The 55,868-nt window shown below is 71.0% G+C and carries 52 protein-coding genes (1 of these 52 running past the window's edge); 27 read left to right on the top strand and 25 right to left on the bottom strand.

Going from position 1 to position 55,868, the window contains the following annotated elements:
- Both QSK32_RS41105 and QSK32_RS41100 read right to left on the bottom strand, forming a co-directional pair.
- A protein-coding gene (locus tag QSK32_RS41105; protein WP_045743915.1) for a YciI family protein crosses the window boundary here: on the bottom strand, nt 1–184 show its 5' portion. Its footprint begins 362 nt before the window's first position; the window shows 184 of its 546 coding nt (coding positions 1–184); the start codon lies at nt 182–184; its stop codon lies off the left edge, out of view.
- Nucleotides 185–189: 5 nt separating this feature from the next.
- Nucleotides 190–876, bottom strand: coding sequence for a TetR/AcrR family transcriptional regulator (locus QSK32_RS41100; RefSeq protein WP_285475011.1), 687 nt, complete (start codon nt 874–876; stop codon nt 190–192).
- 100 nt (nt 877–976) lie between these two features.
- On the opposite strand from QSK32_RS41100, the gene QSK32_RS41095 reads away from it, so the two are divergent.
- The gene (locus tag QSK32_RS41095; RefSeq protein WP_285475010.1) at nt 977–1,495 is read left to right on the top strand and encodes a hypothetical protein; all 519 of its coding nucleotides are present in this window, start codon (nt 977–979) and stop codon (nt 1,493–1,495) included.
- 8 nt (nt 1,496–1,503) lie between these two features.
- Here QSK32_RS41095 and QSK32_RS41090 read toward each other — a convergent pair whose 3' ends face one another.
- Nucleotides 1,504–2,610, bottom strand: a complete 1,107-nt coding sequence (locus tag QSK32_RS41090; RefSeq protein WP_285475009.1) for a peptidase C39 family protein — start codon at nt 2,608–2,610, stop codon at nt 1,504–1,506.
- Nucleotides 2,611–2,716: 106 nt separating this feature from the next.
- Between QSK32_RS41090 and QSK32_RS41085 the strand changes: the two genes are divergently transcribed.
- Nucleotides 2,717–3,052, top strand: coding sequence for a cupin domain-containing protein (locus QSK32_RS41085; RefSeq protein ID WP_045743911.1), 336 nt, complete (start codon nt 2,717–2,719; stop codon nt 3,050–3,052).
- A gap of 92 nt (nt 3,053–3,144) precedes the next feature.
- On the opposite strand, the gene QSK32_RS41080 is transcribed toward QSK32_RS41085, so the two are convergent.
- A complete protein-coding gene (locus tag QSK32_RS41080) occupies nt 3,145–4,314 on the bottom strand; it encodes a DUF2157 domain-containing protein (RefSeq protein ID WP_285475008.1) in 1,170 nt (389 codons plus the stop codon).
- A 226-nt stretch (nt 4,315–4,540) separates the two neighbouring features.
- On the opposite strand from QSK32_RS41080, the gene QSK32_RS41075 reads away from it, so the two are divergent.
- Complete coding sequence (locus tag QSK32_RS41075; protein WP_285475007.1) at nt 4,541–4,996, top strand: hypothetical protein; 456 nt, start codon at nt 4,541–4,543, stop codon at nt 4,994–4,996.
- A gap of 87 nt (nt 4,997–5,083) precedes the next feature.
- On the opposite strand, the gene QSK32_RS41070 is transcribed toward QSK32_RS41075, so the two are convergent.
- Nucleotides 5,084–7,222 carry a hypothetical protein gene (locus QSK32_RS41070; protein ID WP_285475006.1) on the bottom strand — a complete coding sequence of 713 codons (2,139 nt, stop codon included), beginning with the start codon at nt 7,220–7,222 and terminating at the stop codon, nt 5,084–5,086.
- Nucleotides 7,223–7,401: 179 nt separating this feature from the next.
- Between QSK32_RS41070 and QSK32_RS41065 the strand changes: the two genes are divergently transcribed.
- Nucleotides 7,402–8,379: an STM4015 family protein gene (locus tag QSK32_RS41065; protein WP_285475005.1), complete on the top strand. Its 978-nt coding sequence runs from the start codon at nt 7,402–7,404 to the stop codon at nt 8,377–8,379.
- Here QSK32_RS41065 and QSK32_RS41060 read toward each other — a convergent pair.
- From QSK32_RS41060 to QSK32_RS41045, 4 genes are all read right to left on the bottom strand, one after another.
- Complete coding sequence (locus tag QSK32_RS41060) at nt 8,369–8,536, bottom strand: SAM-dependent methyltransferase (RefSeq protein ID WP_285475004.1); 168 nt, start codon at nt 8,534–8,536, stop codon at nt 8,369–8,371. The two genes, QSK32_RS41065 and QSK32_RS41060, sit on opposite strands and share 11 nt — an antisense overlap.
- Before the next feature lie 3 nt (nt 8,537–8,539).
- Nucleotides 8,540–11,119 (bottom strand): putative bifunctional diguanylate cyclase/phosphodiesterase, encoded by a 2,580-nt coding sequence (locus QSK32_RS41055; RefSeq protein ID WP_285475003.1) that lies wholly within the window; start codon nt 11,117–11,119, stop codon nt 8,540–8,542.
- Between the two features lie 143 nt (nt 11,120–11,262).
- Complete coding sequence (locus tag QSK32_RS41050; protein WP_285475002.1) at nt 11,263–11,730, bottom strand: ricin-type beta-trefoil lectin domain protein; 468 nt, start codon at nt 11,728–11,730, stop codon at nt 11,263–11,265.
- 121 nt (nt 11,731–11,851) lie between these two features.
- On the bottom strand, nt 11,852–12,877 hold the full coding sequence (locus QSK32_RS41045) for an aldo/keto reductase (protein WP_045743905.1): 1,026 nt from the start codon (nt 12,875–12,877) through the stop codon (nt 11,852–11,854).
- Between the two features lie 272 nt (nt 12,878–13,149).
- Here QSK32_RS41045 and QSK32_RS41040 point away from each other — a divergent pair, with 272 nt between their 5' ends.
- Genes QSK32_RS41040 through QSK32_RS41030 form a run of 3 tightly spaced genes read left to right on the top strand, consistent with a single transcriptional unit; the run spans nt 13,150 to nt 20,195 of the window.
- Nucleotides 13,150–14,748: an MFS transporter gene (locus tag QSK32_RS41040; protein ID WP_045743904.1), complete on the top strand. Its 1,599-nt coding sequence runs from the start codon at nt 13,150–13,152 to the stop codon at nt 14,746–14,748.
- An 11-nt stretch (nt 14,749–14,759) separates the two neighbouring features.
- Nucleotides 14,760–15,374 carry a TetR/AcrR family transcriptional regulator gene (locus QSK32_RS41035; protein WP_285475001.1) on the top strand — a complete coding sequence of 205 codons (615 nt, stop codon included), beginning with the start codon at nt 14,760–14,762 and terminating at the stop codon, nt 15,372–15,374.
- A 39-nt stretch (nt 15,375–15,413) separates the two neighbouring features.
- On the top strand, nt 15,414–20,195 hold the full coding sequence (locus QSK32_RS41030) for a DUF4011 domain-containing protein (protein ID WP_285475000.1): 4,782 nt from the start codon (nt 15,414–15,416) through the stop codon (nt 20,193–20,195).
- A 65-nt stretch (nt 20,196–20,260) separates the two neighbouring features.
- Here QSK32_RS41030 and QSK32_RS41025 read toward each other — a convergent pair whose 3' ends face one another.
- Complete coding sequence (locus QSK32_RS41025) at nt 20,261–21,994, bottom strand: M28 family peptidase (protein ID WP_285474999.1); 1,734 nt, start codon at nt 21,992–21,994, stop codon at nt 20,261–20,263.
- 99 nt (nt 21,995–22,093) lie between these two features.
- Nucleotides 22,094–22,639 carry a TetR/AcrR family transcriptional regulator gene (locus tag QSK32_RS41020; RefSeq protein WP_045743900.1) on the bottom strand — a complete coding sequence of 182 codons (546 nt, stop codon included), beginning with the start codon at nt 22,637–22,639 and terminating at the stop codon, nt 22,094–22,096.
- Nucleotides 22,640–22,985: 346 nt separating this feature from the next.
- Here QSK32_RS41020 and QSK32_RS41015 point away from each other — a divergent pair, with 346 nt between their 5' ends.
- Nucleotides 22,986–23,981 carry an NADP-dependent oxidoreductase gene (locus QSK32_RS41015; protein ID WP_285474998.1) on the top strand — a complete coding sequence of 332 codons (996 nt, stop codon included), beginning with the start codon at nt 22,986–22,988 and terminating at the stop codon, nt 23,979–23,981.
- A gap of 139 nt (nt 23,982–24,120) precedes the next feature.
- On the opposite strand, the gene QSK32_RS41010 is transcribed toward QSK32_RS41015, so the two are convergent.
- Nucleotides 24,121–25,725 carry a cellulase family glycosylhydrolase gene (locus QSK32_RS41010; RefSeq protein WP_045743898.1) on the bottom strand — a complete coding sequence of 535 codons (1,605 nt, stop codon included), beginning with the start codon at nt 25,723–25,725 and terminating at the stop codon, nt 24,121–24,123.
- Nucleotides 25,726–25,875: 150 nt separating this feature from the next.
- Between QSK32_RS41010 and QSK32_RS41005 the strand changes: the two genes are divergently transcribed.
- Entirely contained in the window at nt 25,876–28,458 is a 2,583-nt protein-coding gene (locus QSK32_RS41005; RefSeq protein ID WP_285474997.1) for a hypothetical protein, read from the top strand.
- Nucleotides 28,459–28,565: 107 nt separating this feature from the next.
- Here the strand turns inward: QSK32_RS41005 and QSK32_RS41000 are convergent, their stop codons facing one another.
- Both QSK32_RS41000 and QSK32_RS40995 read right to left on the bottom strand, forming a co-directional pair.
- Entirely contained in the window at nt 28,566–29,000 is a 435-nt protein-coding gene (locus tag QSK32_RS41000; RefSeq protein ID WP_285474996.1) for a VOC family protein, read from the bottom strand.
- Between the two features lie 9 nt (nt 29,001–29,009).
- Nucleotides 29,010–29,564, bottom strand: a complete 555-nt coding sequence (locus tag QSK32_RS40995; protein WP_285474995.1) for a TetR/AcrR family transcriptional regulator — start codon at nt 29,562–29,564, stop codon at nt 29,010–29,012.
- Nucleotides 29,565–29,677: 113 nt separating this feature from the next.
- On the opposite strand from QSK32_RS40995, the gene QSK32_RS40990 reads away from it, so the two are divergent.
- The 3 genes from QSK32_RS40990 to QSK32_RS40980 all read left to right on the top strand — a co-directional run bounded on the left by QSK32_RS40990 (nt 29,678) and on the right by QSK32_RS40980 (nt 34,612).
- On the top strand, nt 29,678–31,063 hold the full coding sequence (locus tag QSK32_RS40990) for an FAD-dependent monooxygenase (protein WP_285474994.1): 1,386 nt from the start codon (nt 29,678–29,680) through the stop codon (nt 31,061–31,063).
- 127 nt (nt 31,064–31,190) lie between these two features.
- Complete coding sequence (locus QSK32_RS40985) at nt 31,191–33,536, top strand: hypothetical protein (protein ID WP_285474993.1); 2,346 nt, start codon at nt 31,191–31,193, stop codon at nt 33,534–33,536.
- Between the two features lie 191 nt (nt 33,537–33,727).
- Nucleotides 33,728–34,612 carry a hypothetical protein gene (locus tag QSK32_RS40980; RefSeq protein ID WP_285474992.1) on the top strand — a complete coding sequence of 295 codons (885 nt, stop codon included), beginning with the start codon at nt 33,728–33,730 and terminating at the stop codon, nt 34,610–34,612.
- A 3-nt stretch (nt 34,613–34,615) separates the two neighbouring features.
- On the opposite strand, the gene QSK32_RS40975 is transcribed toward QSK32_RS40980, so the two are convergent.
- The 3 genes from QSK32_RS40975 to QSK32_RS40965 form a co-directional block, all read right to left on the bottom strand.
- On the bottom strand, nt 34,616–35,248 hold the full coding sequence (locus tag QSK32_RS40975; protein WP_045743891.1) for a DJ-1/PfpI family protein: 633 nt from the start codon (nt 35,246–35,248) through the stop codon (nt 34,616–34,618).
- Nucleotides 35,249–35,324: 76 nt separating this feature from the next.
- Nucleotides 35,325–35,693 carry a TM2 domain-containing protein gene (locus tag QSK32_RS40970; RefSeq protein ID WP_285474991.1) on the bottom strand — a complete coding sequence of 123 codons (369 nt, stop codon included), beginning with the start codon at nt 35,691–35,693 and terminating at the stop codon, nt 35,325–35,327.
- Between the two features lie 39 nt (nt 35,694–35,732).
- Entirely contained in the window at nt 35,733–36,857 is a 1,125-nt protein-coding gene (locus QSK32_RS40965) for a pyridoxal phosphate-dependent aminotransferase (RefSeq protein WP_285474990.1), read from the bottom strand.
- A gap of 213 nt (nt 36,858–37,070) precedes the next feature.
- Here QSK32_RS40965 and QSK32_RS40960 point away from each other — a divergent pair, with 213 nt between their 5' ends.
- A complete protein-coding gene (locus QSK32_RS40960; RefSeq protein WP_045743889.1) occupies nt 37,071–37,358 on the top strand; it encodes a hypothetical protein in 288 nt (95 codons plus the stop codon).
- 12 nt (nt 37,359–37,370) lie between these two features.
- Here the strand turns inward: QSK32_RS40960 and QSK32_RS40955 are convergent, their stop codons facing one another.
- Nucleotides 37,371–38,093 carry a hypothetical protein gene (locus QSK32_RS40955; RefSeq protein WP_045743888.1) on the bottom strand — a complete coding sequence of 241 codons (723 nt, stop codon included), beginning with the start codon at nt 38,091–38,093 and terminating at the stop codon, nt 37,371–37,373.
- A 58-nt stretch (nt 38,094–38,151) separates the two neighbouring features.
- On the opposite strand from QSK32_RS40955, the gene QSK32_RS40950 reads away from it, so the two are divergent.
- Nucleotides 38,152–38,802, top strand: a complete 651-nt coding sequence (locus tag QSK32_RS40950) for a hypothetical protein (protein ID WP_157411158.1) — start codon at nt 38,152–38,154, stop codon at nt 38,800–38,802.
- A 44-nt stretch (nt 38,803–38,846) separates the two neighbouring features.
- Nucleotides 38,847–39,458: a class I SAM-dependent methyltransferase gene (locus QSK32_RS40945; protein WP_285474989.1), complete on the top strand. Its 612-nt coding sequence runs from the start codon at nt 38,847–38,849 to the stop codon at nt 39,456–39,458.
- On the opposite strand, the gene QSK32_RS40940 is transcribed toward QSK32_RS40945, so the two are convergent.
- Nucleotides 39,397–40,326 (bottom strand): hypothetical protein, encoded by a 930-nt coding sequence (locus tag QSK32_RS40940; protein ID WP_157411157.1) that lies wholly within the window; start codon nt 40,324–40,326, stop codon nt 39,397–39,399. The two genes, QSK32_RS40945 and QSK32_RS40940, sit on opposite strands and share 62 nt — an antisense overlap.
- Before the next feature lie 113 nt (nt 40,327–40,439).
- Here QSK32_RS40940 and QSK32_RS40935 point away from each other — a divergent pair, with 113 nt between their 5' ends.
- Both QSK32_RS40935 and QSK32_RS40930 read left to right on the top strand, forming a co-directional pair.
- Entirely contained in the window at nt 40,440–40,793 is a 354-nt protein-coding gene (locus QSK32_RS40935) for an effector-associated constant component EACC1 (protein WP_157411156.1), read from the top strand.
- Nucleotides 40,790–41,890 carry a caspase family protein gene (locus tag QSK32_RS40930; protein WP_285474988.1) on the top strand — a complete coding sequence of 367 codons (1,101 nt, stop codon included), beginning with the start codon at nt 40,790–40,792 and terminating at the stop codon, nt 41,888–41,890. The genes QSK32_RS40935 and QSK32_RS40930 overlap by 4 nt, the downstream gene beginning before the upstream one ends.
- Nucleotides 41,891–41,897: 7 nt before the next feature.
- On the opposite strand, the gene QSK32_RS40925 is transcribed toward QSK32_RS40930, so the two are convergent.
- Complete coding sequence (locus tag QSK32_RS40925; protein WP_285474987.1) at nt 41,898–43,733, bottom strand: glycoside hydrolase family 5 protein; 1,836 nt, start codon at nt 43,731–43,733, stop codon at nt 41,898–41,900.
- A 109-nt stretch (nt 43,734–43,842) separates the two neighbouring features.
- Here QSK32_RS40925 and QSK32_RS40920 point away from each other — a divergent pair, with 109 nt between their 5' ends.
- The 4 genes from QSK32_RS40920 to QSK32_RS40905 all read left to right on the top strand — a co-directional run bounded on the left by QSK32_RS40920 (nt 43,843) and on the right by QSK32_RS40905 (nt 46,988).
- Nucleotides 43,843–45,078: an extracellular catalytic domain type 1 short-chain-length polyhydroxyalkanoate depolymerase gene (locus QSK32_RS40920; protein WP_045743881.1), complete on the top strand. Its 1,236-nt coding sequence runs from the start codon at nt 43,843–43,845 to the stop codon at nt 45,076–45,078.
- Nucleotides 45,079–45,117: 39 nt separating this feature from the next.
- Nucleotides 45,118–45,474, top strand: a complete 357-nt coding sequence (locus QSK32_RS40915; RefSeq protein WP_045743880.1) for a DoxX family protein — start codon at nt 45,118–45,120, stop codon at nt 45,472–45,474.
- Between the two features lie 93 nt (nt 45,475–45,567).
- Nucleotides 45,568–45,756: a hypothetical protein gene (locus QSK32_RS40910; protein WP_045743879.1), complete on the top strand. Its 189-nt coding sequence runs from the start codon at nt 45,568–45,570 to the stop codon at nt 45,754–45,756.
- A gap of 56 nt (nt 45,757–45,812) precedes the next feature.
- Entirely contained in the window at nt 45,813–46,988 is a 1,176-nt protein-coding gene (locus tag QSK32_RS40905) for a UDP-N-acetylglucosamine--N-acetylmuramyl-(pentapeptide) pyrophosphoryl-undecaprenol N-acetylglucosamine transferase (RefSeq protein ID WP_045743878.1), read from the top strand.
- Nucleotides 46,989–46,991: 3 nt separating this feature from the next.
- On the opposite strand, the gene QSK32_RS40900 is transcribed toward QSK32_RS40905, so the two are convergent.
- On the bottom strand, nt 46,992–48,317 hold the full coding sequence (locus QSK32_RS40900) for a helix-turn-helix domain-containing protein (RefSeq protein WP_285474986.1): 1,326 nt from the start codon (nt 48,315–48,317) through the stop codon (nt 46,992–46,994).
- A 160-nt stretch (nt 48,318–48,477) separates the two neighbouring features.
- Here QSK32_RS40900 and QSK32_RS40895 point away from each other — a divergent pair, with 160 nt between their 5' ends.
- On the top strand, nt 48,478–48,714 hold the full coding sequence (locus tag QSK32_RS40895; protein WP_157411155.1) for a hypothetical protein: 237 nt from the start codon (nt 48,478–48,480) through the stop codon (nt 48,712–48,714).
- A gap of 71 nt (nt 48,715–48,785) precedes the next feature.
- Nucleotides 48,786–49,649 (top strand): oxygenase MpaB family protein, encoded by an 864-nt coding sequence (locus QSK32_RS40890; RefSeq protein ID WP_045743876.1) that lies wholly within the window; start codon nt 48,786–48,788, stop codon nt 49,647–49,649.
- A gap of 9 nt (nt 49,650–49,658) precedes the next feature.
- Here the strand turns inward: QSK32_RS40890 and QSK32_RS40885 are convergent, their stop codons facing one another.
- A complete protein-coding gene (locus QSK32_RS40885; RefSeq protein ID WP_285474985.1) occupies nt 49,659–50,453 on the bottom strand; it encodes an MBL fold metallo-hydrolase in 795 nt (264 codons plus the stop codon).
- Between the two features lie 45 nt (nt 50,454–50,498).
- Here QSK32_RS40885 and QSK32_RS40880 point away from each other — a divergent pair, with 45 nt between their 5' ends.
- From QSK32_RS40880 to QSK32_RS40870, 3 genes are all read left to right on the top strand, one after another.
- Nucleotides 50,499–51,059, top strand: a complete 561-nt coding sequence (locus QSK32_RS40880; protein WP_285474984.1) for a TetR/AcrR family transcriptional regulator — start codon at nt 50,499–50,501, stop codon at nt 51,057–51,059.
- Nucleotides 51,060–51,365: 306 nt separating this feature from the next.
- Nucleotides 51,366–52,394, top strand: coding sequence for a YncE family protein (locus QSK32_RS40875; protein ID WP_045743873.1), 1,029 nt, complete (start codon nt 51,366–51,368; stop codon nt 52,392–52,394).
- Between the two features lie 93 nt (nt 52,395–52,487).
- The gene (locus QSK32_RS40870) at nt 52,488–53,306 is read left to right on the top strand and encodes a TrmH family RNA methyltransferase (protein WP_157411154.1); all 819 of its coding nucleotides are present in this window, start codon (nt 52,488–52,490) and stop codon (nt 53,304–53,306) included.
- Here QSK32_RS40870 and QSK32_RS40865 read toward each other — a convergent pair.
- The gene (locus QSK32_RS40865; RefSeq protein ID WP_285474983.1) at nt 53,296–53,481 is read right to left on the bottom strand and encodes a hypothetical protein; all 186 of its coding nucleotides are present in this window, start codon (nt 53,479–53,481) and stop codon (nt 53,296–53,298) included. The two genes, QSK32_RS40870 and QSK32_RS40865, sit on opposite strands and share 11 nt — an antisense overlap.
- 200 nt (nt 53,482–53,681) lie before the next feature.
- Nucleotides 53,682–54,617, bottom strand: coding sequence for an NmrA family NAD(P)-binding protein (locus tag QSK32_RS40860; RefSeq protein ID WP_285474982.1), 936 nt, complete (start codon nt 54,615–54,617; stop codon nt 53,682–53,684).
- Nucleotides 54,618–54,698: 81 nt separating this feature from the next.
- On the opposite strand from QSK32_RS40860, the gene QSK32_RS40855 reads away from it, so the two are divergent.
- Nucleotides 54,699–55,049 (top strand): winged helix-turn-helix transcriptional regulator, encoded by a 351-nt coding sequence (locus QSK32_RS40855; protein ID WP_285474981.1) that lies wholly within the window; start codon nt 54,699–54,701, stop codon nt 55,047–55,049.
- A 52-nt stretch (nt 55,050–55,101) separates the two neighbouring features.
- Here the strand turns inward: QSK32_RS40855 and QSK32_RS40850 are convergent, their stop codons facing one another.
- Nucleotides 55,102–55,671: a GyrI-like domain-containing protein gene (locus QSK32_RS40850; RefSeq protein ID WP_285474980.1), complete on the bottom strand. Its 570-nt coding sequence runs from the start codon at nt 55,669–55,671 to the stop codon at nt 55,102–55,104.
- Between the last annotated feature and the right edge of the window lie 197 nt (nt 55,672–55,868).

The raw sequence follows: 55,868 nt of genomic DNA, 5'->3' as shown, positions 1-55,868 counted from the left end.
CCGCGGCGTCCGGGAGGTCGACGATGTGGACGCTGCCGGTGGGGGTGTCGTCCGACGCCAGGGTGGGCCCGCGGGCGATCAGCGCATCGGTGAAGCCGTCCATGTAGGCCCAGTGCGCCTCCCCCAGTTCGTAACGCAACGCCAGGGAGCCGGGCCGGTCGCGGTGGTAGCACAGGAACTCCATGCCCGTCAGCTTTCCATCCGACCGCGATCGCGTTCGGACTCCAGGCCGGCCAGCAGGACACGCAGGCCGGTTTCGAAGGTCTGCGCGGGTGCGGCGTCGTAGGCGGTGGCCGCGGTGTCGAGGCGTGCCCGCAGACGGGGGTAGCGCTGGGCGATCGCGGTCGCCGCGGCGACGGCACCGGCGATCTCCTCCTCGGCGTCGCGGCCGCTGCGGGTCAGCCGGCGGGTCAGGGTGGTGGTTGCGGCGGCGCCGAGGACGTTGCCGAGGACGAAGGTGAACATCATGCCGGCGGCCTGGTCGGCGGCGGCGCCGGTGAATCCGCCCGCCTCGAACACGGCGAGGCTGTTGTCGTCGTACCGCGCCTTGCCCTCGCCGTAGAACAGGTGGGTACCGAACGCCTGGACCAGCCACGGGTGCCTGCTGAACATGGCGTGCAGGTCGGTGGCCATCGCGGTGGCGGCGGCCCGCCAGCCGGTCCGCTCCGGGTCGGGTGGCGCGATCTCGGTCCAGACCCGGTCGCCGGCGAGGGTCACCAGGTCGTCCTTGTTCTTGACGTGCCAGTAGACGGCGGTGGGTGCCACGCCGAGCCGCTGGCCCAGGGCCCGCATGTTCAGGCCGTCCAGGCCTTCGGCGTCGAGCAGGTCGACGGCGCTCTGGATGATCTGGTCCCGGCTGAGGGCGTCACGTGCCATGCCAGCGATTGTACTAAGTTCAGGAAATCCCTTGAACTAAGTACAGGAGCGTCCTACGGTCGTCCTGTACTTAGTTCAAGACGAACCGTTGAGGAGCCCCGTGCCGACACTCGCCGCCATCCTGCAACTGCTCATCGCCGTCGCCTTCGTCAGCATCCCCGTGGTACGCCACCGCTACGGCACCACCGCCGCGGCCGCCGCCGAGGCCGAACTCGCCCGTCAGAGGGTGCCCGGCACGGTCCTGGCCGACAACGGCATCAGCTTCGACGCCTCCGGCCACGAGACGGCGGCCCCCGCCGGCGTCGCCGCGGTCATGGTCACCCTGGCCGCGCTCAACCTGGCCGGCAACCCCTGGGGCGAGACACTCGGCTGGATCGTCATGCCGCTCGTCCTGCTCGGCAACGGGCTGATCGTGTGGAGCAACCTGACCGCCGCCGACTCGGTGCGGGCCGCCTTCCGGCGCAAGGGCGACCCGGTGCTGCTGCGCGTCGACGTGCCCGCGCTGCTCAAGGCCGCCGAGAGCGGCTTCCCCGCCTGGGTGCGGATCCAGCAGTACGTCCGCAACACCGTCGTCTTCGCCGGGGCCGCCCTCGTCCTGGCCGTCACCGCCCTCGCCTGAGCCCGGCGTCAGCCCAGACGGACCGCGCCCCGGTGGCCGCCCTCGTCGATCGCGGCCATCGCGTCCAGGTCGGCGGCGGCGATCGGCAGCAGGTGCCCGTCGACCCAGCTCTCGCCGATCCCCGGAGTGACGAACGGGTCCTCGGTGACCACCGTGTCGCCGGCCGTGCCGTGGCAGAGCAGCCAGTGCGGCACCGCCACCCCGTGCAGGGCGTCGGCGGTGATCAGCAGCAGCACGTCCGTTCCGGCCCGGGTCAGGCGGGTGACCTCGTCGATCGGCAGCCGCCGGGACTCGACCGGCACACCGGCCTCCGCCGCCTCGTCGCGAGAGCGCCTCTGCAGCCGGGCCCGCCACTGCTGATCCCGTTCGGTCAGATGGCCGAGCATCACCGGCTGGTCGGTGTCCAGGTCGATGTGCACCGGGACGTGCGGGCGGGCCCGCCGGACCGCGACGCCCAGGCCGACCGGCTCGCAGGCCATGAAGTTGGTGGCGGCACGCCAGAAGTCGACCTCGGCGTCCGGGCCGAACGCGGCGGCGTCGAGGTCACCGGCCCGCATCGCCGCGGTCAGCGCGGTCACCGCCCCGCAGCTGAAGTCGAGCGTCTGCCGGTAGTAGCGGGACTCCCGGACCGACGGTTCGGCGAGCCAGCGTACATAGGAGACGCCCGGTTCGGCGCTGCCCGGCCCGGACGGCAGCGGCGGCAACATCGCGGTGAACCCGGTGGCCGGACCGGCCGTCGCGGTGGAACCGGTGGCCGGACCGGCCGTCGCGGTGGAACCGGTGGCCGGACCGGCCGTCGCGGTGGAACCGGTGGCCGGACCGGCCGTCCAGCCCTCCCACTTGATCTGCACCATTCCGGACCGGCGGGCATACGCCACGACCTCGTCACACACCGGCGGCACCACACCCACGACATCCACGATCTTGAGGTACGCCGTGCGTGGGCGTGCCGTGACCAGCGCCGCACCGGTCCACGTGCCGTCGGCGTCGACGGTCACCACCAGGCGCGGATCGTGGTAGCCACGGTCCGGTCCGGTCCACCGCCGGAGCACGTCCGGTGGCGCCAGCCGGACGAGGTCCGCCGGGACTGCTGAACGGTCGAAGGGCGTGATCATTCGAGCATTGTCGCCGAGCGGTCACAGCCGTGACCTTCGGCCCGTGTCCGGCCGGGACGGTCCGGCGAGAATGGGGCCTCGTCCCCTACCGACCCCGGGAGAACCCATGCAGTCGACAGCGCTCACCGACCTGGCCACCCGGCTCCTCGACGAGGCCCGCACCGCGCACAGCGGGCGCAGCGCGCACACCCTGCACGGCAGCCACGAGCACCACCTGCGGCAGACCGTGATCGCCCTCGCCGCCGGCCGGCACCTCGCCGAGCACAACAGCCCCGGCGAGTCGACGCTGCAGGTGCTCACCGGCCGGGTCACCGTCAAGAGTGCGACGCAGTCCTGGACCGGCGGCACCGGCGACCACGTCATCGTCACCCGGGAACGACACGAGCTCCTCGCCGACGAGGACTCCGCCGTGCTGCTGACCGTCGTCGTGCCCCGCGGCTGAGACAGCCGCCCTACTGAGACAGACGCCCCACGGAGACCGGCTCGCGACTGGGGCGGCTGCGCGACTGCGGCAGCCGCCCGTCCGGGCCGCCGTCACCTGTCGGTGACGGCGGCGGCTTCGGTGGTGGTGTTGCGCAACCGCAGACCGGCGAGGCTGCCGCCGAGCAGGGTGACACCCGCGACGAGCATCACGCCGCTGGTGCCGAGCGCGCCACCGGTGACGTCGTACAGGAACTCCGGCACCACGAGGGTGGCGCCGACGACCCCGCCGACCAGCACGACCCATTCGCGGAGCCGCGCGTAAGCCGCGAAACAGGCGCCGGTGACGAGCGCCGTCAGCGCGTACCCCAGATGGTTCTGAGCCCCGGTGTCACCGCCGACGATCAGCTGCGCGCCGAGCAGGCCGAACGTCACCGCGATCGCCAGCGCGAACCGGTGCTCGACGGCGAGCCGCTGCCAGGCGAGACCCGCCCAGGCGAGGCCCAGCAGCAGGGATCCGGCACCGTACGCCGCCATGTCGTCGAGGTTCAGCACGTCGAGCAGGTTCCCCATGGTCCAGAACGCCCCGACGGCCGCGGCGAGCTGACCGAGCGCGCTGCGGGCCAGCAGGTATCCCAGGATCACCATGGCGAGCCCCACCGCCGACGCCAGCAGAGGCGCATAGGCGGGCGGCGAGAAGCTGACCGGGTCGGCGTCGAAGCCGGCGTACACGGCGACGCCGGCCGCGAGTGCCGCGCCGGTCACCAGCGTGCTCGCCAGCCGCCGCCGCACGCTGTCGCCGGGCCAGGGCCGCCACCACCGGGCACCGGGTGCCGCCGCCCGCCACCGCACGGCCACACCGGCGGCGAACAGCACCGCCGTCATGGCGCCCAGGATCGCGACGCGGCCCAGCCGCCCCAGCACCTCCCACTCCTCGCCGAGGAACAGCGCTACCGCCCCGACGACGAACGAGGCCCCCAGATACCCGGCGATCTCCCCCAGCTGCCGCCGCAGTCCCGGGCCCCGCAGCGCGTCGCCGGGGCCGCGGTACTCCCTCAGCACCGCCCCGGCCTGCGCGGACGTGATCTCGCCGCGCCCCACGAGCCGGTCGAGAGCGGCACTCAGCCGCCCGCTGTCCACCGGCTCGGACACCGGCTCGAACGCAGGCGTGGACGTGGGCGCGGACATGGGCGCGGACGTGGGCGCGGACATGGGCGCGGACATGGGCGCGGGCTCGCCGGCGCGCTCGTCCGGCGGCGCCGGTTGATCCTCGGGCTGGTCCACTTCGTCTCCTCCACCCACTGGTTCGACGCGCATGATCATGCCAAGGCCACGCCACCCCTCGCGGAGGATCTTCCGAAAAGAATGACGTCAATGTCGGTGGAATTGTTGACCAGATCATTACCGGACAGAGCGGTACGCCCTTTCGAGGTAACGACATTGTGGTGCGGTCAATCGCCGTGATGGGGTCATGGGGAACCGATGAGCCGGTCCCAGGAAAGGACGTCACATGACCATGTCCCCATTCCGCAGCAGACTGATCCGAGGTGCCGGAGCCGCGGCATTCGTGGCCGTCGGGACGATCGGCGCACTGCCCGGGATCGCACACGCCGACCAGGGCGGCCGGAAGGTCCTGGCGTACGTGACGAACGAAAGTCCCGTACAGCTCAAGCTGGTCGGTTCACAGCTCGAACTCGACGAGGGCGAGTGGACCAAGCGGCCGCCCGCCAAAATCAAGAAGAACGGCAAGGCGTCGTTCGGCTCCCGGTCGGACGGGCACCAGGGCGGCACCGAGGCGACCGTCGTCTACCGGACCAAGTACGGCGACGTCGAGATCTACTGGAATCACCCGTGGGACACCGACGACGACGAAATCACGTGCGAGGCCCCGGACGAACTGACGTGCGACGTCCATTATTCGGGAACCGCGACGGTGAAGGCCTATTTCACCGTCGCCAAGGAATGACAAAATATTCTCCGTGGCGGACCGGGGCATCGGAGATCTCCCTCCGATGCCCCGGCGGCATTCGTCACATCATTGTCGCCCGGCGGGTCACATCCGGTTGGCGGCGACCTTCGCCTGGTACGCCGCGGGCGCCAGCGGCCCGAGCGGCGTGACGCTCAGGGCCGAGCGGATGTAGTCGGCCGGCTCGTCGAAGTACGACTCGAAGGCCAGGTCCCCGGCGTGGGCCGCGAACCAGTTCATGTAGTCCTCGATGTACTGCGGGTTGTCACCGCCGGAGTTGCCCAGCCACTGGCAGTCCAGCTGCGGATCCGGGTTGGTGTGCTCGGTACAGGCGACACCCCACTCGGCGACCGCGAACTTCTTGCCGTATTTGACAGCAATGGCAAGCGACTCGTTGAGACGCCGGTAGCCGTCGTAATGCTCGGTGCGGCCGGCATCGCCGAGGTCGGGGTTCCACGAGTCGTACGAGTCGATGGCGTACACGTCGATGTACTCGTGCACCTCGTCCAGTACCTGCAGGCTGCACTCGTTGCTGCAGGTCTGGTCGTGGCCCTTGTTGGGGTTCCAGACGAACTGCAGGCCGGGTGCGGCCGCCTTCATCCACTGGACGGCCTGGATGAACGAGGCCTGCCAGTCCGCCTGGTTGTCCTCGGTGAGCGCCCAGTACCCGCCCAGGTTCATCTCCCAGCCGAGACGTACGTACGCGTTGGGGTCCCCGCTCGCGATCGTCGTGGCCATCTTCTGCCACTGGGCCTGGGTGCCGGTGAAGCCGACGTGGTTGACGCCGCCGCCGGGCCACAGCGGGAGCGTCATGATCAGGTCGTCACGGGTGGGGTTGAAGCCGTCCGGCAGACCGTTCACGACGAGCTGGGCCGCGTCCTCGAGTGCTACGTCCCAGTTGTCGCGCTTCGGAAACAGAGTGACGTTGTCGACGGCGGCGCCACGGAATTCCGCGAACTGGTTGGCCCGCGCGGTGTTCTGGCCCTGCGGGTTGACACCGGAGTTCCACGGGAGCCGGCTGGCGCGTACCCCGGTGGGGGTGAAATAGCCGTGGACGTCGAACAGCATGACGACCGCGCCCGCACCGACGTTGCGGACCGCGAACGTGCCGTCCTGGCCCAGGTGGGTGGTCTGCTGGGTGGGCCAGCGGCGGGTGTTCGCCTGGTAGGACAGCTGACGCGCGACCGGGGTGCTCTCGTCGGAGGCGTAGACGCTGAGGCCTCCCGCCGCGGCGCCGGTCTCCGAGTACGCGGTCACGTTGAACGCGACGGCGGACACGCCGGTCGCGGGCACCCCGCCGACGCCGGCGAGCGAGAAGGTGCCGGTGGAGTCGGCCGCGACGGTCGGCCGCGTGCCCGGGAGCCGGGCCGGGGTGACCGGGGTGAACAGCGAGCCGGTCGCCGAGCCGGTGGCGTCCTGGTAGTAGCCGACGATCTCCACCCACAGCGACGCCGCCGTGGTGGTGTAGATCCGGAACGTGCCGTCGGCGCCGAGCTTCACCGTGGTCTGCGCGGTGTACCGGCCGCCGGTGCCGTAGTGCAGGTCGGAGGCGCCCGGGCGGGTGATCCCGTTCGGGTACGCGAGGAACGCGCCCGCCGTGCCGGACTGCGCGGTGACGTGGGCGACCACGGCGGTGACGCCGCTGTGCGGAACGCCACCGGTGCCGAGCGGCGCCACGTCGAGGGTGCCACCGGTCGTGGTGGTGCCGCCGTTGACGATCCGGACCGGCTTCAGAGGCACGAACGTGGAACCGGTCACCGTGGAGCCGGCGGCCGTGTAATAGCCGACCACGTCGATGTACACGGTGGCGGACGCGCCGTTGGTGGCGCCGTTGGTGATCGAGACCTGGCCGCCGGTGCCGAGTTTGGTGATGACGGCGTTGTCGACCGTCTCCCCCGCGACGAAGTTCACATCGGACGTGCCAGGGGTGTTGTTGCCGGCCGGGAACGCGGTCAGTGTGCCGTTGCCGGTGCCCGCCGCGTGCAACTGGTACGCGATCGCGGCGACACCACTGGCCGGAACGCCGCCCTTACCGAGCGGGTTGAACGTCAGCATCCTGCCGGCGGTCACCAGCGTGCTGGTCACGATGCGGGCCGGGGTGAGCGGCACGTACTGCCCGGCGGCGGGCGTCACGACGGCCGCCGCGGCCGGGGTCACCGGCGTCACGGCGAACGACAGGATCAGTGCGAGGATGGCGATGAGGGGTACGGGATAACGCTTAAGCACAAGACTCCCCGATAGGTCTGACTTATCGCGATCACTGTATGACCTTCGGTGAGCCTGGTCCGTCCCCCGCCGTTGAGGGCAGTATCACCCCGCCAGAGCATCGAGATCGGACACTCCCCATGCGACCCTGCGGGCGTCCGGGCCGAAGGTGTCGGGGGGCGCTGTTATCGTGCCCGGCCATGGACAACGACGACCATCTGCGGTCCTTCGCCGGCCTGCCCGCCCTGGAGTACTTCCCCGGTCTGGCGGACACCCCCGACCCCGCCGCCGTCGCCTGGCGCCTCAGCTACGGCGGCCTGTGGAGCGGCGGCTGCCCCTGCTCCACCTGCGCGGACGACCGCCGGCAGCGGCCCGAGATCGCCGACCTGAGCGGCGGCATGGACCTGGACGAGTTCGTCGCGCAGTACGGCGACGTCGCCACCGCCCTGATCATCGCGGACGGCGACGAGGACGCCCCGGACATCGAGCGGATCGCCGCGGCGGTTGCGAAGATGCCACGGCTGCGGGCCCTGTTCGTCGGTGACGTCATCGACCGGGCCGCCCAGATCTCCTGGGTGCACCAGGCCGACGTGACGCCGCTGCCGGCCGCCGCACCCCGGTTGGAGCATCTGCAGGTCCGCGGCTCCGACGGCCTGGAGTTCCCCGCGGTCCGCCACGAGCACCTGCGCCGTCTGGTGTTCGAGGGCGGCGGCCTGCCCGGCCCGGTGGCGCGGGGTGTCGGCGCCAGCGATCTGCCCGCCCTCGAGCACCTGGAGTTGTACCTGGGCACCGAGTGGTACGGCGGCAGCGCCACCATCGTCGACGACCTGGCCGGGGTGCTGGCCGGGGACCGGCTGCCCAAGCTGCGCTACCTCGGCCTGCGCAACGCCGAGCTGGCCGACGAGGTCGCCGCCGCGGTGTCGCACGCCCCGGTCGTGGCCCGCCTCGAGGAGCTCGACCTGTCCCTCGGCGCGCTCTCCGACGCGGGCGCGGAGGCACTGCTCGCCGGGCAGCCGCTGACCCACCTGCGGCGGCTGTCCGTGGAGCACCACTTCCTGACCGACGACATGGCCGCGCAGCTCGACGAGCAGCTGGCCGGCGTGGACGTGGACACCTCCGACCCGCAGCTCGGGGTCGACGGCGACTCCGACGAGCGTTACATCAGCATCAGCGAGTGAGCCGGCCGGCCGCCCCGAGCACGCTCAGGGCGGCCGCGGGTGCGTCGTCCGGGCCGGGCCGCCACTGACTGATCGGGACCAGGCCGGACGGCAGCAGGTCCCAGCCGTCGAGGAGTGCGGCGATCTCGTCGCGGGTACGGACGGCGGGCGGCGTCACCGTTCAGGCCGGTCCATGTGACGACGCTACCGGCAACCAGGCGGACAGTGCGGCGGCGGGCATCGGCCGGGCGAACAGGTAGCCCTGGGCCAGCTCGTAGCCGAGGCGGGCGAGCCGGTCCGCCTGCTCCGGGGTCTCGATGCCCTCGGCGACGGCCTCGATGCCGAGGGCGTGCGCCAGCTGGATCACCGCCTCCGGGATCGCGTCCGGGCCGTCGACGAACGAGCGGTCCAGTTTGATCTGGTCGACCGGGCAGGCGGCGAGCGTGCTGAGGGTGGCCGCGCCGGTGCCGAAGTCGTCCAGCGACAGCCGCACGCCGAGTTCCCGTAACGCGGTCAGGTTCTGCGCGGTGGCGCCGCCGCCGATCGCCGTGCTCTCGGTGATCTCGGCGCAGAGCCGGGCGGCCGGCAGGCCCGCGTCCCGCAGCACCGCCGCCACCTCCGCGGCGAAGCCGTCCTCGCGCAGCTGGGCCGCGGAGACGTTGACCGCCACCGTGCCGGGCGCCGCGTCCCCGTGGTCGAGGCTCCAGGCGGCGGTCTGGCGTACCGCCTCGCGCAGCACCCATGCGCCGAGCGCGACGATCAGGCCGGTCTCCTCGGCGAGCGGGACGAACTCGCCGGGACCGAGCAGCCCCCGCTCCGGGTGCTGCCAGCGGACCAGGGCCTCGACGCCGGCCGGGCGCCCGTCCGGCAGCGTGACGACCGGCTGGTAGTGCAGCACCAGCTGACCGTCGTCGATCGCCGTCCGCAGCGGTCCGGCCGTGTCGTGGCGGGCCTGGATGCTCATGCCCGCGCGGTGCCGGACGTGGCCGCCCTCGCCGCGGACCTTCGCCGCGTACATCGCGATGTCCGCGTTGTGCAGCAGTTCGTCGACGTCACCGCCGTCGGCGTCGGCCACGCCGAAACTCGCCCGCACCGAGATCAGCTTCTCCTGGACGGCGACCGGGATCAGCAGCGCCTCGGCGATCCGGTTCAGCACCCGGTCCACGGGAGCGCCGGTGAGCCCGTCGAACAGGATGGCGAACTCGTCGCCGCCGAGCCGGGCCACCGTGTCGCTGGCCCGGACGTTCGCGGTCATCCGTTCGGCCACCGCGATGAGCAGGGCGTCCCCGGCGGCGTGGCCGAGGGTGTCGTTGACGTTCTTGAAGCCGTCCAGGTCGACCAGCGCGATGCTGAACGGCGCGCCGGCGACGACGGCCGCCTCCACCCGCCGGGTGTAGAGCGCCCGGTTGGCCAGCCCGGTCAGCGCGTCGTGGGTCGCCTCGTGGCTCAGCTTCGCCTGGACCAGGGTCGTCTCGGTGACGTCGCGGCTGTTGGTAAGGATGCCGCCGACGCTCGGTTCGTGCAGCAGGTTCGAGGTGACGATCTCGATCCAGCGCCATTCACCGGCACTGTTGCGGACCTGGATCCGGCAGGTAGCCGAGGCTCCCGGGCCACTCAGCGTCTTCGTCCAGCAGTCCCGCAGGTCATCGGCCTGGTCGGGGTGGGACCAGTCGGCGACCCGGGTGCCGACGGCGACGGACGCCGCCAGGCCGAGGACCCGGTGGATCGCCGGGCTGCAGTAGGTCACCCGGCCCTCGGGGTCGGAGATCGAGATGATGTCGGACGAGTTCTGCACCAGCAGCCGGAAGCGCTTGTCCAGCACCTCGCTCTCCCGGGCGGCGACGATCTGGCGGGCCACCACCAACCCGGTCAGGAACACCGCCCCCACCGTCACCAGCGTCAGCCTGTCGTCGTCGTGGTGCAGGCGGGCGAGCAGCAGCACGTCGACGGCGACGACCGACGCGTACGGCAGCATCCTGCGCCAGGTCCCCGGGATGCCGGCGGCAGCGGCGGTCCCCGCGTCGGCGAGCTGGAAGCGACCGGTCAGCCCCACGCCCAGGTTGGCGAGCAGCGGACCGATCAGCAGCGCCTCGCTGCCGGGAGTGCCGGGGGCCCAGCCCAGCAGCAGCATGCCCACCGGCGGCACCATCCCACCCGCGCACGCGCCCGCCCCGATCGCGATCAGGGACCGTGGTGGCAGCAGCCCGCCGCCGCCGAGAGCGAGCCGGGTCACCAGGAAGATCCCGACGGTGCTGGTGATGAGCAGCCCCATCGTCTGCGGCGGGATGCCCGCGCCGGCCCGCATGACGTCGGCGAGGACCACATGCCCCAGAATGATCATCGTGCCGGCGGTGACCGTGGTGATGTCCAGCCCGAGCGCGACCTTCTGCGCCCCGCTGTCCACGTGGGCCGACAGCCGCAGCAGCGACCAGGCGAAACAGGTCGCGGCGAGAAACCGCAGGAGGGTGCCGGGACCGGTCGCCGCGGGCTCCCGCACCGCGATCAGGCCGCAGATCTCGGCGACGGTCATGGTGCTGATGGCGATCAGGTTGCGTCGCCAGAAGGCCCGCGACGGCGGGCCGAGCCCCGGGTACCGCATCATCCGGAAACAGACATGGGCGGTCAGAGCGGTGGAGAGCACGGCCACGGCGTGGATGATCGCGGCGGTTCCGGGCGGCCGGAGCAGCACGAGTGCGACAGCCACACCCGTCAACAGCCCCAGCACGCCCAGCACGCGGATTCTCCGCGGCGCCTCGCTCACACCCTGACGATCGTCAGTTGCGGCCCGTTGTTGACCCCTTGCCCGACACCAGCCGGGCGTTTCTCCGGCGGCTCTTTCGCGGGTACGCCTGCGTGAGGCCCCGCCGAGCGGCGTCGCCCGCGGCCGGCCCGCTCCGGCCGGGATCAGCCGACGGCGGTGACGGTCCAGAGCTGCCCGGTGCCGCCGTTCGCGCAACCATCGACGCCGACGGTGGACGCGCCCGCCACGAGACAGTCGCCGTCCGGATCCGGGGTGTGCCGGATCCGCCCCGCGTCCTCGGCCCAGCGCTGGGAGGCGACACCGGTGCAGGTGGCCGCCTCGACCGTGGCCCCGTCGGACTGCAGGCACCGCCCGTACATCCGGCTGCGGATCAGCAGCCCGTTCACGGTCCACTGCTGGAACGGCGACGACGCCCGGCAGTCCGCCAGGCCCACCGGCAGTGGCGTGGCCACGACCGAGCTGTCCACCGCCCAGCCGACGGTGAGGCACTGGCCGGTCGTGCCGCTCCGGATCCAGGAGAGCGCCGGCCCGTCGGAGGCACCCGCGGCCGGCACCGACGGCAGCGCCAGGAGCACGGCGGCGACCCCGGCCACCCGGCTGAAGTCCGTCACGGCGCCCACCTCCCGATCCCGCCACCGTCAACGGTAGGCCTCTCCGGGGAGCCGGAAGCGATTTGCCCCGGATCAGGGAACCCCGGTCCCGCTCCGGCCCGGCCCGGCCCTTCGGCGACCGTCACCCGGCGCTGGCCGGGAAGCCTGCGCGGTCGAGGCGGCCGAGGTGGCCGGCGTCGAGTTCGAGGTCCAGGGCGGGCAGCAGGTCGGTGAACTGCTCGTACGTGCGCGGCCCGATCAGCGGCAGCACCGGCGGCTCGGTCTGGTGGAACAGCCAGGCCAGGACCAGCTGGTTGGGGGTGACACCGAGCTCGGCGGCGAGGGTGGTGACCGCGTCGAGGCGGGCGTCGCTGTCCGGGCCGGCGTAGGCCTCCATCATCCAGTGTTCGGCACGGCGGGCCGGGTCGTCGTAGATGCCCTTGACGATCGGCGAGTAGGCGACCAGGGTCTGGTCGCGGTGCCGGTTCAGGTAGTCGAGCTGCTCGCCGCCGACGATCGAGGCGGTGTCGTGGCCGCCGCGGGTCCGCAGGTAGGAGTGCTGCTGCTGGACGGCGACCGGCAGGGTCCAGCCGTGCCGCGAGCACAGCTGGCGGATGCTCTCCAGCCGCCAGGTCCGCACGTTGGACCAGCCGATGTGGCGGATCTTGCCGGCGACCACCAGGCCGTGCAGGGCCTCGAGGCTCTCCTCGAGCGGGGTGAACAGGTCGTCGACGTGCACGTAGTAGAGGTCGATGCGGTCGGTGCCGAGGCGGCGCAGGCTGCCGTCGACGGCGGCGCGCAGGGTGTCCGCGCCGGCGCCGGCGAAGGTGCGGCGGGCGAGTTCCCAGTTCGGGGTGCCGTCGGCGGCCCACAGGTCGGGTGAGTGGGCCGGCAGCGCGCTGCCCTTGGTGGCGATGAACATCTCGTCGCGGTGGCCGCCCTTGCGCAGCCAGCGGCCGAGCAGTTCCTCGCTCTCGCCGCCGCGGCTGCCGGGGGTGGACCACCATTCGTAGCAGTCGGCGGTGTCCACGAAGGATCCGCCGAGGTCGCGGTAGTGGTCGAGGATCCGCACCGAGGTGTCCTCGTCGGTGGCGCTGCCCATCTGCATCGCGCCGAGGGCGAGACGGCTGACGTGTTCTCCGGTACGGCCGAGTTCGATCGTTTCCATGGGTTCGACGCTATGACCTGGAGCGCGCTCCAGATCAACCCTCATATCTTGCGGACCGCCAGGATCATCGCGATGACGAAGAGGGTGAACAGCACGACGCCGCCGATGCAGAGACCCATGAGCCATGGTTTGAGGGCTTCCATGGCGGCCACTGTAGACGATCATGTGACTGGCGTCACTCCTCCGGGCGATGCAATACGAGACGGTTCCGTTTTATATTTCCTCCGCAGATACGGAACGGTTCCGTATCTGAATTGATCTCCGGGGGACCCATGACTGACCAACCGACGCCGGCGGGCCATCCGCGGCGCTGGGCGATCCTGGCCGTGCTGGTCATCAGCCTGCTGGTGGTCGTGCTCGACAACACCGTGCTCAACGTCGCCATGAAGACGATCGCCGACCCGGAGCACGGGCTCGGCGCCACCCAGAGCGAGCTGGAGTGGTCGATCAACTCGTACACGCTGGTCTTCGCGGGCCTGCTCTTCACCGCCGGCATCCTCGCCGACCGCCTCGGACGGCGACTCTCGCTCACCGTCGGCCTCGTCGTCTTCGGCATCGCGTCGCTGATCTCGGCGTACGCCTCCTCCCCCGACCAGCTGATCGCCGCCCGCGCGGTGATGGGCCTCGGCGCGGCCGCGGTCATGCCCGCCACCCTGTCGATCATCGCGAACGTCTTCGACCCGACCGAGCGCCCGCGCGCCATCGGCGTCTGGGCCGGCTCGGTCGGCCTGGCCGTGGCGATCGGCCCGGTCGTCGGCGGCATCCTGCTCGAGAACTTCTGGTGGGGCTCGGTCTTCCTGATCAACGTGCCGATCGTGATCATCGGGGTGGCGCTGGTCGCCCTGCTGGTCCCGGAGTCCAAGGACCCCAAGCCGGGACGCATCGACTGGCTCGGCGTCGTCATGTCGATCATCGGGCTGACCCTGCTCACCTACGGCGTGATCAAGGGCGGCGAGGACGGCTTCGGCGCACTCGCCGCGTGGGGCACCATCACCGCCGGCCTGCTGGTCATCGTCGGATTCATCCTGTACGAGCGCAGCATCGAGTTCCCGAGCCTGGACGTGCGGCTGTTCACCAACCGGCAGTTCTCCGCCTCGGTCGGCATCGTCGGCCTGATCTTCTTCGCCTCGATGGGCTCCCTGTTCTTCAGCGCCTTCTACCTGCAGCTGGTCCGCGGATACGGCCCCCTCGCCTCCGGCGCGCTGTTCGTCCCGTTCGCCGTCGGTCAGATGATCTTCGCGCCGCTCAGCGCCACCATGGTCAAGCGGTACGGCCCCAAGGCCGTCAGCACCGTCGGCCTGCTGCTCGTCGCGGCCAGCCTGTCGATCTGGCTGCTGATCGGCGCGGACACCCCGATCGCCGTGGTCGGCGTCTCGTTCTTCGTGATGGGCGTCGGCATGGCCAACGTGATGCCGCCCGCCACCGAGGCGATCATGTCGGCACTCCCCCGCGAGAAGGCCGGCGTCGGCTCGGCGGTCAGCAACACGATCCGCCAGCTCGGCGGCGCCCTGGGCGTCGCGGTGCTCGGCGCGGTCGTCTCCTCGGTCTACCGCGGCGAACTGGGTTCGGCCACCGACGGCCTGCCCGCGGCCGCCGCCGAGATCGCCGGCGACTCGGTGTCCGGCGCGTACGCGGTCGCCGCCCAGACCGGGCCGGCCGCCGCCCCGCTGCTCGACGCGGCGAACGAGGCCTTCATCACGGCCATGCACTCCGCAGCCGTCGGCACCATGGTGTTCGCCCTGCTCGGCACGCTGGTCGCGGTGATCTGGCTGCCCGGAAAGCGCCCGGCGAACGCCCCGGAACCGACCGCCGAGACCGCCCTCGCCGAAGAACAGGGCATCGTCCTGGCCGGCCGGGAAACCGGCAGTTAACAATAGTTGCCATGACCACGGCGAGCGCACCATCCGGAACCGGCCAGGAGCGTAAGGCTCCTGGCCGGCCCCGCAATGCCCAGACGGACGAGACGATCCTGGAGGCCGTACTCACGATGCTCTCCGAGGGGCAGAGCTTCGCCGCGATCTCGGTGGAGGCGGTGGCCGCCCGCGCCGGGGTCGGCAAGGCGACGATCTACCGCCGGTGGCCCAACAAGGAGGCGCTGCTGATCGACGCGGTCGGCAGCATGAAGGGCCCGGTCCCGGTGCTGGAGGAGCATTCCGTCCGGGACGACCTGCTCGCCCTGATGGTCGCGAACCGCAACACCCGGGCCCGCCACTACGGCCGGATCACCGCCTGCCTGATTCCGGAGCTGATGAAGGACGAGCAGCTGGGCCGGATGTACCGGGCGGTGATCGAGCCCCGCCGTGAGGTGATGCGCTCGGTGCTGCGGCGTGGCGTGGCGAGCGGCGAGTTGCGCGAGGACCTGGACGTCGAGATGACGGTGCTGCTGCTCACCGCACCGTCGATGGCGCGGTCCCTGCCGACCTGGGATCCGGAGATGCCCAAGGAGGGTTTCGCGGAGCGGCTGCTGGACTCGGTGCTGCGCGGCGCACTTCGGTAAACACCTGCGAGAAAAGTTAACTTTTGGTGCAATCGGTGCATGAGCGACCGCCCTTCCACCGATGTCCGGGCCGCCCTGCACGCCTGGCGGGACAGCCTGGTCGACCTCGGGGACACCAACCGGCTGATCAACTTCCCGATCGACCAGCCCGATCTGGTGGAGATCGTCGGTCCCGAACCGGAGGCCGTGGTCGAGGCGCTGCGCCAGGGCGGGGAACACGGGCTGGTCGGCACCGGCGCCGACCCGCAGCGGCACACCGGGCCCGAGCGGTTCCGCACCGAACTGCCCGACCAGTCCCTGGACCTGGTGCTGCGCCGGATGATGAAACGCGGCCGCCAGGAATATCTGGACCGGGGCGTCTCCGTGCTGCACCTGGTCCTCGGCCTGCTGCGCTGGCGTGACGAGGAGGAGACCCCGCTGGCCAGCCCGGTCCTGCTGCTGCCGGTGGACCTGGTCGCCGACGGCCCCGGCGACCCGCCCCGCCTGCGGATCCGCGACGACGAGGCGGTGTTCAACCCGGCCCTCGCGATCCGGCTGCGCCGCCTCGGCCTGGAACCCCCGGCCACCGGCGGCCACGACGACGTGCAGGCGCTGTGGACCGCCCTGCAGACCGTGGTCGCCCGCCGCAAGGGCTGGCACGTCGAACGCGGCATCCTGCTGTCCTGCCTGACCTTCCACAAGGAGGCGATCTACCGGGACCTGCTGGTCAACGAGGACCGCATCGTCGCCCACCCGCTGGTGCAGGCGCTCGCCACCACCGACGGCCGGCAGACCGGCGCGTTCCGGTTCACCCCCATCCCGGCCGGCGACGTCGACCGGGTCGCCGCACCCGAACACATCCCGCTGGTGCTGGACGCCGACGCGTCCCAGCGGGCCTGCGTCGCCGCCGCGGTCGCCGGGCAGAGCTTCGTGATGGACGGGCCGCCCGGCACCGGCAAGTCGCAGACCATCGCCAACATGATCGGCGGGCTGCTGCACGCCGGGAAACGGGTCCTGTTCGTCTCGGAGAAGGCCGCCGCGCTCGACGTCGTGCACCACCGGCTCGCCGAGGCCGGGCTCGACCGGCACGTCCTGGAGCTGCACGGCAGCAAGGCCGGCCGCAAGGAGGTGGCGACCGCCCTCGCCGCCGCGCTGGACGCCGCACCGGTCAGCGGTGAGACCGACACCGACCGGCGCGGCACCCGGGAACGGCGCGAGCAGCTGACCGCGTACGCGTACGCGATGAACGAGGTCCGCCGCCCGCTCGGGCGCACCCTGCACGACGTGCTGGGTCTCTGCGCCCGCCTGCAGGACGCGCCGGCCGCCCCGGTGCCGGTGATCGCTCCCACCGCGGTCACCCCGGAGGCGGTCCGCCGGATCCTGCAGGCCACCGACCGGCTCGCCGCCTCCTGGCGCACCCTGGACCGCGACGACCTGCCCTGGCTCGACGTGACCCGGCGCGAACCGCTGGACGCGGTGCTGTCGCGCGCCGAACGGGCCCTGACCGGGCTGGCCCGTACCGCTGCGGCGGAGAAGACCGCCGTGGCGGCGTTCGGGCTGGCCGGCCCGGACGACGCCGCCGTGCTCGCCGCCCTCGCCGTGCACGCCGGCCGCCGCCCGGCCCGGGTCCCGGACGCCTGGCTCACCGACACCACGCTCGATCCGGTCCGCGCCGCGGCCGACAGCCTGTCCCGCGACCTCACCGCCGTCCGCGCCGCCCGCGACGACGCCGCCCGCCGCGCCGGGGTGCCGTGGGCGGCTCTCCCCGCCCCGGCCGGGCTGCCCGAACCTCCCGACCTGAGCGCCCTCACCCCACCGGCCGCCGACCTCACCACACTCACCGCCGCCGACGCCGACCGGCAGGCCCGCGCCTGCACCGAGGCCGCCGACGAACTCGACCGGCACCGGGCGGCACTGGACCGGGTCACCGGCAAGCTCGGGCTGCCGCCGGCGGTCACCGTCGCCGACATCGGCCGGGTCGCCGCGCTCGTCGAACTCGGCGCGCGCCCGCACAAGCCGGAGCCGTTCTGGTTCTCGCCCGGCGTCGCGGCGACCGTGGCGACCGGCGCGCAGGCGCTGCGCCGATCGCTGGAGAACCTGCTCTCCGCCGAGGTCCGGGCCCGGCCGTTCTTCGCCGAGGCGATCCTCACCCAGCCGGTCGAGGAACTGGCCGACCGGTTCGCCCGGGTACACCGGGGCTGGCGGCGGATGCTCGGGGCGTACCGGCGGGACCGTCGGGTGGTGGCGGCATTCGTGCTGCCCACGGCGGCGGTGCGGGACGCGCTGCCGCGATTGGAGACGGCGGTCGCCTGGCAGCGGGCGCGGCAGGACCTGGCAGCGGCGGAACAGGCGTACGGGCCGGCCCTCGGACGGTACTGGCAGGGAGCGGCGACGGACTTCGCCGCCCTGGAGGAGGCGCTCAACGTCGCCGAGACGGCACTGCGGCTGGCGCCCGCGGCGGCGATGGGGGCGGTCGCGGCGTACGCCTGCGGGCCGAGCCCGGACCCGGAGGTGATCCGCACCGCGACGGTCGCCCGCGACACCGTGCTCGGACGGCACTCCGGGCCGTACGCGGCGGACCGTCCCGACCTGCTCACCGGCCCGGTCGACGCGGCTGCCGGGTGGCTGCGGGCGCACGCCGACGCGCTGGCCGCGGTGGCCGCCGTCGTGCACGCGTACGACGTGGCGACCGGACGGCACCTGGACTATGCGGAGGTGCTCCGGCTCGGGCGGCTGCGCCAGGAGGTGACCGCGGCGGAGGCGGCGCTGGCCGGGCATGCCGCGGGATACGGGGACGTGTTCGGTGACGCGTACCGTGACAGTGAGAGTGACGAGATCGCCCTGGCCGAGGCCATCGAGTGGGCGGCGACGGCCCGGCGGTTGCTGACCGGCGCCGACGCCCCGCTGAGCCCGGCACAGGGCGACGCGCTGCGCAACCTGCGCCCGGTGGCCGGGCTGGCGAAGCTGTCCGAGCAGTGGAGTTCCGCGCGGGCCGAACTGCTGGAGGCGTTCGCGGCGGAGCGGCGCGACGGTCTCGCCGGTGAGCTCGGCGACTACCAGCGGGCGGCGGCGTTCCTGCAGCGGATCCGCGACGACGCGGGCGGGCAGGAGGAATGGTTCGCGGCGCAGGACGCCCGGGCGGTGCTCAGCGGGTACGGCCTGGACGGCGTGGTCGAGTTCTGCGCGGACCGGCGGCTGGCCGCGGCCGACGTGCGCCCGGCGGTCGAGCGGGCGATGTACCGGGCCTGGGCCGACGCGATCATCCAGTCCGATCACCGGCTGCGGCCGTGGCGCTCGGCGGACCGGGACCGGCTGGTCGCCGAGTTCCGGACCCTGGACGCGCGGTTGGCGGCGACCGCGGTGACGGACATCGCGGCGGCGGTCACCGGGCGCCGGCCGGCCACCGACGGCCCCGACGCGGATCTGTTGCGCCGGGAGGCGATGAAGGCGAGCCGGCACCTGCCGGTGCGCGAGGTGATGGCGCAGGCCCGGGACCTGGTGCTCGGGCTACGGCCGTGCCTGTTGATGTCGCCGTTGACGGTGAGTCAGTCGCTGCCGGCCGACATCCGTTTCGACGTGGTCATCTTCGACGAGGCGTCGCAGGTCACGCCGGCCGATGCGATCAACTGCATCTACCGGGCGGACGCACTGATCGCCGCCGGGGACGACCGCCAGCTTCCGCCCACGTCGTTCTTCGACCGGGGGTACTCCGACAGCTCCGGTGACCTGGCGGTCCTCGACTTCGAATCGGTGCTGGAACTGGCGAAGGGGTGCGGCGCGTTCGGCAGTCTCGGGCTGGGCTGGCATTACCGGAGTCGTCACGAGTCCCTGATCGCGTTCTCCAACCACGCGTTCTACCAGGGGCGTCTCAGCGTGTTCCCCAGCGCCACCGCCGGCGGCCCGGACACCGGGGTCGCCCTGATCCCGGCCGGGGGTGTCTACCGGCGGAGCACGTCGCGGGACAACGTGGTCGAGGCGGACCGGGTGGCCGAGCGGATCGTGCACCATTTCACGACGCGTCCCGGCTTGTCACTGGGGGTGGTCACGTTCTCGGTGACGCAGGCGGAGGCGATCGAGCGGGCCGTCGAGCGGGTGGCGGCAGGCCGTCCCGAACTGGAGCGCATCCTCGACGACGACCGTCTGCACGGATTCTTCGTGAAGTCCCTGGAGAGCGTCCAGGGTGACGAGCGCGACGTGATGATCTTCTCGATCGGCTACGGCTTCGACGAGTCCGGGAAGATCAGCAGCAACTTCGGCGCGCTGAACCGTCCCAACGGCTGGCGGCGCCTCAACGTGGCGATCACCAGGGCCCGCTACCGCGTGGAGATCGTCACCTCGATCACCGCCCGCGACATCCCCGCCTCCGACAACGAGGGTGTCCGGCTGCTGGCCTCCTACCTGGACTACGCCGAACACGGTCCCACGGTCCTGGAGGTGGTGCCCGCCCCCGACCAGGCCGCCGACGGCCCGCTGCCGGCCTCGGTCCTGGAGACGGTCCGGTCCTGGGGTTACCCCGCCTATCCGGGTCTGGGCTGGGCCGGCGGTCGTGTCGACATCGGCGTCCGGCTGCCGGACCAACCCCATGCCGGGTACGCCCTGGGCATCCGTTGCGACGGCGCGGCCTATGCGGGCTCCCCCGCCGCCCGCGACCGGGACCGGATCAGCGAGCAGGTGCTGCTCGGCCTGGGCTGGAACCTGCACCGCGTCTGGTCGGTCGCCTGGTACCGCGACCGGGCCGGCGAGGAGGCACGACTGCGGTCCGCGCTGGAACGGGCCGCCGGTCCGCGCCGCGTCACGCTGACCGACTATCCGCCACTGCGGGACCTGAGCCCGCATCCGTGACGACGCCCGGCCCGGCACCGCGCGTGGTGCCGGGCCGGTACTGCATGGCGCCGGGCCGGCGCTCGTCAGCTGACGGTGAGCGCCGTGTCGTCGATGACGAACGACGTCTTCAGCGAGGAGTCCTCCACCCCGGTGAAGCCGACCGTCACGGTCTGCCCGGCGAAGGCCGCCACATCGTACGAACGCAGGGTGTAGGCGCTCGCGTTCAGGTTGGAGAAGACCTGCAGCGCGGTGCTGCCGATCCGCACGGTCAGCTTGTCGTACTGGGTGCTGGTGGTCGTCTCCGACGTGATGATCTTCAGGTGGAACGACAGCGTGTACGCGCTGCACCCGGCCGGGATCGTCACCGACTGCGACAGGGTGTCGGTGTGGGTCGAGCCGTACCCGTTGAGCAACGCGTCCCGGGTGCCGGTCCGCGGCGCGCCGTCACCGGTGTTCGCGCCGATGATCCCGGTCGCGGCGGTCCACGGTGTCGTCCCGCTCTCGAAGCCCTCGTTGCCGAGTTTCTGGCCGGCGCCGGTGCACGCGCCGGTCCCGTTCACCGTCAGCGTGTAGGTGGCGCTGTGGGCCGCCGCGCCGGTTCCGGTCACCGTGATGGTGTACGCCCCGGCCGCCGCGGCCGTGGTGGCCGCGATGGTCATGGTCGACGATCCGCCGGAGGTGACCGACGCCGGGCTGAAGCTCACCGAGACGCCGGTGGGTGCGCCGGAACTCGTCAACGCGACGGTCTGCGCGCTGCCGGAGGTGGTGGCCGTGCTCACGGTGACGGTGGCCGACGAGCCGGGGGTCACCGCGCCGGTGCCGGGGCTGAGCGCGACCGAGAAGTCGTCGGCGGGAGCGCTGCCGGTGGTGAGGTTCCAGAGCGCGTACAACTCGGCGTTGGCCCACCGGCCCAGCGAGGTGACATTGACGTTCGACGGGTACGAGTCGCAGGCCTTGTGGTAGCACGGGTCGTACGCCTGCCCGGCGGTGCCGCCCCACTTGGTCACCTGGGCGCTGGTCTTGGTGTAGCTCGCCCCGGTCGAGTTGATCGACGACGGGATGCCGGCGTTGCGGAACGAGCCGTCGTCGCTGCAGCACTCGGTCGACGTCTCGGTGGGCACGCCGATCGAGGTGAAGTACTCCCGCAGCTTCACGGCGACGGCGTCGGTGCCGGTCACGAAGTAGCCGCCGTTGGTAGAGGCGATCATGTCGAAGGTGCCGTACGCCTTGATCGCGGTCTTCTGCGCCGTGGTCAGCGAGTTGACGTAGAACTTGGACCCGATCAGCCCCTGCTCCTCCCCGGCCCACCAGCCGAACCGCAGGTGGTTGGTCATGGTCGGGTTGTTCGCGGCCAGCTGGAGTGCGGCTTCCAGGAGCGTGGCCGTCCCGGAGCCGTCGTCGTTGATGCCCGGACCGGCCGACACGCTGTCGGAGTGGGCGCCGAACATGTAGGTGTTGGCGGTGTCGCCGCCCGGCCAGTCGGCGATGATGTTCTTCGCGGAACCGCTGCACGTGGTGCAGGTCTGCACGGTGACGGTGTACCCCGCCGCCTGCAGTTTCTGCTGCAGGTACGTCGTCGTCGCGGTGTGCCCCGCCGTGCCGGTGGCCCGGTTGCCGCCGTTGCCGGTGGCGAAGGTCTGCAGTTGCTGCAGGTGGGCGTTGACGTTGGCGACGTCGACGACGGGTGCGGCCGCCAGCAGGGGTGTGGTGCTCGCCGGCGGGGTGGCGGCGGCCGCCGCGGGCAGGGCGCTGAGGACCAGCGCCGCCGCGGCGAGAACAGCTACGGCAGGTCGTGCCGTCACCGTCTTGAGTCTCATGAGGGTTCCTAGGGTCGAGCCGAATCATGGCTGGCCGTAGGAGAACAGGAATTCACCACCACGCACAAGATATCGAAACATCTATATCCCTGTACGGTGTCAGGCGGTCAGGATGGCCCCGGTGACGACGCCGACGAGCCGGTCCACACGGGAGGCGAAGCCCGGCTGGTCGGCGATCCACGCGAGGGAGCCCGCCAGGGCGTACACATCGGTGCCGTCGATGTCGGCGCGCGCCGCACCGTCGGCCTGCGCCCGGGCCAGCAGGCGCGCCCCGGCGGCCCGCATCGCGACACACGAGGCATGCAGGGCCGAGTCCGGGTCCTCGATGGCGGCCATCATCACCGTGGTGACGCCGCGATAGGTGGTCGCGTTCGCGATGAAGTCGCGCAGCCACACCCGCAGCGCCTCCCCCGGCGCACTCGCCGCCTCCAGGTCGGCGGCCTTGGCGGTGAGCGCGTCGAACCCGGTCCGGAGCAGGGCTTCGAGCAGCGCCTCCCGGGTCGGGAAGTGCCGGTAGAGCGTGCCCAGCCCGACCCCGGCGCGCCGGGCGATGTCGCGCAGGGACGCGTCGGCGCCGCCCTCCGCCACGACGGTGCTAGCGATGGCGAGCAGCTGGTCGTAGTTCTTCCTGGCATCGGCGCGCATGCACCCCTCCTTGACAATCGGAGCACTGCTCCATATATTCGGAGCACCGCTCCACTTGGAGCATTCTAGACACGTTACGCGCTCAGCACCCACGTGGTGACTCGAGGCACGCAGCACGCCCGCAATCACCACACCACCACGGGCGTGGTGATTTGGGGCGCCCAGCACGCCCGTAATCAACACACCACCACGGGTGTGATGACTTCGGGCGCCCAGCACGCCCGCAATCAACACAGCACCACGGGTGTGGTGATTTGGGGCGCCCAGCGCGCCTGAAGTCACCACGCGGACGGGCTTCGCGCCCTGACCACGAGACGTGTCTAGCCGCCTACGGAAACGAGGAACCATGAAGGCGATCCGACTGCACGAGTTCGGCGGCCCCGAGGTACTGCGCCACGAGGAGATCCCGGCCCCGGTCGCCGGGCCCGGCGAGGTGCTGATCCGGGTGCACGCCGCCGGCATCAACCCCCCGGACTGGTACGTGCGCGACGGCATGACCGTGATGCCCGAGGCGATGCGACCGCCGATCCCCCTGCCGCTGATCCCGGGCACCGACGTGTCCGGTGTCGTCGAGGCGGCCGGCCCGGACGCCGGCGACCTCGCGGTCGGCGACGAGGTGTTCGGCATGCTCCGCTTCCCCGGCTTCGGCGGCAGCACCTACGCCGAGTACGTCACCGCCCCCGCCACCGACCTGGCCCGCAAGCCGTCCGGCGTCGACCATGTGCAGGCCGCCGGCGCCCCGATGGCCGCCCTCACCGCCTGGCAGTTCCTGATCGACCTCGGCCACGACGACCCGTCTCCGTTCCAGCCGTTCACGCACCGCCCGGCTCCTCTCGGCCCCGGAACGACCGTGCTGGTCAACGGCGCGGCCGGCGGCGTCGGCCACTTCGCGGTCCAACTCGCGAAGTGGCGCGGCGCCCGGGTGATCGCGGTCGCGTCCGGCCGCCACCGGCGGTTCCTGCGCGATCTGGGCGCCGACGAGGTCATCGACTACACCACCACCGACCCGGCCACGACCGTCCGCGACGTGGACCTGGTCCTGGACACCGTCGGCGGCCCGCACACCGGCCGTTTCCTGCAGACCATCCGGGACGGCGGCGCACTGTTCCCGGTGTTCTTCGGCGCCGTCGACCCGGACGAGGCAGCCACCCGCAAGATCACCGTCTCCAGCGCCCAGGTCCGCTCGAACGGCCGCCAGCTGACCGAGCTCGCCCACCTGCTCGCCGCCGGCACGGTCCGCACCGCCGTCGACAGCACGTTCCCCCTCGCCGACGCCGCCGCGGCCCACACCCGGGCCGCCCAGGGTCACCTCCGCGGCAAGATCGTCCTCACCGTCGCCTGAGAACCGATGACGGCCGGGCCCTTTCGGGTGCCCGGCCGCCATGTCACACAGATCGACTGCAGGTCGCTCCGTTCTCGCAGATCGACTGCAGGTCGCTCCGCGCTCGCAGATCGACTGCAGGTCGCACCGCGCTCGCAGATCAGCTGCAGGTGGCTCCGTTGAGCTTGAAGCCGGTGGGAGCGGCGGAGTTGCCGGTGTGGGTGGCCTGGTAGCCGATGGTGGTCGAGCCGCCCGCCGCCAGCGCGCCGTTGTAGCTCACGTTGGTCGCGGTCACCGCGCCGCTGGCCGGGGCGTACGTGGCGCTCCAGCCGGAGGTGATGGTCTGCCCGGAGGCCAGGGTGAACGCCAGCGTCCAGCCGTTGATCGCGGCGGTGCCGGTGTTCGTGATGGTGACGTTGTTGGTCAGGCCGGTGTTCCAGGCGCTGACCGAGCTGGTGACGCGGCAGGCCCCGGTGCCGCCCGGGGTGGACGGGGACGTCGACGGTGAGGCGGACGCCGACGGTGAGGCCGACGTGGACGCGGACGGTGACGTACTGGGCTGGGTGCTGCCGGCGCCGGCCAGGATGGCGGTGATGATGCCCTGCTGGGTGACCGCGGTGGTGCTGCGGTCGAACAGGCCGAAGCCGTGCTGGCCGTTCCAGCCGTTGTCCCAGTATGCGGTGGCCGCCCCGTACTTCTTGGCGGTGGCCGTCACGGCTCGCGCGTACGCCGCCCGGTACGTGTTGCTCGCCGCGTCGTACGTGGTCTTGTCGATCGAACCGTATTCACCGACGAATACCGGGTAGCCCTGGGTGACGAACCGGTCGTAGGTCTTCTTCAGCTGGCCGTCGAGGTAGTCCTCCTGGCCCCAGGTCGACTTCTTCGCCGGGTTCGTCGCGGACGCGCCCCACTGGGTGATGACGCCGTCCTCCTGGCCGGTGAAGTCCCACGGGTCGTAGTAGTGCACCGAGATCATGATGCGTTTCTCGGCCGCCGGGACGGTCGGCGAGCGGTACTGGTCGGTGGGGATGACGAAGCCACTGCCCACGGTGTGGTCGATGTTCGTGTTCCAGCCGGGCACCAGCAGCCAGCGGGCGGCATTGTTGCCGCCGGTCTGGCGTACGGTGTCCACGAAGATCTGGTTGTAGGCGTTGATGTTGGTGTAGCACGGCTCGGTGGGGTTGCCGTACTGCCCGTCGAACTCCTCGTTCATCGACTCGAGGATCAGGTGGTCGTCGTAGCTCGCGAACGTGGTCGCGACCTGCTGCCAGACCTTCTGGTACTTGGCCTTGACCGTGGCCTGGTCGGCCGCGTCGCAGATCAGCCAGGAGCCGGTGACCGTCTTGTACCCGTCGCCGTGCATGTTGATCAGCACGTAGAGGCCGCGGCTGTAGGCGTAGTCGACGACCTCCTTGATCCGGGTCAGCCAGGCGGCGTCGACCGTGTAGTTCGGGGCGGCGCCGATCTTGCTCAGGTAGGACACCGGGATCCGGATCGTCTTGAACCCGGCGGCTTTCACCCGGTCGATGAGGGCCGGCGTGATGACCGGGTTGCCCCAGGCCGTCTCGCTGGGGACGCCGTTGTTGCTGGCTTCGAGGGCGTTGCCCAGGTTCCAGCCGGCACCCATGTCGGCGACCAGCTGCGCGGCGGTCAGGGGGGCAGCCGCTTCGGCCGGGGCGGACCGGGTCACGCCGTACACGGATCCAGTGAGGGCCAGGGCCGCGGCGACGATGGCGAGCCCGGCCCTTCTTGCTCGCGTACTCATAGATCATTCCTCTCGGGAGCGCTCCCAGCATCGTAAATCATCGATCCCTTGTAACGCCCCGGAAATCATCGACCGAAAATGACGGACGCCGATGTTACGATCCGCGCGCCCCCACGGACATCGATGTTGGGGAGCAACGGGGAGAACGACATGCTGCGCAGCCTTCGGGCGCTGTCGGCCGCCGTCGCGGCCGCACTCTGCGCCACCACCGTCCTGATCGGCGTCACCGCCGGCCCGGCCCAGGCCGAGACCTACGGCAACCTGCCGCGGACCTGGACCTTCACCGACAGGGCCACACCGTCCACACCCAATCCGGACCCGGCCGGCAACTATCTGATCGGCAGCCGGGGCGACTCGACCGGGCGCGCCTACTTCACCTTCGACCTCACCCCGCTGAAGGGCCGGGTCCTGCACCGGGTCACCTTCTACACCACGGAGAAGACGGTCGACGACTGCGGCTGGGTCGCGCCGATCGAGGTCTGGCGGACCACACCCGTCACCGCCGGCACCACCTGGGACGACGCGCCCGACGAGCTGGAGCTGCTCACCGAGCGGACCTGGGGCAAAGGCACCATCTGCCCCGGCGCCTACCTCGGCATCGACATGATCCCGACGGTCCAGGCGGCTCTGGACCGGGGCGAGGACACCGTCACCCTCGAGGTCCGGGTCAAGCCCGGCAGCGAGGAGGGCCTCGGTCGCAGCATGGTCCCGGCGCAGATGAGCTACGCCGTCAACCACGCCCCGATCGTCTCCGGGCTGAAACTGCGCACTCCGGACGCGGGCTGCGGCACCCTGGACGATCCGACGCCGGCCCTCGAGGCGCTGCAGTTCCAGGCGACGGTCACCGACGCGGACCCGAACGACTACGCCCGCATCTGGTTCGCGTATTGGCCGGCGGACCGCCCGGACCTGCGCAAGGAGACCAACAGCCTGTCACCGGACCTGACCGGGATCGCCGACGGCACCGTGATGGCCTGGACCGCCCAGGGGCGTGACTACGACGACGCCGGGCCGTGGGGCGACACCTGCTACTTCGTGCTCGACTCGGTCGCGCCGGCCACCCGGCCGGTCGTCTCCTCGGAGAAGTACCCGACCAGCACCTACCCGGGGACCGGCGGGCCGGGCGTGCCCGGTGTCTTCGTCCTGGACGCCGTCGGGGACGTCGACACGGTCGCCTTCGACTGGTACACCGAGTCGGCGATCACCCGGACCCGTCCCGAGCACCCCGGTGGCCGGGCCGAGATCACCGTGACCCCGCGGCTCTGGGGCACGAACCGGGTCCGGGTCGCCGCGGTGGACACCGCCGGCAACCGCGGCCCCTGGGTCGAGTACCGCTACGAGGTCCGCAACACCGCCCCGTCGTCCACCTTCGAGCTCAACGGTGTCGGCCTGACCAGCCACATCACGCTCTACTCGCAGGCCGCCGAGGTCACCGGATTCGGGTACGCCGTCGACGGCGGCCCGGAGACCCGGGTACCCGCGGTCGACAAGCAGGGCCGGGGCGACCTGGTGTTCACCAGCGTCGGCACCAAGAACGTGCTGGAGCGCGCCTTCGCCGGCGACGAGGTCATCGGCACGCACACCTCCCAGGTGTCGGTCACCGACGCCCCGGTCGTCACCTCCGCCGAGTTCACCTGGTCCGGGACCCCGATCGCCGGGCAGCCGGGCTCGTTCACGTTCGCGCCGCGGACCACCGGCGTCGCGTCGTACCGCTACGACCTCGGCGAGGGCGGCAGCGGGACGGTCGACGCCGGACCGGACGGCGCCGCGACGGTGTCGTGGACGCCGCAGGCCGGCGGCTACTTCACCATCACGGTCACCTCAGTCGACGCGGACGGCAACCGGTCCCAGCCGGCCCAGTCCTCGTTCCGGGTGATCGACCCGCACCCGACCGTCTCCGCGTACGACCACGACAGCCAGGTCGGCAGGCCGATCACCGTCAACGCCTGGTCCGACCTGCCGAACGCCACCGGGATCGTCTACCGCTTCGACGACGGGCCGACGCAGACGTACGACAGCAGCCACGCCGACTTCGAGGTGGTGCCCACCCGCCCCGGCGACCTCACCCTGGTCGTGTGGGCCCGGCTGTCCGACGGTTCGCTGTCGCCGTCGACCACGATCGTCCTGCACGTCGACTCGGCGCCGACGGTGACGGCGAAGGGCCCGTTCACCGAGGACGCGGTCGCGCTGCGGCCGGTGACGTTCACCGTCACCGCGGTGCAGCCCGGCGCGGCCACCTTCCGCTACACGGTCGGCAGCCGTTACGACGGCGAGGAGCATCCGGAGCAGACCGTCCCGGTCGGGGCGGACGGCACCGCCACCATCACCTACGACGTGCCCGCCGGCTGGGGCGACGTCACCCTGACGGTCGCCAGCCTGACCGCCGGCGGTGAGGTCTCCGACACCGACGAGTTCTCCGTCGTCGTCCGCAACGCCGACGCAGTGCTCAGCACCAACCCGTGGCCGGACGCCGGTGGTGTCGGGGTCACCGGACAGTTCGGGTTCTCCGTCTACGACCTCGGCGAGTACACCACGTCGTTCGTCTGGCACGTCAACGACGGCCCGGTCCAGGAGACCGCTTTCGATCCGTGGGCCTGGGAGACGCTCGCCTCCTACACCCCGGACCACGCCGGCGCGAACACCCTGTACCTGCAGCGCCGGTTCACCGACGGTTCACTCTCCCCGGTCACCGAGGTCCCGTTCGAGGTCGGCACGGAGGTCGCGGCCGTTTAGGCGTACCCCCCGAGAAAGGGTGACCGGCGCAGTGAGCCGGTCACCCTTTCGCATCCGCGGGTGCGCTGTGACGGTCGCGGACTGTGCCGGCGACATCACGAGCGCGATCAGTCCAGGCAGAACTCGTTGCCCTCGACGTCCTGCATGTTCTGGCAGGACTCGTTCTCCTCGTCGGCCAGCAGCAGCTGTCCGCGGGTGGCGCCGAGGGCGACCAGCCGTGCGCTCTCGGCTTCGAGGGCGGCGAGGCGTTCGGCGCCGACCAGGCCGGTGCCGACCCGCACGTCCAGGTGCACCCGGTTCTTGACGATCTTGCCTTCGGGTACGCGCTGGAAGTAGAGCCGCGGCCCCACACCGGCCGGGTCCTGCGCCACGAAACCGGCACCCTGGCGTTCGGCCGGCAGCGTGCTCTCGTAGGCCGCCCAGTCGGCGAAGCCCTCCGGGGGCGGCGGCACCACGTAGCCCAGCACCTCGCACCAGAACCGGGCGACCCGTTCCGGCTCCTTGCAGTCGAACGTGATCTGCACCTTCTTGATCGTCCCCATCGGTCCACCTTAGACGGGGTCGGTGAGGTAGCGCTGGACGGTCGGGCCGAGCCACCGGACGGCCTCGTCACGGGTCAGCTCGGCCACCGGCGGCAGTTTCAGCACGTAGCGGCAGAGCGCGAACCCGAGCATCTGCGTCGCCACCAGTCCGGCGCGGGTGGCCGCCGAGTCCGGGTCCGGGGCGGCCCGGGCCACGACCGGGCCCAGCTGGGTGGCGAAGATGGTGCGCATCCGTTCGGCGGCGACCTCCTTGGTGACGGCCGCGCGCATCAGGGCCAGCAGGGTCTCGTCGCCTTCCCAGCGTTGCAGGAAGTGCGCGACCAGTTCGGCGCCGAGTGTCTCGACGGGCACGCCGGTCATCGACGGGATCCGCAGCTCGAACTCGGCGGCCGCCGCGAACAGCCTCTCCTTGCTGCCGTAGTAGCGCATCACCATCGACGGGTCGATTCTCGCCTCGGCGGCGATGGCGCGGATGGTGGCGCGCTCGAACCCGTCGGCGGCGAATCGTTCGCGGGCGGCGACCAGGATCGCGGCCCGGGTGGCGTCGGAACGGCGTGGCGGCATGATCGGCAGCGTAATGCCAACAAGCGTTTGCCAACAAGCGTTGACACCTCGTAGGGCGGCGCCTAGCGTTGCCAACAAGCGTTGGCACAAGGCACCACTGAAGGGAGCGCACCATGCACAGCACTGTCGCGATCGTCGGCGCCGGACCCACCGGACTCCTGCTCGCCGGCGACCTGGCCCACGCCGGCATCCCGGTCACCGTCTACGAACGGCGGACCACCACCTCCAACCTGACCAGGGCATTCGGCGTGCACGCCCGCACCCTCGAGATGCTCGACGCCCGCGGCCTGGCCGACGACCTCGCCGCCGGCGGCAAACCTGTCGACCGGCTGCGCCTGTTCGACCACATCGAGATCGACCTGTCCACGCTGCCGTCCCGCTTCCCCTACCTGCTGATCACCCCGCAGTACCGGGTGGAGCAGGCCCTCGAGGACCGCGCCGTCACGGCCGGCGCGCAGATCGTGCGCGGCGCCGCCCTGACCGGGATCGATCAGGAGACGCTGCGCTTCGAGGACGGCACGACCGCCACCGCCGACTACATCGTGGGCACCGACGGCGCGCACAGCACCGTGCGGACGAGCCTCGGCCTGCCCTTCCCCGGCGAGACCGTGCTCAGCTCGATCATGCTGGCCGACGTGCGCCTGACCAGCCCGCCGCGGGACACCGTCGCCGTCGACAGCACCGGCGGCGCCTTCGCGATGATCGCCCCGTTCGGCGACGGCTGGCACCGGATCTTCGCCTGGAACCGGGACAACAACGTCGACGACAGCGCCCCGGTGACCCTCGACGAGGTCCGCGACGTCACCCGCCGCGTCCACGGGACCGATTTCGGTCTCACCGAGGCGCGCTGGCTCTCCCGGTTCCGCAGCGACGAACGGCAGGTCCCGCAGTACCGCGCCGGACGGGTCTTCCTGGCCGGCGACGCCGCCCACGTGCACTCACCGGCCGGCGGGCAGGGCATGAACACCGGACTCCAGGACGCGGCGAACCTCTCCTGGAAACTCGCGGCCGCGATCCGGGGGTGGGCCCCGGGCGGCCTGCTCGACTCGTACCAGAATGAGCGTTCTCCGGTGGGAAAGATGGTGCTGCGCAGCAGCGGCCTGCTCGTCAGGATGGCCATGCTCCGCGGCGCACCCACCCGCTGGGCGCGCAACACGGCCGGATCCGCCCTGCTCACGCTGCCGGCGGTGGCCCGTCGCGCCGCCGGGACGATCTCCGGGATCGGCATCGGTTATCCCGGGGCCCCGCGCGCCGAGGACCGTCCCCTGCAGCGGGACGGACGCCTCTACGAGGCACTTCGCGACGGCCGGCACGTGCTTGTCACGGCCACACCCATGAGGGGGTACGCCGACCGCCTGCATGTGGTCGCGCCGGAGGAGGTCACCGGCGAAGCAACCCTGGTACGGCCGGACGGCTACGTGGCCTGGCGCGGCCCGGCCGGCGACGCGGGAGCCGCCCTGCCCACCTTCCTCGGCGCCGATGAGGCGCGTCACAGCTGAGCGCGCGGCGCTGATCAGGACGACCCCGGCTCATCCGGTCGGAGGACGTGCGACACGGGCCGGTGATCTTACGGTTGCATCCCCCACCAAATCGGGTGCTATCCGCCCGTAACCGACCGGAGCGTTGATGCGTTTTCCCCTCCCCGCCCGCGCCCGCAGCACCGCGGCCGCGCTCGCCGTAGGGCTCCCCGCCACCCTGGTGGCGTTCGCTTCACCGGCGCAGGCCGCCACGGCCGCCGACGTCCCGGCCTACACGCTGAGCTCGACGATCAGCCCCGCGCCGCTGACCGCCGCGGACTGCGGGCCGGACTGCGTGGTCGCCCCGGCGCCCCGCGGTGGAACGCTCGACGACTACGCCGCGCTCAACCAGGTCGTCGCCGCCGCGGCCGCGAAGACCGTCCCGGCGGTAGTGGCCGCGGACGGCACCGTGACCACGCCCGCGAAGACCGCGACGATCCTGCTGCAGGCCGGCACGTACCGTCTCACCAAGGGGCTGCGCCTGCCCCCGAACGTGAACCTGCGCGGCGCCGGGATCGCGGCCACCGTCCTGCTCGCCGACCCCACGGTGAACTGGAAGAACTTCTCCTACAGCTTCCTGGTACGCCCGACCGACGACAAGTCGGCCGGCAGCAGCAACCTGGTGTCCGACCTGACCGTCAACGGCAACTGCCGCACCGGCGCGGGCGCCTTCGACGACGCCACCCTGCCCGGCAGCCCCGGCGAGTTGTGCGACTTCCGCACCACCGTCGGCGCCAGCACCAACACCGCCGGTGGCATCTCGGTCGGTGACCGCTGGACCGTCCGGCAGGTCCGCTTCACCAACCTCGAGTACTTCAAGCTGTGGATCAACTACGCGAGCGGGGCGCGGATCGTCGACAACCGGTTCGACAACCGGGGCGGCGGCGAATCCGGCGACGAGGACAACATCGGTGGCGGCGGCCGCAACGACGGCACGATCATCGAGAACAACCAGTTCGACGCGACGATCAACGGCAACAGCTTCGACTTCACCAACGCCATCCGTACGGTCGTGCGCAACAACATCGTGCACACCACCCCGGAGGTCGCGGCGGCCCGCGGCCACAAGGAGTACGGCAACATGTACTTCGAGGGGGTCGTCGGGGCGACCGTCACCGGCAACACCCTCGAGGGCGCGCACATCGTCCTGAAGTCGAACTCCGGCTACGCCCACACCGGCAACAACAAGGACGTCACCAACCCGCGGGACATCCTGGTGGCGAACAACGTCATCCGCGACTCGGCGACCGTCGGCGTGGCCGTGGCGTACGACGACTACACCGACGCCGACGGCACCACCGGCACCCTCGGTGGCTGGAACGACTTCAGCACCGCCGACGACGACCATGTGGTACGCGCCGGCGGCAACAACACCGTCCGCGACAACGTGATCGAACGGTCCCGTGAGACCGGCGTGATCGTCTACGGCCAGAACGCGGCCAAGAACGCCGCCGACACGATCACCGGGAACCGGATCGTGAACGCCGGATTCGGCGGGTCGACGTCCTACAGCACCGGCGCCGGATACTTCGACACCGCCGGCGTCGGCGTCTCGGTCGGCAGCAAGGACGTCGTCACCGGCAACACGATCGTCGACGACCAGGCCAACCCGACCACCTGGTACGGCGTGCAGATCGGCGCCCGCAAGGGATCGTCGAAGGCCACGTACACCTCGGTCGGCAACAACACGACGAGCGGCCTGATCGGCTCGGCGCTGCGGACCGCCGCCAACGCCCCCGAGGCGCCCGGCAACCTGACCGCCACTGCGGACAGCGTCTCCTGGGACGAGTCGTACGCCACCGGCAACCCGATCGCCGGCTACAAGGTGTACCGGGACGGCCTGCCGGTCGCGACCCTGCCGACCGGCACCGCCACCATCCCCGGCAACCTGCTCGACACCGACGCCGCCGGCCTGGAGAACGCGAGCGCGGGCACGGCCGGCTGGACCGCCGGCGGCTCCGGCACCCGGGTCGCGCGCAGCACCGCCGCGGGCGCCGTGGGCTCCTCGTCCCTGCAGCTGACGTCGGCCACCGCCGGTCAGATCAGCACCTACAGCAAGAAGGTGACGCCGACCGTGGGCGCCACGTACACCTCGGTCGCCAGTTTCCAGGCGACCGGCACCGCCCGCCGGGTCCGCGCCGGCATCGCCTTCACCGACGCGAACGGCAAGGTCACCCGCCTGGCCAGCTCCAACGCGTCCACGGTGGACGCCACCACGGGCTGGATGACCAGTGCGTACACGGCGGTCGCGCCGGCCGGTGCGGTCTCCGCGCAGGCGTTCCTCATGGTCGAGAACACCGTCGTCGGCGAGTCGCACCTGCTGGACCGTCTCGGCCTGGTCGAGGGCACCGCGACCGAGGGCCTGACCGGCCTGTCGTCCGGCACGTACCAGGTGGTCGCCTACCGCACCGACTCGTCGGAGAACTCCGGCGCCACCACCGTCACCATCCCCTGACCCGGTTCCGATGCGCCCGTTCGCCCGGCGGTCTCCTCCGCCGGGCGTTCGGCACACAGCGTCACGTTCACCGATGCCCGACGTCACCGTTCCTTTCGAGGATCTTTGCTGTTCGGGCGCGTGGTGCGGCATCTGCCACGAGTCCGTTCCGGGATTGATGGGACGGGTGACGGTCCGTCATCGTTTCCCGCATGGCGTGCCCGTTCCTCTTCGACCTCGCGGTCACCGCTGAGAACTACGGCCAGATGACCGGCGTGCTGGCGGGTTTCGCGTTCACGGCCCTCGTCCTGCTGCTGGCACCGACGAAGACCGTCGAGCGGGCCCCGCTGGCACTGATCGGCTCGTTCATCGCGCTGGTCCTGGCCACCCTCACCTACTCACTGATCGCCGGCGACACGGCGGAGCTCGCCCGCCCGCGCGCCGCGACCCTCGAACTGGTCGGTGGGCTGATCTTCGGCCTGGCCGTGATCTCGCTGCTGCAGGGGTTGCACCTGGTCATGCGCGGCTCCGGCGTCGATGCCTCCACCGTCCGCGTCACCCGGTTCAACGCGGTGGTCGTCTTCCCCGGCCTCGTGGTGTTCTTCATCGTCCAGGCCGGCGCCGACACCGTCGCGTTGCGCGCCGCCGCGGCGGGACGGCCCTGCATCCCGGAGGTGCCGGGGATCGGCGTGGGCCTGACCGTGCTCTCCGTGGCGATCCTGTCCCTGTCCCTCCTCCGCCCCGCCCAGCGGATGTTGGCACGGCATGCCTCGCCGGCCGCCTCGGCCGCCCCGATCCTGGTGATCGTGGCGTCGGTGGCCGGCGCGGCGGCGGCCGGCGAGTTCTGCACCCACGCGCCGGACTTCCTGATGTCCCCGCGCGCCCTCGACCTGTATCTCGTCGGCGTGACCGTGCTGGTCACCACCGTGGGCCTGATGTTCTCGGCGGCCGGGACGACGAGCCCGAAGCCCCCGCCCCCGCAGCCGGCCGGCCCACGCCGGATCGTGCCCTACACCTTCGCCCACGAGGTCACCCAGGAATTCCCGCTGAACACCGTCCCGCGCCAGGACTGGGGCGTCCGGTTCCGCAGGGTCTGATCCTCAGAACGGGAGGGGGACGGTGCCGGTGGCGCGCCAGACGGTGCCGCGGCGCTCGTGGGCGAAGAGCTGCTCGACGGCGTGCGCCACCCGCGGCCCGAGGAAACGGTCCACCAGGTGCAGGCCGACATCCAGGCCCGACGTGACCGCACCCCCGGAGATCAGGTCACCGTCGTCGACGACCCGGGCGTTGATCGGGTACGCCCCGGAGGCCCCCAACCCGTCGAGCCCGAGGTGGTGCGTGGTCACGTGGCGGCCCGCCAGCAGTCCGCCCATGGCGAGGATCATCGAGCCGCCGCAGACCGTCGCCACCGTCGTCTCCGGGCGATCCATCGCAGCCTTGAGCAGCGGCGTCAGTCCCCCGGCTGCGGCCTGGGCCAGGAGCGGCGGGATCGCGTCCAGCGGTCCGGACGCGCCGGGCACCACGATCAGGTCGGCCACCGCCGGGTCGAGGGCGGCCGTGGCGCGCAGTGTCAGTCCCCCGGTTCCGCTGGTCACGTCGCGGGGGCCTTCGGCGGAGACGAGTTCCACGGTCAGCTGTCCGCCGCCGGCGGCGCCTCCGCTGTGCAGCACTTCGAAGGGTGCGACGACGTCGAGCGGGTCGAAGCCGTCGAAAAGTACGATCTGAGCAAGCATGCCGATCACGCTAGGTGCGGTGCCCGTTCGCCCACAGTGGCAGGAATGCCGCCTTCCGACGGAATCCGGCCAGCGGTCAACCCGCGTACATCACCGGAACGCCCGCACGCTCGAAGATCGCGGCCTTCGTGGCCGCGTTGTGCTCACGGACCGCGCTGCCGATGAAGAAGAGGTCGACCACCCAGATGACCCCGGCGCCACCGACCGTGACGAGCAGGGCCGCGCCGAAGCCGTTGTGGTGCAGGTAGAACCGGTGGCCGCCGAGGAATCCGCAGGTCGCCCAGAGCACGTAGGCGAAGATGACCGACTTCTTGACGTCGTCGTAGGCGGACTGCGCCTGCATCTGCAACAGGATGTGATCGGTGAGGTCGGCGAGATCAGCGAGGCTGGTGGTGCCGTGGCTGTGGCTGTGGCTGTCACGGGTGTCGGTGATGGTGTCGGTCATCGTTGCGGAGCCCCCTTCAACTTCGGTGTGACCTACGCCTCATCGGGTCCCCGCCTGACCGGTTGAGGGGTTGCCTCCGATCAGCGCGGTGCCGAGCCGCTCCAGCGCGGCCCGGAAGTCGTCGGCCGGCAGATGACCGAAACCGACCCGGAAAACGCGGTCCGACTCGCCGAACCATGACCCGCGGCCCACCCGGACCTCAAGGTCGGCGAGCCGCGCGTAGAAGCCGTCGACGTCGACGCCGGCCGGCACCCGCAGGCAACACAGCGCGCCGGCGTCCGGGACGACCATCTCCACGCCGTGGTCCGCGGACCACTTCCGCAGCGTCGCCAACTGCTCGGCGAGGAACGCGCCACGGGACGCCAGGATCGCGGACTGGCGCGCGAGTACCCGGGCCGCCAGGAACTCGTCGACGTTCGCACCCGCGATCGCGGACTGGAACTTCGCCTCACGCAGCCGCTCGTACAGATCAGGATCGGTCACGGTCAGCCAGCCGATCCGCAGGCCGGGCGCGCCGTGCGCCTTCGAGACGGAACCGCACGTCACCACGTGCGGTGACAGCGCGGCCGCGGAGGGCGGGACGGGGCTTTCCGCGTACCCCGAGAATCTGTATGTCTCATCGACCAGGACCACCGCCTGGGGTGAACGTTCCCGCACCGCGGAAAGCATGTCCCGCAGTTCCGCCTCCCGCAGCAGCACCCCGGAGGGATTCTGCGGAGAAGCCAGGGACACCAATTTTGTACGCGCTGAGAGCAGTCCCGCAATCGCCGCGACGGGCAGCCGGTAGCCGTCGTCGAACGAGGCGCGCGCCACGTCGACGGTGGCGCCCAGCGCTTCCGGAACAGTCCGCGCCGGTGGAAAACAGGGGCTGACCAGAACGGCCTGCTCCCCCGGTTCGACCGTTGCCTGGGCGACCAGGAACATCGCGTCGATGGCGCCCGCCGTGACCAGAACCTGATCGGCACGAACACCGGTCGCCGCGGCGATGAGCTCCCGCAGTTCCGGATCGCCGCGACTGGTCCCGTAACCGAGCGTCAGCCCGGCAAGCTCCTCCCCGGAGGCGAGGTCACCGACGGTGAGTGGTGGGCTGGTGCTCTCCGCCAGGTCGTAGCGGACATGCGCGTCGATCAGCGCGGTCATCGGGCTGGCCGGAAATGTGGTCATGCCTCATCGTGACGGCCACCTGCCCCGTCGAACACGGCCAATTCCGAGGCTGCGGCAGGTCTGACAATCCGGCGCTCTGCCTCGTGAGACCGTCCCGCTGATCGGGCCTGCGTATCGACCGGGCGGTCGGGGGACGGCTCGTGCCTGATATCGCGTACGCACGGACGTGCTGACGGCAACCGGGTCGCAACTGAACATGGCTACCGTTGCCGGATGTTCGTGTTCGGGGATCAGTACCGGTCGGCCGGGGCTCTGGTGGTGACGGCCGTGGTGTTCGCCGTGGTCGCGGCCGCAGCCGGCTTCCGGTGGCAGCACCGTCCTGTGCCGGAGGTGGTGTGGGCCGACGACCGGGCGCCCGCGGTGGCGATGCCGCAGTTCCGGGACGACTGCACCGGCCCGACGGCCGGCATCTTCTTGACCGCGGAGAGGCCGAAGGCGTGCCGGCAGGCGATCGCCCGGGACCCGTATCGCGGCAGGCTCACCACGAGCCACGCGGTCTGAACGGCTCGGCCGTCACCAGTTCATCCAGCCGTCCAGGCTCGGCTTGCGCAGGTGGGGCGGCTCGTCGTAATCGATCGCGGTCAGCCACTGCGCGCCCGGCATCACCCGGTGACCGAGACGGATCAGGTCGCGGACGACCGTCGGCATGTGCAGTGCGCCGAAGACGACCGCCACCTCCATGTCCTCGGCGGCGAACTCGCCGTCGATCTCGTGCAGCACGCCGAGCAGCAGTTCCTCGCGTTCGATGTCGGTCGCGTCGCGTTCCACCTCGGTGCTGTCGTAGAGGTCGAGGTTCTGCCGGTTGCCGAACCAGTCGCCGTCGCCGGTGAGCGCCATCTCCAGCGCGAGAAACGGCTTGCGGATCCGCACGAGCAGCCGCTCCTCGCGGGAGATCCGGCGTTCCGGATCGGGCGGCGGGGCGAGGTACTCGTCGGGAAAGATGATCGGCACCCCGAGCGCCCCGTAGTCGATGTCCTGCGGCACCAGGTCCCGGCTGGCCCGCTGCCGGGCCAGCCGCATCGCGTCGGCGTACAGCATCCCGGTGGAACTGGGGCCGTCCGCGATCTCCGCGATGACCGCCTGGCAGGAGCGCAGCCGCTGCCAGATCGCCCAGAAGTAGTCGGCGTGCCCCATGTGGATGGTCGGAATGATCACCCACCGCAGTCCCCCGCCGGGCCGCTGGAACACGGTGACCGACGTCCGGAACCCGACGACGCTCATCTCGGTCAGCTGCATGCCGCCAGCGTAGAAACCCGCTCCCAGGCCCGCGTCCGGGCGTCACTACTGTGGCCGGATGTTCGTGTTCGGGGATCAGCCCCGGTCCGCCGGGTTCGTCACGGTGGCCGCGGTGGTGCTGGCGGTCGGTGCGGCCGCGGCCGGCTTCTGGTGGCAGCACCGGCCCGCGCCGGCGACGACCGCCACCGGCGACCGGGCGGCGCCGGTGGAGATGCCGCAGCTCAGAGCCGGGTGTGATCCGAGCAGCAACGGCATGTACGCCTTCGTCGGCGACGCCGGCCCGGACGCGGTCAACGTGCGGATCCTGATGGCGAAGGCGCAGCACTGCCAACCACTGCTGGAACAGGACCCGCACCGCAGCAGGCCTGCCGTCACGCCGGAGGCCACCCGCGAGGCCGATGACATCGTCGCCGGCGTACACCTGGCAATGTGCCCTGACCCGGCGTCCTGCGCCGCGGCGCGTCCGCAGTCCCCCGGCGGCACCACCTTCGGCATCGTCCGGGCAGCGCTGATCGAGGCCGGCTATCCGGAGGCCGAGGTGCGGGAGGCCAGGTATCCGGGCGAGTCCGAGGGCAGCGGCATCGTCTACGGCGTCCACCTGCGCGCCCAGGCGGCCTGTCTGGTGTCGTTCGCCGTGCCGGGCCAGGGCGCCGCCCCGATGCAACCGGTCGGTGTGCTCGACGACGGCCGCTGCCTGCAGAGCGGCTGATCTCTCCACCACCTGTCGGCGTCATGTTGGGAGACCGTGTGAACATGTCGTACTGGAACACCGTCGGCGCGGCGAAGACCTTCACCCATCCCCTGCACCGGGAGTGGCTGGCGGACGTCGACCGGTCGGCGCGGGTGCTCGACTACGGGTGCGGGTACGGCCGGACCATGGCGGAGCTGAGCGATCTCGGCTTCAGCCGGGTCGCCGGTGCGGACATCTCCGCGGCGCTGATCGACCGGGGCCGCCACGACCGGCCGGACCTGCGTTTCGACCTGATCGCGTCGCCGCCGGCCGTGGACCGTCCGGCGGCGAGCTTCGACATGATTCTGCTGTTCGCCGTGCTCACCTGCGTCCCCGGCGACGAGGACCAGCGCGCGCTGGTCGCCGAGGTGCGGCGGCTCCTGGCGCCCGGCGGCCTGCTCTACGTCAGTGATCTCACGCTGCAGACGGACGAGCGGAGCCTTCTGCGGTACGCGCGTTCACCCGGCCCGCACGGGGTGTTCACCACCGGTGACGGCGCGGTCTGCCGTCATCACGAGGCCGGGCATCTGCGGCAGCTTCTCGCCGATTTTCACCTGATCGACCAGCGCCGGATCAGGGTGCCGACGATGAACGGTCACCAGGCCGAGGGGATCCAGGTGCTGGCGCGGGCGTAGCACCCTGTTCGGCGAGTTCGGCCAGCAGCGCGTGTACCCGATCGGGAGTCAGGTCTTCGCCCTGTTCCTCCCGTACCGCACTCAGGAACGCGAACTGTTCCGGGCTGAGGAGCATCATGCGGTCGACGTCCTCCGGTTCGTCCTCCAGGTCGGCCTCGATCTGGACGATCGCCGACCAGGACTGGGCCTCGCCGAACTGGAAGGCCGCGATCACCTCGGCCTCGCGCAGCAGCCCCGGGTCCTCGGTGCCGAGGTAGAAGGCACCGTCGGAGCGGGCGGTGTTCTCGTCGCGGCAGAAGACGCTCAGGTGGTCGCGGAGTTCGGCGGGCAGCACCGCGAGTTTCCGCTGCCACTGCGGCTCGACGCCGCGGACCGGCCCGGGTTCGAAGATCTCGCCGTGGGCGAGCATGGTGCCGGTGGCGGCGCGCATCGCGTCGAGCAGGGTGCCGTCGGTGTGCACCCGAAAATCGATCTCCGGGTACGCGCGGCGCAGCTTCCGCGGTTTCCAGTCACGGTCCACCAGGAGGCGGCCGAGTTCGACGCCGGACAGTCCGACGGCGAGTTCCGGCAGGTCGAGGGCGAGGGCCTCCTCGGGATCGCCGCTGCGGAACCACGACAGGCCGAGGTCGAGGCTCCAGTGCGGCGCGATCGGATCCCAGCTCCGGAACAGTTCGCCCAGGACCGAGATGCTCGGGTACGGCGGATGCACGATCTCGCCCCGGGTAAGTACCCCGGCGTCGAACGACCGCGCGAACAGTTCGCCGGACAGGTCGGAACACGAGTAGTACAACGCGTACGTCGCATCCCGGTCGAAATCGCCAAGCGGGCGTCCCAGGAGAATCGCGAACCCGGCTTCGTCGTTCATCACGCCGACAGACGATAGACAGCGTCGAGGCCCGGAAGAGACCGATTGGCGACGACTTCTGTCCTGACCCGGACGACCTATAGCGCTCACAGCCGGGGATGCGGGAGCATCGCCGCGTGCTTGCGACGATTGCGCTCATCGATGGCATGGCCGGGGAACTGACGTCGCTCTACTCCTGGCTTCAGCGTGACGACGACCTGCGTGGCCGGGTCCGGACGGTCCCTACCGCGGCACAGCCGGGTGAGATGGGTGGTGTCACCGAGATGGTGTCCGTGGCGCTCGGCAGCGGTGGCGCGGTCGCCGCGTTCGGCGGCGCTCTCACCTCCTGGTTGTCCGCACGCCGCACCACCGTGATCGTGGAGATCGCCGACGGCGAGCGGACCCGGCGTGTCGAGATCGACGCGACGAACGCCAGTGCGGCCGAGCGGCTGTTGTCACGAGCGGTCGAGTCGATGGGCGAACAGCGGTGACCGCCCGGCTGCCGGAACCGGGCCGGTCCCGGGCGCTGGTGATCGGGACGTCGCAGTTCATCAGCGACGCGATCAGTGACCTGCCGTCGGTGGGTGAAAACGTCGCCGCGGTGGCGCAGGCCCTGGCCGGGGTGATCGGTCCCGGACGGTGTCGGCAACTCGTTGATCCGCGTACTCCGGGCGAGGTCGGCCAGGCCCTCGACGAGGCCGTCGAGGGTGCCGAGGACACGGTGATCGTCTACTACGCCGGGCACGGATTCCTGACTCCCCGCGGGGTCCTCCATCTCGCCGTCGCCACCACCGATCCGGCTCGGGTCGCGTACACCGCGGTACCCGTCGACTGGCTGCGGCAGGCACTGGCCGAGGCTCCGGCGAAGAACCGGATCCTGATTCTCGACTGCTGCTTCTCCGGGCATGCCACGGCGGCCATGTCCGTCGCCCAGTCCGCAGTCACCGCCGCCCTCGACATCAGTGGCACCTACACCCTCGCCTCGGCGCCCGCGTACTCGACCGCCGTCGCACCGCCCGGTGAGCGCTTCACCGCCTTCACCGGGGAGCTGCTGAGGATCCTCCGGGAGGGCATTCCCGGCGCAGGTGGCCTGCTCTCACTCCATGACATCTACACCGCGCTCGTCCGCGGGCTGCACGCCCGCGGCATGCCCCGGCCGCAACAGAAGGGCACCGGCCTCGCCGATCTCCTGGCGCTTGGGCGCAACAACGTCGGCCGCAGCGACTCGGCTCCGACACTCGTCGAAGCTGTCGCGCCGAGCGAGGCGGAACCGGTGGACCGCGCCGCCCTGGAGAGGAATTTCCACCGGGCTCTGGTGCAGGGATATCAGGACATGAAACGCCAGATCAACTACAACGCCACCATCTATATCCAGATGATTTCCCGGCTCGGCGGACTCGGTGCGGCACGGCAGCTTCTGCACACGTCGTCGGTCTCCAGCGGCTTCACCACTCTCTGGGAGAAGAAACGCCTCGACCTCGCCGTCGAGGCGTTCGTCCTCCGTGAGCCGTGGAACACTTTGTTCACCGACGATGAGGTGCGCATCGCTCGCGAGCGGCTCGCCGAATACGGCTACCACCCCGACTGAGCTGTGCTCACGCCCGTAGACAGTAGAGGGCGTCGGGGGTCTTGGAAGAGAAGATCCTTCCGGTGTACGCGACGCCGGCCACGAATTCGTCAGCGGCGCATTGGCCTTTGTAATTGCCGGACGCGAAGTCGCCGCCCGGGTTGCCGGACGGACGGTTGTCGCCGCGGTCGAACCACACGGTGCGGCCGCTGCTGTTCGGGAGTCCGAGGGCGCCGCAGATCACGCTGGACATCGCCGCGCCGCGGACCGCGTATCCGATGACCGCCGATCCGGCGGGGCACTGCAGTTTCGTGTAGCCGGACGCCCAGTCGGTGGTGACGTTCTGCTCGCCGGTGACCACCTGTGTTCCGGTGAAGGCTCCGGCCGGGCCGTAACAGAGTCCACGGTTGCCGGTGTGGCCCATTCCGGCGAGGCGCTGGCCGTCCGGGCAGGCGGCCTTGCGCGCCCCGGAATCCCAGTCGCCTTGATTCCGCAGACGGGACGACGCCACGAAGTCGCCGTTGTCGGGGCTCAGCATCGACCAGGTCGGGGTGCTTTGCACGTGCCCCGTGAAGCCTGTGGCCGTGAGCAGGCGCGACCAGATCTCGGACCGCCAGTCCTGGGCGATCGTCCGTGTTCCGGCACGGTCCCAGAACAGCAGCGCCCAGCCGTTGGCGGCGCGTTGTTCCGACCAGCCGACCACCGGCCAGTAGGCGAAGTCCGCGTCGTGGCGGATCAGTTCGGCGACGAAGTTCGCGAACCAGGTCCGCTGCAGCGATCCGGCTGCCGCGTTGCCGTCCACGCCGAATTCGCTGATCCACACCGGGGCGGTGAAATGCTGGCCGGTTTCGGCGGAGACGAAGAACGCGTCGCGGTAGAGCACCTCCGTCAGTTCCGCCGGGCTCAGGTCCCGGTAGCGCGGGTCGGTGGTCTCGCCCACGCCGGAGGCGCCGCTGTGGTTCGGTCCGGTGTAGTCGTAGAAGTGCGCCGAGTACACCAGCTTTCCTGAGGTCACGAGCGTGTGGGACAGGGTGCGGACCGGTTTCAGGGTGGGGCGTTCGTGGGCGAATCCGTCGACCGGGATGCCGGTCCAGTTGATGCCCTCGACGATGATGAGCAGGTTCGGGTTGGCTTCGCGCAGAATGCGGTCGGCGGCGCGCTGGGACGCGGTGAACCAGTCGTGGTCGTTTCCCCAGCCCCAGTTCGGGTCGTCGAGGACAGTGCGGCGTACCTCGTTGTAGAGGTCGGCGCCGACGACCCGGGAATCGCCGGCGTAGCGGCGGGCCATCGTCACCCAGGTGTCCTCCCAGACCTGCGCGGTCTGCGAGGTGTTCCACCGTTCGTTGCCGTCGACGCCGCAGCACCAGCGGGTCGTGGTGGTGTGGTTGTTGAGGATGACGGCGAGTCCGCCGTCGGTGAGTGCGGCGACCACCCGGTCGTACACCTGCAGTGGCGTCATTCCGCGAAGCTGTGGATTGGCGGCGTCGGCGGCGTCGGTGACCGGCACGGTGTCGCGCACCATCTCGCTGGAGAACGGCAGCCGGACGCTGTTCAGCCCGATCTCGCGGAAACTGTCGACGATCGTGGTGAGCGGTGCGCGGTCGAGTCCGAGCGGAATGCGGTTGGCGTTCTCCCCGGCGTGGTGATTGGCATCGACGGCGGTGTCGCCGGAACCGTTCCAGGTGCCGCTGGCGCCGTGCCAGTTTCCGGAGCGCAGTTTGAACCGTTCGCCGTTGGCGTCGACGATGTAACGCCCGCGGGTGCTGAGCGGACCGGTCCAGGTCTCCGCGGCCTCGGCCCGCACCGGTGGTCCGCCGACGCCGAGAATCACGGCGATCATTGCCGCCAGAACCGTTCGCGCCATCCCCACCCCTTTCAAAGGTTTCTTGACAGTATGCGGTGATGGCTTCCGTGGGAGCGCTCCCGTAACATGCATGACATTGAAAAATGTCAATCAGGAGAGGTGTTTCCCGATGCGAAGAGCCCTGCTGGCCGCGCTCGTCACGCTCGCCGCCGTCGTTCTCCTGCCGACCCGCCCAGCCGCCGCGGCCGCATTGACCGAGGTCACCGGCTTCGGCACCAACCCGACCGGCCTGCGCATGCACCTCTACGTGCCGGACAACCGGCCCGCCGACCCGGCACTGCTGGTCGCCGTGCACTACTGCACCGGCTCCGGCCCGGCGTTCTTCTCCGGCACCGAGTTCCGGTCGCTCGCCGACCAGTACGGCTTCATCGTGATCTACCCGTCCACCGTCCGGAACGGCAACTGCTACGACGTCTCCAGCCCCGGCGCGCTGACCCACGACAGCACCAGCGACCCGGCCGGCATCGTGTCGATGGTCCGCTGGGTCCAGCAGAACTACGGCACCGACGCCGGCCGCACCTTCGTCACCGGCGCCTCGTCCGGCGCCATGATGACCAACGTGCTGCTCGGTGACTATCCCGACGTGTTCGCCGCCGGGTCCGCGTTCATGGGCGTGCCGTTCGGCTGTTTCGCCGCCACCGCCGGCGACCCCACCGACCCGGCCAACCAGGCCGGTTGGAACAGCACCTGCTCGTCCGGCCAGCTGATCAAGACGCCGGCCGCGTGGGGCGACCTGGTCCGCGCCGCCTACCCCGGGTACACCGGCAAACGGCCGCGGATGCAGGTCTTCCACGGCGCGACGGACACCGTTCTGGCGTACCCCAACCTCGGTGAAGAGATCAAACAGTGGACCGACGTGCTCGGCGTCAGCCAGACACCGGTCGCCACCGACACGCCGCAGGCCGGATGGACCCGCACCCGGTACGGCACGAACACCGTGCAGGCCCCGGTCGAGGCGATCAGCGTCGCCGGGGTCGGGCACTCACTGCCCCTGACCGGCATGGCGAAGATGGCGATCTCCTTCTTCGGCCTGGACAGCGGCGGCACGACCACGCCGCCCCCGACCGGTGCCTGCACCGCGACGATCTCGCTCAATTCGTGGACCGGTGGATTCGTCGCGACGGTGAAGGTGACCGCCGGATCGTCCGCCCTCACCGGCTGGACAGTCGGCCTGACCCTGCCGTCCGGCAGCGCCGTGACCAGCACCTGGAACGCCGTCGCCACCGGCAGCACGTTCCGCAACGCCACCTACAACGGACAGGTCCCGGCCGGCGGCAGCACCGAGTTCGGCTTCCAGGGCACCGGCACCGGCCCGACGGCGACACCCACCTGCCAGGCCTCCTGACGACTGTCACGTTTCCCGGTGGCACGCCGTCCCTGTCCCGTGCACACCGCCTACTTGATCACCACCGTCATCGCCGCGGTCTTCACCGCCACCGCGGCAGTCTTCTACCTGATCGGACACGAGTACCCGAAAGCCCAGGCCGACATGAAGCGGATCCCGCGCCGCTTCGTGCCGGTCCTCGGCCTGCTGCTGGCCGCCGGCTCGCTGGGGCTGGTGGCCGGCCTCGCCGTCCCGTGGCTGGGCACCCTGGCCGCGGCCGGGCTGGTGCTGTACTTCACCGGTGCGCTGATCGCGCATCTGCGGGTCGGTTCGCGCAATCTTCTCGGCTGGTTCATCTTCTTCGTGACGGTGACCACGACGCTGGTGCTCACCGTGGCCTACCACTACGGATCGTGACGCAGATCGCGGGTGGGTGCCCTCTCAGGGCACCCCTGTCCGGCCCTTCTCCGGCCTACCGTGGTACGCGACACCTCTCGACAAGGAGACTCCATGTTCCGCAGGCTCGCCGCCCGCATCGCTTTCCGGCTGCAGGCCACCGCCGAGATCAACGAGCTGACCCGCGACCACCGGCGCGAGGCCCTCGTCGCCGCGTCGATGGTGCCCGGCCCGTCGGCCCTGCCGCTGCTGTTCCGCCGCGCCCCGCAGGTCCCGGTTCCCACCCGCGACCCACGCTTCTAGGAGCCCGCTAGACTCGGCGACTCTGTCCGGTTTCACGTTCATCGAAGTGGCTAGGTATGTCCCTCTACAGCACCCAGCGTCTGACCACACTCCGCATGATCGTGACCGGTGGCGGCACCGGTGGGCACACGTATCCCGCGCTGACCACGATCCACGAGCTGCAGGCCCGGCTCGCCGAGGTCGGCACCACCCCGCAGCTGCTGTGGGTCGGTGTCGCGACCGGGCTCGAAGCGAAGATCGCCGAACGCAACGGCATCCCGTTCAAGGCGGTCGTCACCGGCAAGCTGCGGCGCTCCGTCTCGCCCCGTGACCTGTGGCGCAACTTCGTCGACGCGTTCCGGATCCCGATCGGCATCGCCCAGGCCGCGTTCACCGTCGCCCGGACCCGTCCCGCCGTCGTGCTCAGCACCGGCGGTTTCGTCTCGGTGCCGATCGGCCTGGCCGCCGCCGCGTTCCGGGTGCCGTACCTTCTGCACGAACAGACCCTCGGCCTCGGCCTGGCGAACCGGATCCTCGCCCAGGTCGCCACCCGGGTCCTGCTCAGCCACGAGGCCTCGCTCGCCCACCTCTCCGAGCGGGTCCGCCGCCGGGCCGTCGTCACCGGCAACCCGATCCGGCCCGCGGTGCTGCAGGGTGACCCGGGCAAGGGGCTGGCCGCCTACGGCCTCGACCCGTCGGTCCCGCTGGTGCTGGTCACCGGTGGCGCGCTCGGCGCCCAGCAGATCAACCGGATGGTCTCCGAGGCGCTGCCCGGCCTGCTCCCCCACTGCCAGATCGTCCACCAGTGCGGCAGCCTCAACTACGCGGACATGCAGCAGGCCGCCGCCCAGTTGCCGCCGCACCTGGCGGCTCGTTACCGGGTCGTCGAGTTCATCCACGACGAGCTGCCCGACCTGCTGGCCGCGGCCGCCATCGTCATCGCGCGCAGCGGCGCCGGCACGGTCGCCGAGCTCACCGCCCTCGGCAAGGCGTGCATCCTGGTGCCGTACCCGCATGCGGCCGGTGACGAGCAGCGCATCACCGCCCGTCACCTCGCCGAGCAGGGCGCGGCCCGCATGCTCGACGGCGACCAGGTCAGCGCGCAGCACCTGTTCACCGAGGTCACCAGCCTGCTCGCCGACCCCCGGCAGCGCGACGCGCTGGCGCAGGCCGCCCGCAAGCACGGCCGCCCCGACGCCGCCCACCAGGTCGTCACCGAGATCCTGGCCGCCACCGCGCAGCCGAAAGGATAGGGCTCAGACCACACCGGTACGGACGGCGAAGTCCCGCAGCCCGGACATACCCCGAGCCGCTGGGGACGACAGCAGGTCGCGAGTGAGCTGCTGAGCCCACGGCCGGCAGCGGACCTCCTCCGGAGCATCCTGCTCGGCGGAACGTAAGGCCGTGAACGCCTCGTACGGACGGCCCCGGCCGTGCAACGCCAGCGCGGTGTCCTCCCAGTAGCGGGCCTGCCGCTCGGCGTCGGCGATCGATCGCGGGTCGACCCGCCGGGCGAAGTCGACCGCGGCTCCGTAATCGCCGAGCTTGCGGGCGACGCTGATCCGGTAGACGGCGACCTCAGTGCCGTTGAACGCGGCCGCCCCGCCGGCCACCGCGGCCGCCTGTCCGGCCTCGGCGAGCAGCTCCCAGGCCGCGTCCCGGTCGTCACGGACCGCTGCGGTGTAGGCGGCGACGGCGAGCATCCGGCCGTAGGCGGCCCGGGTCGCGGCGTCCCGGCGCGGAACGTCGTCCCGAAGCCGGGCCGCGGCGGCGAGCACCAGTTGCTGGGCGCTGTCACCGTGACCGGCACGCCGGAGGACCGTGGCGGCCAGCCGCCGGCTCTCCGCCATCATCAGTGGGTCGGTTCCGGTGCCGGCGGCTCGCTGTGCACGGTCCGCGGCGACGCAGGCCAGGCTGTCGTCATGCAGTTTGAGAAGCAGCTGAGCGGCGACGACATACGCCTCGGAGAGCTGGTCGGACGCTGCGGCGATCTCGCTGAGACCGGCGGCGTCCCGGCCCGCATGGGCCTGAGCAAGCAACCTCGGCAGCCGCCGGGCGAGCCGACTGTAGCGTGCGGCCCGGTAGTCACCCCGGGCGGCTGCGAGTTGCGCCGCGAGTTGGCGGCCCGGCAGCGGTTCCGCGACGACACGGCCGAAGAGCACATCCGGGATCGAGTGCCCTGCCGGAGTCGCGTCGGCAGGGGACGATCCCGGAAGGACTGCCGACACCCCGGCCACCGCAGCCCCGGCAAGGAAGTTGCGTCGTTGCACGTCGTCGCCCCCTCTGTCCACTGTCTTCGCCAGGTTAGACCTCGGGGACATCGCAGACGGGGCAGGCAGGCCGAACAATCGCAGAGGTACCCCGTAGAGGTCAGCGATGTTGCGCAACTCGGCTTCATCACGAATGGGCCGACGCCGGTTCTCCAGCCGCGACAGCGTCGACGCCGAATAGCCGCTGGCTGCGCTGAGCTGCTCGAGCGTCAACCCGGCGGCGGCCCGGGCACTGCGCAGGATGGTGGCGTATTCGCCGGCGCGAGAAGCCTGCAGAATTGCCGGGTTCGTCGTCCAGGAGAGTGCGGTCACGGCCCGCTCCGTTCGACGCCCGGGACTCTCACCGTCGCGCGCCTCATGCGAATCACGCAAGAGACTTGCACAGAAGTCGGCATGCCTGGTTTCCCGCACCGGTCGGCTGGTCTTCTCACGTCAAGGCTCGCGACGGCGTACCCCGGCGAAGGGAATCGTGATGACCGACTTGACGACATCCAGCAGGCCAGAGGGCGGTCCTTCGGTCGCCCGCGCCGTGCTGCTGGCCGGAGGCAGTTTCGCAACCGCGATCGGCAGCATCCTCGGCGCCGCCGGAGTGTGGGGGCTGGGAGAACGCGTCGTCCTTCAGTCTCTGGTCGCGCTGTGCGTGATCACGGCGGTGACCATGACGGCCGCAGCGCGGGTTGCCGACCGGCGATCCGGCTGTGGGAGATGACAGACGGGCGGCGGGCGCCATTGCCCGCCGCCCGTGGCCCGTACCCGGCGATCTGCTTGAATGTCCGGACCATGAGAGGCCGTTACGCCAATCTCCGGCGCATCCAAGATCTTGACCCGGACGTCGACTTCGCGGACATCTATCGGCAGATGGTGCTGGTGGAGTTCCCCTTCGACATGAAGCTGGGCCTCAACCAGGGCTTCAACCGGTCGTTCTCCACCCCGTCCATCGCCCGCATCCTGGCCGGGACCGGTGAGCTCACCGAACGGACCCGCAAGAGGCGTGACGACACCGGCCTGCTGATGTACGAGATGGTCATCCACGGCCTGGACCATCCGCGCAGCCGCGAGGCGATCCGCCGGATCAACCGGATCCACCGTCCGTACCGCGACCAGCCCGCCGACGAGTACCTCTATGTGCTCGCCTGCTGCGTGGTGATCCCGCTGCGCTGGCTGGACAGGTACGCGTGGCGAGAACCGTGCTGTCACGAACGGCAGGCCACGTTCCGCTTCTACGCGGAACTCGGCCGCCTGATGCACGTGCCGGTCCCGGACACCCTGGACGAGCTGACCGGCTGGTTCGACGCCTACGACGCCGAGCACCTGGTCCCGAACCCGGAGGCCGCCGCGATCGAGCGGGCCAACGCGGGCATGCTCGGCGGGTTCGCCCGGCTGATCGTCGGCGCCACGTACGACGACCGGCTGCGGGCCGCGACCAGTGCCGCCACCCCACCGCGGCTGGTCAGGGTGGCGGTCGATCGCGGGTTGCGGGCCCGGTCCCTGCTGATCCGCCACCTCGGCACCCCGCGCACGGCCGGCCGTTTCGAGGGCGGATTGACCGCACCGAGCTACCCGGACGGTTACGAGATCAGCGACCTGGGGCCGGCCGGCTCAGGTGAAGGACGGCACGACATGCTCGACGAACCGGACCGGTGACGCCTCGTCTCATCGCGGGGCGAGCACCGGGATGCCCCGGTAGCCGCGGGCGTCGTGGGCGGGCACGATCTGGTAGCGGTCGGCGATCGCGATGATCCGGGCAAGGTCGGCGCGGACCTGCCGGGCGTCGCTGTCGGCGAGGTAGCGCATCAGCAGGGGTCGTTCGGCGTGCTCGGTGATGCCGTCGAGTTGCCAGGTGAGGTCGCCGATGAAGGCGTACCGGCGATCGCCGGGCGCGGTGACGAAGACGATGATCGACCCGGTGGTGTGCCCGGCGGCGGGGACGATCACGACGGAGCCGTCGCCGTAGACGTCGTGGCTGGCCGGGAACCCGAGATGGGCGGGGCCGTCGAACCGGTACGTCCGCAGCTCGTGCCCCGCGGCGACGGTTGCGAAGACCCGGTCGGAGGTCGCCTTGCGGGCGTAGGCGAGTTCGTCGTCGTTGATCCACACCGGTACGTCGAGCGAGTCGAGTCCGCTGACGTGGTCCCAGTGGGTGTGGGTGACCAGGACGCCGAGGAGCCGGGACCGGTCGTAGCCGTGGGCGTCGAGCTGCGCGGCCGCGGTGGGGCCGAGGGTGTGCGCGGACCGGCGGTAGAAGGGCAGTGAGGCGATGTGGGCGCCGGCGTCCCGGCCGAATCCGGCGTCGATCAGCAGGTCTCCGTCCGGGTGCTCGATCAGCACGGCGGTGGCGGTGAAGTCGCGCCGGTCCCGGAAGGAGCCGCCGCGGACCGCGAGCGCGGCGGGTGTGGCGTACGTCCCGGTGGGGAGTTGCGTGATCGTCATCCCGACTTTGTTGGTCATGCCGTTCACTATTGCACAACCTGTTCAGTAGTTACCATGGCGGTTGTGAACGATCAGGCAGTGGCCGAAGACCCGAGAATCGTGCGGACCAAACGCGACGTGATCGAAGCGGTGACCGCCCTGCTGCTGGACGAGGGCTGGGACGCCGTCACGCACGCCGCGGTCGCCGCCCGGTCCGGATATGCGAAGGGCACCGTCTACGCCCACTGGCCCAGCCGGCTCGACCTGGTACGCGCGGCGATCGAACACATCTGCGACGCCGCCGACCACCCGGCGCCGACCGGGGACCTGCGCGCCGACCTGCGGACCGCACTCCTCGACTTCGCCACCGACCTCACCGAACGGCGCCTCGACCGCCTCCTCGCCGGCGTCGTCGAACGTTCCGGGCACGGCGAGGTCATGCGGTCCCTGCGGCGCCGGCTCTACGAGACCGGGACGAGCGGCCTGCGCGCGATCCTCGCCGAGCACCTGGATCCGGACGACATCGCCCCGGCCCTCGCCCAGCTCACCGGGGCGGTCCTGGTCCGCGTCACGTACGAGGGCGAACCCGCCACCGAGGACTTCGTCGACGACCTCATCCGGCGGGTCCTGCAGTCCTCGGAGTGACCGGCGACGCTCCGGATCACCACACGCGACGCGGCCTTCCGCCCCATCGAGGCCGGAGGAGAACTCTCACCGTGGGCCGCCTGTCGGCAATCCGATTCGCCGGGCGCCGTGCGCGGGCGGTGGCGCGGCGAGGACCAGGCGATTCTCTCGATCCCTTTCCGGGGTACGCGTAAAGCGACGTCCCCGCCCTTGCCCGCCCCTGGTACCTCTTCATTTTTCCGGATCGGCTCACGGGGGTGGCCGATCGGCGTGTCGTCCATGCCGGCCTGGTCCTCCGCGTCTGCCGACGACGCGCCAGGGGGATTGATGAGAACCGTCGCACGGATCACTCTCGCCGCCACCGCCGCGGCTTGCACCACCGCTGTACTCACCGGGCCCGCACTCGCGGCGTCCACCGTCACCACCCTTCCGTTCACCGCACCGGCCGATGTGGTCGCCACCGCCGGCCGGGTGTTCGTCAGTGGTGGCCGCACCGCCACCCAGATCGCCGTGACCGACGCCGCCGGGGTGGTGACCGGCAGCCTCGACAACCTGCCCGGACCGACCGACCTGCAGCTGAGCCTGGACCGCCGGACCCTGTTCGCCGCGCTGCCGTCCGCGAACGCGATCGTCGCGTTCGACACCGGAACGTTGCGGGAGACGGCCCGCTACACCACCGGCCCCTGCCCGGAGACCCTCGCCGTCACCGGCCGGCATCTGTGGTTCGGGTACGGCTGCGGCCAGTGGGACAGTGACCTCGGCCGGGTCGACCTGCGCGGCAGTGCGGGCACGGTGACCCTCGAGCTGGCGGGACAGAAGTTCTTCACCCCGCCGCTGCTGGCCACCGCCCGAGCGAACCCCGGCATCCTGCTCGTCAGCGACTACGGCCTCAGCCCGGCCCGGCTGTGGGCCTACACCGTCAGCACGGGCGGCGTGCTCGGCCCTGCCGGGCCCGGCTCCTACGACCCGGCCCGCGGTGACGTGTTCGACCTGGCGCTCGCGCCGGGCGGCCGGACCGCATACGCGGCCGGGGCCTACCGGGTGCAGCGGTACGCCGTCACGGACCTCACCCAGCAGACCGGCGCGTACGAGACCGGCCCGTTCCTGCAGGCGATGGAACTCACCGACAGCGGCACCCTGCTGGCCACCGCCGTCGAGGGCGCCGAGGTGGGCCGGCATCTGCTCGTCTACCGAGCCGGCGGCACGCTGCTCTCCGACACCACCCTGGCCGGCTCGACCGGTGCGATCGTTGCCGGCGCTCTGACCTGGTCACCGGATACCCGGCGGCTCTACACCGTCACCTACGACGCCACCGAGCCCGCCGACCGGGCCGAACTGCACGTCGTCACCCGCTGACCGCCCCGGGCCGATGGGGGCCTCCCCCGATCCGGTGGTTACCGGATCGGGGGACAGCGAGCACAATCGATGGTCCGGCCAGGGTGCGAGGTGGTGACGACGATGCTCCGGATCACGACCCGGAACGCCGCCTTCCAACAGTGGCTCGCGCTGACAACCAACCGCACCAAGCGCCACCGGTCCGGCGAATTCCTGGTCCAGGGGGTACGCCCGATCAGCCTCGCAGTCCGGCACGGCTGGCACGTTCGTACCCTCATCCAGGGTGAAGGAGATCTCTCACCGTGGGCGAACGACGTCCTGGACCAGGCCGGTGACGCCACCCGGGTGCGCCTGTCCCCGGAGCTGATCCGGGAGCTCGGCGGCAAGGATCAGGAGGTCCCGGAGCTGCTCGCCGTCGTCGGGCAGCCCGCCGACGACCTCGACCGGATCCCGGTCCGCCCCGGCCTGCCGCTCGTGGTCTTCGACCGGCCGACCAGCCCCGGCAACATCGGCACGCTGATCCGCTCCGCCGACGCCCTCGGCGCGTCCGGCGTGATCACCACCGGGCATGCGGCCGACCCCTACGACCCCAAGGCCGTACGCGCCAGCACCGGCTCCCTCTTCGCCGTGCCGGTCGTACGCGCGCCCGGTCACCGCGAGGTGCTCGCCTGGGCTTCATCGCTACACGCCGTGAACCCCGTCATCGTCGGCACCGACGAGCACGGCAGCCACGACATCACCGCGCACGACTTCACCGGCCCCACCATCGTCGTGATCGGCAACGAGACACACGGCCTGAGCGCGGCCTGGCGGGAGTCCTGCGACCGCATGCTGCGCATCCCGATCGGAGGCTCCGCCAGCTCCCTCAACGCGGCGGCCGCCGGCACGATCGTCCTGTACGAGGCGGCCCGGCAGCGGGCGCTCACCGGGTGACGGCCCCTCCCAGGACCCGGCCCCGCAGACGAGCCAGCCCCCACAACGTCCACAACAGCACCGGAACCGTCACCAGCAGGACAAGCCCGGCGTACACCGCCCACACCCCGGCGAGTGTCGGGCCGCCCCAGGCAGTGCGGTAGCCCTCGAAACCGTGCCACCCGCATCGGGCCACCGATCGATACCGAACCGGCAGCCGCCGGCAATGCGATCACCGCGTGCCCCATCCGCCGCCAGGTCCCGGCACCATAGGCCCCGGTCCGGCAAGAAGGGGAAAGACACCCATCTTCACCCGGGGCTCTCCCCCAGCCCCAGCACCAGCGGGTGCGGCAGCCAGGACCGGTGTTCCGCACCGGCGACAATTCATAGCCACGTCTACCAGTTCTTTTGCCTGCCGTCCCAGTTCGTCGCACGCAACCAGTCGCCCAAGGTCATCAGGTTCGGGTGCAGCTTTCGCAGAGCGTCGATGTCACGGTCACCGGCGGCGATGTTCCGACTCTGGAAGAACTGGAACATGGCCGCGAAGTCATGGCCGGTCCCGGGGATGGCGTCGCGCAGGGTAGTGAGCGGCAACGGCTGGTAGGCCGATGGGACTCCGGTGACGCGTTCGAAGACGGACGCTATCTGCTGCCCGGTGAGGCTGTCGCCCACCACGGCCAGGTCCCGTTCGCCCCAGCTCTGCCAGGAGTCGAACATGTGGCTGACGAACCACGCGATGTCGTCCAGTGCGATCAAGGGCCATGTGCCGTCGCCGAGGGCGAGCGTGAACAGCATGCCGTGCCGGCCGTCGGGCAGTGGGCCCTCCTGTGGCGCGAGAAGATACAGGTTCTCGAAGTACGGTGCCGTCACGAGCACCGACACGTGCTCGGTGTACCAGCCGTCCTCTTCTTGACGCATCATCTCGTGCGCACGCATGAGATTGATGTGCGCAGCGACAGCCGCCTTCGTGTCGTAATGGGGGACCGGATTGGTTCCCCCGGTCAGCGTGGCGGCCGCGTCGAGCGACGACCAGATGAAGCGATCCACGCCGGCCGCACGGGCCGCCTCGAGCAGGTCGATGCCCTGCCGGTACTCGGTGAGCACGTCGGCCGCGGCGAAGAAGTTGGTGTTGGCGAAGACACGGTCGACGCGGCGCATGACGGCCGCGTCCAGGGCGTCGGAAATCAGGGTGACCCGGCCGGCACCGAGTTCGGCCAACCGTACCGCCCTGGGCGAGGCTGGATCGCGGGTCGGAACGACGAGCAGATCGTCGGAGGTCGCCAGGAGGCGGCGTACCACGCTGCTGCCCATCGCACCGGTGCCGCCGACCACCAGGACAGTTCGTGCGGAGTTCGAAGATCGCATGACGACCAAGCTAGAAGGGCGCTCGGAACCGATTGGTAACGTCGAGCGATGTATGGATGCGCACCCAGCGGCTTCGTGTCGGACTGCCCGGCCCGGCTCGCCATCGAGATTCTCAGCGACAAGTGGGCGGTACCGGTCGTCTGGTCGCTCAGCCGGGGTCCGCTGCGTCACGGTGAGATCGCCGACGTGATCCATGGCGTCTCCCGCAAAGTACTCACCCAGACCCTGCGCCGCTTGCAAGGCCATGGTCTCGTCGCGAGCGAGGCCGGGCCGCAGGCCGGATATCGCCTGACAGAGCTGGGAGCAACCCTGATCGAGCCGATCCGGGTCCTGACCGACTGGTCAGCGCAGCACGGCGGGGCCGTGGTCGACTTTCATGAGGCGGCCGCGGCCCTTTAGAAAAGCTGTACAGGATCACGAGAAGCAACCCGGCCGATCACAGCGCGCCCGGTCACCGCACGGGCTGGACGATTTCCGTCTCCCACGTCGCCGGGTCCGGGCGTTCCCCCGGATCGGTCAGGTACGTCTCCCAAGGCGCTCCTGCCGCGGACAGCCCCTGGTCACGAATCCACCTCTCGATTCGCTGGTAGGACTCGGGCAGGCTGTCGTAGGGTCCGCGATGGATGGTCACCACTGCTCGACCCGGTGGAATGACGAGCGCCTCGATCCCGTCAGCGAGTGCCGTTGACGGAGGCTCGACGACGGTGATGCCGCTCTCGATGGTCAGCGACCCCATCCCTACTTCCGGATAGCGGGCGAACGGCGGCCCGGCGATAGCCAGCCCATGCTGCTGGGCGTAGTCGAACACCACCGGCAGACACTCGGCGAGCGCAGTCGCGATCTCGTCGCGCGTGACCCGGCGGCGAATCACGAGGGCGTGGACGGTGGGCAGGTCACGAACCGAGATGTCGAGGGGCACAGCGGGTTTCCTCTCGATGATGCTGATGCGGTAGAGGCTGATGCAGGGCGCCGTCGAACTCACGGTCGAGGCGTGCACGGCGGCGATGTGCTGGCCGGCCACGTTCAGCCCGCGGGCACGGTAGCGCTGCGGACTACGACCGAGGTGGCGGGTGAAGGCCCGGGTGAAGACCTCTTGACTTCTCCCCGCCCTAAAGGACGGGGATTCCGGCGGTCGCCCGCCGGGTTTCCTGCTTCACAGCCGACCGCCCCGAACGGAGATTCCCCCGTTGAGGTCTTACACCAGCTCCACAGGCAGAC

Origin of the sequence: Actinoplanes sp. NBRC 101535 (assembly GCF_030269225.1) — a bacterium.
In the GTDB taxonomy this organism is placed as follows: domain Bacteria; phylum Actinomycetota; class Actinomycetes; order Mycobacteriales; family Micromonosporaceae; genus Actinoplanes; species Actinoplanes rectilineatus.
Note: the sequence above shows the minus strand (reverse complement) of the source record. Positions and strands in the feature narration are given on the sequence as shown.

Excerpts from the sequence above, each read along its gene's own strand:
- QSK32_RS40895 (WP_157411155.1), top strand. The coding sequence starts at position 48,478 with ATGACCGACTTGACGACATCCAGCAGGCCAGAGGGCGGTCCTTCGGTC.
- QSK32_RS40885 (WP_285474985.1), bottom strand. The coding sequence starts at position 50,453 with ATGACCAACAAAGTCGGGATGACGATCACGCAACTCCCCACCGGGACG.
- QSK32_RS41030 (WP_285475000.1), top strand. The coding sequence starts at position 15,414 with ATGAGCGACCGCCCTTCCACCGATGTCCGGGCCGCCCTGCACGCCTGG.
- QSK32_RS41035 (WP_285475001.1), top strand. The coding sequence starts at position 14,760 with ATGACCACGGCGAGCGCACCATCCGGAACCGGCCAGGAGCGTAAGGCT.
- QSK32_RS41000 (WP_285474996.1), bottom strand. The coding sequence starts at position 29,000 with ATGGGGACGATCAAGAAGGTGCAGATCACGTTCGACTGCAAGGAGCCG.
- QSK32_RS40855 (WP_285474981.1), top strand. The coding sequence starts at position 54,699 with ATGTATGGATGCGCACCCAGCGGCTTCGTGTCGGACTGCCCGGCCCGG.
- QSK32_RS40925 (WP_285474987.1), bottom strand. The coding sequence starts at position 43,733 with ATGGCGCGAACGGTTCTGGCGGCAATGATCGCCGTGATTCTCGGCGTC.
- QSK32_RS40890 (WP_045743876.1), top strand. The coding sequence starts at position 48,786 with ATGAGAGGCCGTTACGCCAATCTCCGGCGCATCCAAGATCTTGACCCG.
- QSK32_RS40965 (WP_285474990.1), bottom strand. The coding sequence starts at position 36,857 with ATGACCACATTTCCGGCCAGCCCGATGACCGCGCTGATCGACGCGCAT.
- QSK32_RS41045 (WP_045743905.1), bottom strand. The coding sequence starts at position 12,877 with ATGGAAACGATCGAACTCGGCCGTACCGGAGAACACGTCAGCCGTCTC.
- QSK32_RS40955 (WP_045743888.1), bottom strand. The coding sequence starts at position 38,093 with ATGCAGCTGACCGAGATGAGCGTCGTCGGGTTCCGGACGTCGGTCACC.
- QSK32_RS41085 (WP_045743911.1), top strand. The coding sequence starts at position 2,717 with ATGCAGTCGACAGCGCTCACCGACCTGGCCACCCGGCTCCTCGACGAG.
- QSK32_RS41020 (WP_045743900.1), bottom strand. The coding sequence starts at position 22,639 with ATGCGCGCCGATGCCAGGAAGAACTACGACCAGCTGCTCGCCATCGCT.
- QSK32_RS40985 (WP_285474993.1), top strand. The coding sequence starts at position 31,191 with ATGCGTTTTCCCCTCCCCGCCCGCGCCCGCAGCACCGCGGCCGCGCTC.
- QSK32_RS40970 (WP_285474991.1), bottom strand. The coding sequence starts at position 35,693 with ATGACCGACACCATCACCGACACCCGTGACAGCCACAGCCACAGCCAC.
- QSK32_RS40975 (WP_045743891.1), bottom strand. The coding sequence starts at position 35,248 with ATGCTTGCTCAGATCGTACTTTTCGACGGCTTCGACCCGCTCGACGTC.
- QSK32_RS40995 (WP_285474995.1), bottom strand. The coding sequence starts at position 29,564 with ATGCCGCCACGCCGTTCCGACGCCACCCGGGCCGCGATCCTGGTCGCC.
- QSK32_RS41075 (WP_285475007.1), top strand. The coding sequence starts at position 4,541 with ATGACCATGTCCCCATTCCGCAGCAGACTGATCCGAGGTGCCGGAGCC.
- QSK32_RS40980 (WP_285474992.1), top strand. The coding sequence starts at position 33,728 with ATGGCGTGCCCGTTCCTCTTCGACCTCGCGGTCACCGCTGAGAACTAC.
- QSK32_RS40920 (WP_045743881.1), top strand. The coding sequence starts at position 43,843 with ATGCGAAGAGCCCTGCTGGCCGCGCTCGTCACGCTCGCCGCCGTCGTT.
- QSK32_RS41065 (WP_285475005.1), top strand. The coding sequence starts at position 7,402 with ATGGACAACGACGACCATCTGCGGTCCTTCGCCGGCCTGCCCGCCCTG.
- QSK32_RS40950 (WP_157411158.1), top strand. The coding sequence starts at position 38,152 with ATGTTCGTGTTCGGGGATCAGCCCCGGTCCGCCGGGTTCGTCACGGTG.
- QSK32_RS40960 (WP_045743889.1), top strand. The coding sequence starts at position 37,071 with ATGTTCGTGTTCGGGGATCAGTACCGGTCGGCCGGGGCTCTGGTGGTG.
- QSK32_RS41025 (WP_285474999.1), bottom strand. The coding sequence starts at position 21,994 with ATGAGACTCAAGACGGTGACGGCACGACCTGCCGTAGCTGTTCTCGCC.
- QSK32_RS41100 (WP_285475011.1), bottom strand. The coding sequence starts at position 876 with ATGGCACGTGACGCCCTCAGCCGGGACCAGATCATCCAGAGCGCCGTC.
- QSK32_RS41090 (WP_285475009.1), bottom strand. The coding sequence starts at position 2,610 with ATGATCACGCCCTTCGACCGTTCAGCAGTCCCGGCGGACCTCGTCCGG.
- QSK32_RS40990 (WP_285474994.1), top strand. The coding sequence starts at position 29,678 with ATGCACAGCACTGTCGCGATCGTCGGCGCCGGACCCACCGGACTCCTG.
- QSK32_RS41015 (WP_285474998.1), top strand. The coding sequence starts at position 22,986 with ATGAAGGCGATCCGACTGCACGAGTTCGGCGGCCCCGAGGTACTGCGC.
- QSK32_RS41005 (WP_285474997.1), top strand. The coding sequence starts at position 25,876 with ATGCTGCGCAGCCTTCGGGCGCTGTCGGCCGCCGTCGCGGCCGCACTC.
- QSK32_RS41010 (WP_045743898.1), bottom strand. The coding sequence starts at position 25,725 with ATGAGTACGCGAGCAAGAAGGGCCGGGCTCGCCATCGTCGCCGCGGCC.
- QSK32_RS40945 (WP_285474989.1), top strand. The coding sequence starts at position 38,847 with ATGTCGTACTGGAACACCGTCGGCGCGGCGAAGACCTTCACCCATCCC.
- QSK32_RS40905 (WP_045743878.1), top strand. The coding sequence starts at position 45,813 with ATGTCCCTCTACAGCACCCAGCGTCTGACCACACTCCGCATGATCGTG.
- QSK32_RS41040 (WP_045743904.1), top strand. The coding sequence starts at position 13,150 with ATGACTGACCAACCGACGCCGGCGGGCCATCCGCGGCGCTGGGCGATC.
- QSK32_RS40910 (WP_045743879.1), top strand. The coding sequence starts at position 45,568 with ATGTTCCGCAGGCTCGCCGCCCGCATCGCTTTCCGGCTGCAGGCCACC.
- QSK32_RS40875 (WP_045743873.1), top strand. The coding sequence starts at position 51,366 with ATGAGAACCGTCGCACGGATCACTCTCGCCGCCACCGCCGCGGCTTGC.